General features: G+C 69.8%; 54 protein-coding genes and 2 pseudogenes (2 of these 56 only partly in view). 26 read left to right on the forward strand and 30 right to left on the reverse strand.

Translation table 11 applies throughout. From position 1 onward, the window contains the following. On the forward strand, positions 1–407 hold the 3' end of the coding sequence (locus tag AW271_RS21970) for an NAD(P)/FAD-dependent oxidoreductase (protein WP_062339280.1). It extends 832 nt beyond the left edge of the window; the window shows 407 of its 1239 coding nt (coding positions 833–1239); the start codon falls outside the window, past its left edge; the stop codon is at positions 405–407. Here AW271_RS21970 and AW271_RS21975 read toward each other — a convergent pair. The 7 genes from AW271_RS21975 to AW271_RS22005 form a co-directional block, all read right to left on the reverse strand. Next, the gene (locus tag AW271_RS21975) at positions 400–1440 is read right to left on the reverse strand and encodes a PLL family lectin (RefSeq protein ID WP_062339281.1); all 1041 of its coding nucleotides are present in this window, start codon (positions 1438–1440) and stop codon (positions 400–402) included. The two genes, AW271_RS21970 and AW271_RS21975, sit on opposite strands and share 8 nt — an antisense overlap. An 18-nt stretch (positions 1441–1458) precedes the next feature. Further along, positions 1459–2007 (reverse strand): hypothetical protein, encoded by a 549-nt coding sequence (locus AW271_RS21980; protein ID WP_062339282.1) that lies wholly within the window; start codon positions 2005–2007, stop codon positions 1459–1461. Between the two features lie 132 nt (positions 2008–2139). Next, positions 2140–2562, reverse strand: coding sequence for a response regulator (locus AW271_RS21985; protein WP_062339283.1), 423 nt, complete (start codon positions 2560–2562; stop codon positions 2140–2142). A 58-nt stretch (positions 2563–2620) separates the two neighbouring features. After that, positions 2621–3298 (reverse strand): response regulator transcription factor, encoded by a 678-nt coding sequence (locus AW271_RS21990; protein WP_062339284.1) that lies wholly within the window; start codon positions 3296–3298, stop codon positions 2621–2623. Further along, positions 3295–5034 carry a sensor histidine kinase gene (locus tag AW271_RS21995; protein ID WP_157554477.1) on the reverse strand — a complete coding sequence of 580 codons (1740 nt, stop codon included), beginning with the start codon at positions 5032–5034 and terminating at the stop codon, positions 3295–3297. The genes AW271_RS21990 and AW271_RS21995 overlap by 4 nt, the downstream gene beginning before the upstream one ends. A 133-nt stretch (positions 5035–5167) precedes the next feature. After that, positions 5168–7000 (reverse strand): pectate lyase-like domain-containing protein, encoded by a 1833-nt coding sequence (locus AW271_RS22000; RefSeq protein ID WP_062339286.1) that lies wholly within the window; start codon positions 6998–7000, stop codon positions 5168–5170. A gap of 96 nt (positions 7001–7096) precedes the next feature. Beyond that, positions 7097–8155: a LacI family DNA-binding transcriptional regulator gene (locus tag AW271_RS22005; RefSeq protein WP_062339287.1), complete on the reverse strand. Its 1059-nt coding sequence runs from the start codon at positions 8153–8155 to the stop codon at positions 7097–7099. Positions 8156–8319: 164 nt separating this feature from the next. On the opposite strand from AW271_RS22005, the gene AW271_RS22010 reads away from it, so the two are divergent. Beyond that, positions 8320–10569: a glycoside hydrolase family 9 protein gene (locus AW271_RS22010; protein ID WP_218008123.1), complete on the forward strand. Its 2250-nt coding sequence runs from the start codon at positions 8320–8322 to the stop codon at positions 10567–10569. Between the two features lie 53 nt (positions 10570–10622). Here AW271_RS22010 and AW271_RS22015 read toward each other — a convergent pair whose 3' ends face one another. Together AW271_RS22015 and AW271_RS22020 are read right to left on the reverse strand one after the other, a co-directional pair. Beyond that, complete coding sequence (locus AW271_RS22015; RefSeq protein WP_157554479.1) at positions 10623–10982, reverse strand: hypothetical protein; 360 nt, start codon at positions 10980–10982, stop codon at positions 10623–10625. Between the two features lie 54 nt (positions 10983–11036). Further along, positions 11037–11879, reverse strand: coding sequence for an alpha/beta fold hydrolase (locus AW271_RS22020; protein ID WP_062339290.1), 843 nt, complete (start codon positions 11877–11879; stop codon positions 11037–11039). A gap of 183 nt (positions 11880–12062) precedes the next feature. Here AW271_RS22020 and AW271_RS43175 point away from each other — a divergent pair, with 183 nt between their 5' ends. After that, positions 12063–13418: a catalase gene (locus AW271_RS43175; RefSeq protein WP_369408462.1), complete on the forward strand. Its 1356-nt coding sequence runs from the start codon at positions 12063–12065 to the stop codon at positions 13416–13418. Between the two features lie 6 nt (positions 13419–13424). After that, entirely contained in the window at positions 13425–14312 is an 888-nt protein-coding gene (locus tag AW271_RS43180; RefSeq protein ID WP_369408463.1) for a catalase-related domain-containing protein, read from the forward strand. Positions 14313–14370: 58 nt separating this feature from the next. Here the strand turns inward: AW271_RS43180 and AW271_RS22030 are convergent, their stop codons facing one another. After that, positions 14371–15720 (reverse strand): ricin-type beta-trefoil lectin domain protein, encoded by a 1350-nt coding sequence (locus tag AW271_RS22030; RefSeq protein WP_174553111.1) that lies wholly within the window; start codon positions 15718–15720, stop codon positions 14371–14373. 572 nt (positions 15721–16292) lie between these two features. Here AW271_RS22030 and AW271_RS22035 point away from each other — a divergent pair. Beyond that, positions 16293–16571, forward strand: a complete 279-nt coding sequence (locus AW271_RS22035; protein ID WP_062339291.1) for an FAD-dependent oxidoreductase — start codon at positions 16293–16295, stop codon at positions 16569–16571. Positions 16572–17013: 442 nt separating this feature from the next. Here the strand turns inward: AW271_RS22035 and AW271_RS38690 are convergent, their stop codons facing one another. Together AW271_RS38690 and AW271_RS41550 are read right to left on the reverse strand one after the other, a co-directional pair. Continuing rightward, positions 17014–17706 carry a Rid family hydrolase gene (locus AW271_RS38690; protein WP_083977022.1) on the reverse strand — a complete coding sequence of 231 codons (693 nt, stop codon included), beginning with the start codon at positions 17704–17706 and terminating at the stop codon, positions 17014–17016. A 623-nt stretch (positions 17707–18329) separates the two neighbouring features. After that, a pseudogene (locus AW271_RS41550) lies at positions 18330–18575 on the reverse strand (BTAD domain-containing putative transcriptional regulator); the annotation flags it as partial. 237 nt (positions 18576–18812) lie between these two features. Between AW271_RS41550 and AW271_RS22050 the strand changes: the two are divergent. From AW271_RS22050 to AW271_RS22080, 7 genes are all read left to right on the forward strand, one after another. Beyond that, complete coding sequence (locus AW271_RS22050) at positions 18813–20054, forward strand: cytochrome P450 (protein ID WP_062339293.1); 1242 nt, start codon at positions 18813–18815, stop codon at positions 20052–20054. A 203-nt stretch (positions 20055–20257) separates the two neighbouring features. Beyond that, positions 20258–21013 (forward strand): SDR family NAD(P)-dependent oxidoreductase, encoded by a 756-nt coding sequence (locus AW271_RS22055; protein WP_062339294.1) that lies wholly within the window; start codon positions 20258–20260, stop codon positions 21011–21013. A 105-nt stretch (positions 21014–21118) separates the two neighbouring features. Continuing rightward, positions 21119–22771, forward strand: coding sequence for an FAD-dependent monooxygenase (locus AW271_RS22060; RefSeq protein WP_062339295.1), 1653 nt, complete (start codon positions 21119–21121; stop codon positions 22769–22771). Beyond that, positions 22768–23130, forward strand: a complete 363-nt coding sequence (locus AW271_RS22065) for a cupin domain-containing protein (protein WP_051760537.1) — start codon at positions 22768–22770, stop codon at positions 23128–23130. The genes AW271_RS22060 and AW271_RS22065 overlap by 4 nt, the downstream gene beginning before the upstream one ends. Then, positions 23127–24131, forward strand: coding sequence for an ABC transporter substrate-binding protein (locus AW271_RS22070; protein ID WP_218008124.1), 1005 nt, complete (start codon positions 23127–23129; stop codon positions 24129–24131). The genes AW271_RS22065 and AW271_RS22070 overlap by 4 nt, the downstream gene beginning before the upstream one ends. A gap of 10 nt (positions 24132–24141) precedes the next feature. Further along, the gene (locus AW271_RS22075; RefSeq protein WP_062339296.1) at positions 24142–24918 is read left to right on the forward strand and encodes an ABC transporter ATP-binding protein; all 777 of its coding nucleotides are present in this window, start codon (positions 24142–24144) and stop codon (positions 24916–24918) included. Next, positions 24915–25712 carry an ABC transporter permease gene (locus AW271_RS22080; protein ID WP_083977026.1) on the forward strand — a complete coding sequence of 266 codons (798 nt, stop codon included), beginning with the start codon at positions 24915–24917 and terminating at the stop codon, positions 25710–25712. The genes AW271_RS22075 and AW271_RS22080 overlap by 4 nt, the downstream gene beginning before the upstream one ends. 4 nt (positions 25713–25716) lie before the next feature. On the opposite strand, the gene AW271_RS22085 is transcribed toward AW271_RS22080, so the two are convergent. Continuing rightward, positions 25717–26853: a LysR family transcriptional regulator gene (locus AW271_RS22085; RefSeq protein WP_369408464.1), complete on the reverse strand. Its 1137-nt coding sequence runs from the start codon at positions 26851–26853 to the stop codon at positions 25717–25719. Here AW271_RS22085 and AW271_RS43195 point away from each other — a divergent pair. Both AW271_RS43195 and AW271_RS22090 read left to right on the forward strand, forming a co-directional pair. Next, complete coding sequence (locus tag AW271_RS43195; RefSeq protein ID WP_369408465.1) at positions 26780–26941, forward strand: hypothetical protein; 162 nt, start codon at positions 26780–26782, stop codon at positions 26939–26941. The two genes, AW271_RS22085 and AW271_RS43195, sit on opposite strands and share 74 nt — an antisense overlap. Positions 26942–26973: 32 nt before the next feature. Beyond that, complete coding sequence (locus tag AW271_RS22090; protein WP_062339297.1) at positions 26974–27357, forward strand: YybH family protein; 384 nt, start codon at positions 26974–26976, stop codon at positions 27355–27357. A gap of 482 nt (positions 27358–27839) precedes the next feature. On the opposite strand, the gene AW271_RS22095 is transcribed toward AW271_RS22090, so the two are convergent. Beyond that, complete coding sequence (locus AW271_RS22095) at positions 27840–29267, reverse strand: Tn3 family transposase (RefSeq protein WP_062339298.1); 1428 nt, start codon at positions 29265–29267, stop codon at positions 27840–27842. A 202-nt stretch (positions 29268–29469) separates the two neighbouring features. On the opposite strand from AW271_RS22095, the gene AW271_RS22100 reads away from it, so the two are divergent. Next, positions 29470–30261 (forward strand): FAD-dependent oxidoreductase, encoded by a 792-nt coding sequence (locus AW271_RS22100; protein ID WP_062339299.1) that lies wholly within the window; start codon positions 29470–29472, stop codon positions 30259–30261. Here the strand turns inward: AW271_RS22100 and AW271_RS43200 are convergent. From AW271_RS43200 to AW271_RS22115, 3 genes and pseudogenes are all read right to left on the reverse strand, one after another. Next, on the reverse strand, positions 30242–30601 hold the full coding sequence (locus AW271_RS43200; RefSeq protein ID WP_083977032.1) for a cellulose binding domain-containing protein: 360 nt from the start codon (positions 30599–30601) through the stop codon (positions 30242–30244). The two genes, AW271_RS22100 and AW271_RS43200, sit on opposite strands and share 20 nt — an antisense overlap. Further along, positions 30546–31075 (reverse strand): annotated as a pseudogene (locus AW271_RS43205) (endo-1,4-beta-xylanase). The gene AW271_RS43200 and the pseudogene AW271_RS43205 overlap by 56 nt, the downstream one beginning before the upstream one ends. 181 nt (positions 31076–31256) lie before the next feature. Beyond that, on the reverse strand, positions 31257–32270 hold the full coding sequence (locus AW271_RS22115) for a helix-turn-helix transcriptional regulator (protein ID WP_245653154.1): 1014 nt from the start codon (positions 32268–32270) through the stop codon (positions 31257–31259). 43 nt (positions 32271–32313) lie between these two features. Here AW271_RS22115 and AW271_RS22120 point away from each other — a divergent pair, with 43 nt between their 5' ends. The 4 genes from AW271_RS22120 (at position 32314) to AW271_RS22140 (ending at position 36456) form a co-directional block, all read left to right on the forward strand. Then, positions 32314–33258: an alpha/beta fold hydrolase gene (locus AW271_RS22120; RefSeq protein WP_062339302.1), complete on the forward strand. Its 945-nt coding sequence runs from the start codon at positions 32314–32316 to the stop codon at positions 33256–33258. Between the two features lie 1583 nt (positions 33259–34841). Beyond that, positions 34842–35138: a transposase gene (locus AW271_RS22130; RefSeq protein ID WP_083977084.1), complete on the forward strand. Its 297-nt coding sequence runs from the start codon at positions 34842–34844 to the stop codon at positions 35136–35138. A 2-nt stretch (positions 35139–35140) separates the two neighbouring features. Further along, on the forward strand, positions 35141–36151 hold the full coding sequence (locus tag AW271_RS39930) for an IS3 family transposase (RefSeq protein WP_169806380.1): 1011 nt from the start codon (positions 35141–35143) through the stop codon (positions 36149–36151). Then, positions 36118–36456, forward strand: a complete 339-nt coding sequence (locus AW271_RS22140) for a helix-turn-helix domain-containing protein (protein WP_062339305.1) — start codon at positions 36118–36120, stop codon at positions 36454–36456. Before AW271_RS39930 ends, AW271_RS22140 begins: the two co-directional genes overlap by 34 nt. Before the next feature lie 29 nt (positions 36457–36485). On the opposite strand, the gene AW271_RS22145 is transcribed toward AW271_RS22140, so the two are convergent. Beyond that, positions 36486–37082 (reverse strand): ClpP family protease, encoded by a 597-nt coding sequence (locus tag AW271_RS22145; RefSeq protein ID WP_062339306.1) that lies wholly within the window; start codon positions 37080–37082, stop codon positions 36486–36488. Next, the gene (locus AW271_RS22150; RefSeq protein ID WP_062339307.1) at positions 37079–37705 is read right to left on the reverse strand and encodes a ClpP family protease; all 627 of its coding nucleotides are present in this window, start codon (positions 37703–37705) and stop codon (positions 37079–37081) included. Before AW271_RS22150 ends, AW271_RS22145 begins: the two co-directional genes overlap by 4 nt. A gap of 533 nt (positions 37706–38238) precedes the next feature. Between AW271_RS22150 and AW271_RS22155 the strand changes: the two genes are divergently transcribed. Further along, positions 38239–38976 carry a class I SAM-dependent methyltransferase gene (locus AW271_RS22155; protein WP_083977034.1) on the forward strand — a complete coding sequence of 246 codons (738 nt, stop codon included), beginning with the start codon at positions 38239–38241 and terminating at the stop codon, positions 38974–38976. A gap of 1 nt (position 38977) precedes the next feature. Here AW271_RS22155 and AW271_RS22160 read toward each other — a convergent pair whose 3' ends face one another. From AW271_RS22160 to AW271_RS22175, 4 genes are all read right to left on the reverse strand, one after another. After that, positions 38978–40384: a sensor histidine kinase gene (locus AW271_RS22160; protein ID WP_169806381.1), complete on the reverse strand. Its 1407-nt coding sequence runs from the start codon at positions 40382–40384 to the stop codon at positions 38978–38980. Between the two features lie 190 nt (positions 40385–40574). Further along, a complete protein-coding gene (locus AW271_RS22165; RefSeq protein ID WP_083977038.1) occupies positions 40575–41156 on the reverse strand; it encodes a DUF2306 domain-containing protein in 582 nt (193 codons plus the stop codon). Further along, the gene (locus AW271_RS42470; RefSeq protein WP_245653155.1) at positions 41156–41605 is read right to left on the reverse strand and encodes an SRPBCC family protein; all 450 of its coding nucleotides are present in this window, start codon (positions 41603–41605) and stop codon (positions 41156–41158) included. The genes AW271_RS22165 and AW271_RS42470 overlap by 1 nt, the downstream gene beginning before the upstream one ends. A 22-nt stretch (positions 41606–41627) precedes the next feature. Continuing rightward, the gene (locus AW271_RS22175; protein WP_062339309.1) at positions 41628–42506 is read right to left on the reverse strand and encodes an AraC family transcriptional regulator; all 879 of its coding nucleotides are present in this window, start codon (positions 42504–42506) and stop codon (positions 41628–41630) included. An 85-nt stretch (positions 42507–42591) separates the two neighbouring features. Here AW271_RS22175 and AW271_RS22180 point away from each other — a divergent pair, with 85 nt between their 5' ends. Beyond that, positions 42592–43785, forward strand: a complete 1194-nt coding sequence (locus AW271_RS22180) for a cytochrome P450 (protein WP_062339310.1) — start codon at positions 42592–42594, stop codon at positions 43783–43785. Here the strand turns inward: AW271_RS22180 and AW271_RS22185 are convergent. Further along, complete coding sequence (locus tag AW271_RS22185; RefSeq protein WP_062339311.1) at positions 43775–44950, reverse strand: cytochrome P450; 1176 nt, start codon at positions 44948–44950, stop codon at positions 43775–43777. The two genes, AW271_RS22180 and AW271_RS22185, sit on opposite strands and share 11 nt — an antisense overlap. 91 nt (positions 44951–45041) lie before the next feature. Between AW271_RS22185 and AW271_RS22190 the strand changes: the two genes are divergently transcribed. Both AW271_RS22190 and AW271_RS22195 read left to right on the forward strand, forming a co-directional pair. Then, the gene (locus AW271_RS22190; RefSeq protein ID WP_062339312.1) at positions 45042–45635 is read left to right on the forward strand and encodes a TetR/AcrR family transcriptional regulator; all 594 of its coding nucleotides are present in this window, start codon (positions 45042–45044) and stop codon (positions 45633–45635) included. Positions 45636–46154: 519 nt separating this feature from the next. Next, positions 46155–47225, forward strand: coding sequence for a hypothetical protein (locus AW271_RS22195; protein WP_157554484.1), 1071 nt, complete (start codon positions 46155–46157; stop codon positions 47223–47225). On the opposite strand, the gene AW271_RS22200 is transcribed toward AW271_RS22195, so the two are convergent. Further along, the gene (locus tag AW271_RS22200; RefSeq protein WP_062339314.1) at positions 47203–48114 is read right to left on the reverse strand and encodes an SDR family NAD(P)-dependent oxidoreductase; all 912 of its coding nucleotides are present in this window, start codon (positions 48112–48114) and stop codon (positions 47203–47205) included. The genes AW271_RS22195 and AW271_RS22200 overlap by 23 nt on opposite strands. Positions 48115–48169: 55 nt before the next feature. On the opposite strand from AW271_RS22200, the gene AW271_RS22205 reads away from it, so the two are divergent. After that, complete coding sequence (locus tag AW271_RS22205) at positions 48170–48847, forward strand: TetR/AcrR family transcriptional regulator (protein ID WP_245653156.1); 678 nt, start codon at positions 48170–48172, stop codon at positions 48845–48847. 3 nt (positions 48848–48850) lie between these two features. On the opposite strand, the gene AW271_RS22210 is transcribed toward AW271_RS22205, so the two are convergent. From AW271_RS22210 to AW271_RS22225, 4 genes are read right to left on the reverse strand one after another with little or no spacing between them, the layout of a single operon-like run. Next, entirely contained in the window at positions 48851–49657 is an 807-nt protein-coding gene (locus AW271_RS22210; protein ID WP_062339315.1) for an AAC(3) family N-acetyltransferase, read from the reverse strand. A 16-nt stretch (positions 49658–49673) separates the two neighbouring features. After that, positions 49674–51794: a tetratricopeptide repeat protein gene (locus AW271_RS22215; protein ID WP_062339316.1), complete on the reverse strand. Its 2121-nt coding sequence runs from the start codon at positions 51792–51794 to the stop codon at positions 49674–49676. Continuing rightward, on the reverse strand, positions 51791–52372 hold the full coding sequence (locus AW271_RS22220) for an RNA polymerase sigma factor (protein WP_062339317.1): 582 nt from the start codon (positions 52370–52372) through the stop codon (positions 51791–51793). Before AW271_RS22220 ends, AW271_RS22215 begins: the two co-directional genes overlap by 4 nt. 1 nt (position 52373) lies before the next feature. Next, positions 52374–52658 carry a hypothetical protein gene (locus AW271_RS22225; RefSeq protein ID WP_157554486.1) on the reverse strand — a complete coding sequence of 95 codons (285 nt, stop codon included), beginning with the start codon at positions 52656–52658 and terminating at the stop codon, positions 52374–52376. 86 nt (positions 52659–52744) lie between these two features. On the opposite strand from AW271_RS22225, the gene AW271_RS22230 reads away from it, so the two are divergent. Further along, positions 52745–53950 (forward strand): cysteine desulfurase-like protein, encoded by a 1206-nt coding sequence (locus AW271_RS22230; protein ID WP_062339319.1) that lies wholly within the window; start codon positions 52745–52747, stop codon positions 53948–53950. A gap of 4 nt (positions 53951–53954) precedes the next feature. On the opposite strand, the gene AW271_RS22235 is transcribed toward AW271_RS22230, so the two are convergent. Beyond that, positions 53955–54326 carry a hypothetical protein gene (locus AW271_RS22235; protein WP_062339320.1) on the reverse strand — a complete coding sequence of 124 codons (372 nt, stop codon included), beginning with the start codon at positions 54324–54326 and terminating at the stop codon, positions 53955–53957. A 287-nt stretch (positions 54327–54613) separates the two neighbouring features. Between AW271_RS22235 and AW271_RS22240 the strand changes: the two genes are divergently transcribed. Then, positions 54614–55734, forward strand: partial view of a DNRLRE domain-containing protein gene (locus AW271_RS22240; protein ID WP_062339321.1) — the 5' portion only. 190 nt of this gene lie beyond the right edge of the window; 1121 of the gene's 1311 nt are visible here — the first part of the coding sequence; the start codon lies at positions 54614–54616; its stop codon lies off the right edge, out of view.

Consider the following 55734-nt stretch of genomic DNA (forward strand, 5'->3'; position numbering starts at 1 on the left):
ACGCGGCCCCCCGGTCCCCGCTCGGGGAGGCCACGCAGGTGATCGACGGCGACGGAGTCCTGGCCGACACGCTGGTCATGACCGACGCGGCCCCCGAGTACAGCGCCACGGGTGAGGCGCTGATCTCCACGTCGGTGCTGGGCGTGCTGGGCGACGACGACGAACCGCGGGTGCGCGACCGCCTGGAGGAGATCTACGGCTCCGAGGTCCGGGGCTGGCGTCACCTGGCGTCCTACCCGATCCCGGAGGCGTTGCCGGCGATGCCGCCGCCCATGCCGTTGCGCCGCCGGGTGCGTCTGAAGGACGGGCTCTACGTCTGCGGCGACCACCGGGACACCGGGTCGATCCAGGGGGCGCTGGTGTCCGGGCGGCGGGCGGCCGACGCGGTTCTGCACGACCTCAGCTGAGGTAGATGGGCACGTGCGTCCACGACGACTGGCCGTGGACGTTGCGGTAGTACTTGATCGCGTGGTTGTAGCGCATGCGCGCCGCTATGTGGCTGGCGGTCGCGTCGCGGCTGAACGACGGGTTGCCCACGATGCCGCCCCACTCGACCAGCGTCTTGGTCCACGACCCCGTGGCGTTGGGCTTCCACCAGAAGTGGACCTCGCCGCTGGGGGACTGGGCGACGATCGACGACGTGGCGCCGTCGTTGGCGAGTTGCGGATCGGCCGCGCCGAGCGTGCCGCCCGGGCTCACCGGGGTCGCCGGCCAGCCGGACGTGCCGTGGACGTTGCGCAGGTAGGTCAGCCCGTTGTTCCAGTCGCGGAAGGCGATGGCGGTGCTCGTGGCGTCCCGGGCGATCGACGGGTCGGACAGGACGCTGCCCGGCTGCGCGACCAGCTCACCCGCCCAGCCGTTCGCGCCGTCGGCCTTCCAGAAGTAGTACATGCTGTTCGCCTCTCCCCGGGCCGCGATCACCGTGGTCGTGCCGTGGCGGGCCATGGAGGGGCTGCCGACGATGAGCACCGGGCTGACCAGCTGGGGGACCCAGACCGGGTTGCCGTGCGTGGCGGTGTAGGAGTACAGCTGGCCCTGGATGTCGACGGCGGTGATGACCGTCTTGGCGCCGTCGCGGACGATGGCGGGAGCGCCGACGACGGTGCCGGGCCCGGCGGCCTGCTGGGCGGTCCACGTCGGGTCGCCGTGCAGGTTCCAGTAGAAGGTCAGGCTGTTGCTCGGCCCCTGGACGGCGATGCCGCTGCCCGCCGCGTCGCGGGCCAGGGCGGGGTCGGAGTAGGCGTTCGGGCCGGGCAGCACTTGCCGGCTCCACGCTCCGACGGGGGAGCCGTTGAGGTTGTAGGCGAAGTGGACGCCGGTGCCCTCGCGGAAGGCCAGCGAGGTGGCGCCGGAGCCCCGGGTCACCGGGACCGGCGGCGCGGCGAGCGCGGGGCTCGCACTAAGGATCACCAGGATCATGGCCAGCAGCAGTCGTCGCACGAGTCCTCCTCGTTGGTGTCAGGGGTTGCGGTAGACGAAGACGGTGATGTTCTCGGTGCCGCCGTTGTCGCCTCGCTGGGGGTCGTTCACCTGGAACTGCAGGCGGCCCGATCGTGAGCCGAGGTAGGTGTAACAGGGGCTGTCGGAGCCGGCGACCCGCCAGCCGGTGCTCCGGGTGTGGCCGTCGTCGAGCCTGGCCGGCCGGTTGGTGACAGTCGTACGGGCCCGGACCATCAGCACGTAGGGGGCGAGCAGGGGAGCGGGCCAGCCGGCTCCGGCGAGGCGGCCCTCATCGCCGTCAGGGTCCTTGGTGGTGCCCCACCAGTCGATGCGCAGGAAGGAGAACGCGTCGGTCTGCGAGGCGACGACGTCTCCGGGGCGGATCGTGCCCACGCCGACCCCGCGTGCGTCCTCTCCGTCCAGGACGGCGCGCAGGGTGAAGTCGGCGGCGTCACCGCCCTCGCACCGGCTGAAGGCGTCGTCGGCGTGGGCGGGCACGGCGGGCAGCAGGCCGCCGAGGACGAGCACGATCGGCAGGGCGGCGGTGAGGATGCGGCGTACGGTCATGGCGGACGCTCCGATGTCGCGTGGTCTGGGCTGACATCGGCAGTCTGCGGTCCGGGGGCGGGTCGCGTCCGGCCGGGAAGCAGAGGCTTCGGGGCGGGAATCCGGGGCCGTCCCGGCGGTTTTCCGCCGGGGTCAGGGGAGCAGGCCCGCCACGTGCGGATCGACGGCGATCTCGCCCCGGTGGACGGCGGCGAGCATCCCGACGACCAGATGCGGCACCGCCAGCCGCTCTTTGAGCAGGTAGCCGACCCCTCCACCGGCGGGCAGCCCGAGCACCCGCCGCACGTACGCGGCGTCGGTGCGGACCGACAGCAGCAGGATGCCGACCGCCGGGTGGGCGGCGCGCACGGCCTCGGCCGTGACCACTCCCTGGTCACCGGGGCCGGGCAGGTCGATGACGACCACGTCGGGCGCGGTGGCCGCCACCACCCGCAGCGCCGCCGCGTGGCCGGCGGCGGAGCCCAGCACCTCCGCGCCTGCCTGGGCGAACAGGTGCCTCAGCGCGGCGAGCAGCTCGGGCGTGCTCTCGACCACGACCACCCTCGCCTGTTCCACACTCTCGATCTTGTACGTGTTCTCAGCCGATGACCCCCCAGGTTTCCACCCCCCGGTGTCAGGTTTTCCCCTGGCTGCGCAGGTAGGCCAGCGTCGCCAGCACCCGCAGGTTGACCCCGCGCCGCCCGGCCTCGCCGGGCATCAGCCCGAGCTTGCCGAACACGGTGCTCAGGTTCTTCTCGACGTTGCTGATCGCGCACGACAACCGCTGGGCGATGGCCAGGTTGGACAACCCGGTCGCCACCAGCGCGAGGATCTCCCGCTCGCGCGGGGTCAGCGTGGCCAGGGGGTCGTCGGAGCGCCGCCGGCTCATCAGCAGCCGCACCACGTAGGGGTCGACGACCAGCTCGCCCCGGGCCACCCGGGTCAGCGCGTCGACGACCACGGCCATCTCGCCGACCTGGCTCTTGGCCAGGAAGCCGACCGCGCGCGGCGGCTCCTCCATCGACAACAACCGCTCGACGTACACCGGGTCGGGGTTGGCCGAGACCGCCAGCAGTCCCACGTCGGGGTAGCGGACGCGGAGCCGCTCGGCCAGGCTCAGGCCCTCGTCGGGCGGCCCGTGCGGGGACAGGCGCAGGTCGATCGTGGCCACGTCGGGGGCGTGCCGGTCGATCAGCTCCATCGCCCGGTCGGCGGTGTGCGCGGCTCCCGGCACGTCGATGCCGTGGTGGGCCAGCGCCTCGACCAGCGCGGCGCACAGGATGCGGTCGTCCTCGACCACGACGACTCTCACGAGGATGTCCCTTCGGGTGGCAGGGGGATGCGGACGGTGAGCCGGGTGCCGGCGTGCGGGCCGCTCTCGATGGCGAGCGTGCCGTCGACGGCGCCCACCCGGGCGGCCAGCCCGCGCAGGCCGGTGCCCGAGGCGTCGGCCCCGCCCACGCCGTCGTCGTCGACGCGCACGACCAGATCGGCCGTCTCGGTGGCGGCGATCACGACGGAGACGCGGGTGGCGGACGCGTGCTTGTAGACGTTGGCCAGGGCCTCGGAGATGACGTAATAGGCGGTCGACTCCACGGTCGGCGGCCATCGGAGCGGCGGGATCGACACGTCGGTGACCACCGGCGACCGGTCGGCCAGCACGCCGATCGCCTGGGCGAGGCCGTACTGTTCCAGGTCGACCGGGTGCAGGCCCTGGGCGAGCGCGCGCAGGGACTCGATCCCGTCGAGCAGCTCGGTCTTCGCCTGCTCCACCAGGGCGGCCGCCTGCGGCGACTGCCCCGCGTCGAGGCGTTCACCCGCCATGCCCAGCCGCAGCAGCGCCGCGAAGAACCGCTGTTGCGTGCCGTCGTGCATGTCGCGGGCGATGCGCTCGCGCTCCTCGAACGTGGCGGCGGTGAGCTGCGAGCGCGACTCGCGCACCTCCTCGTAGAGGCGGGCGTTCTCCAGCGTCAGGCCGGTCAGCGCGACGGCGATCTCCGTGGCCCGATCGCCGGAGGCCACGGCCGGGTCGTGGTCGATGACGCAGAGCAGCCGGTCGCCCCGGTGGATCGGCGTCATCGCCCGGCCCGGACCGGCCGTCTCGGCGGCGGTTCCGCCGGGCCCGGGGAACACCAGCCGCAACGTCGGATCGCCGAGGGTGTCGGCCAGCGCCGCCTGGAGGGCGTCGGCCTGACGCTCCCCGGCCAGCCGCAGCGGCAGCGCCGTCAGCCGGATCTGGTCCGACCACGCCAGCCCCACCCACAGCAGGTAGCCGCCGAGGCTGACGATCGCCGTGCCGCCCACGAGCAGGACGCCGAACATGAGCTGCGAGGCCAGCGGCAGGGACAACGCGCTGGCCAGCGACGGCGCCAGCAGCAGCACCCCGATGAGGGCCAGCGCCCCCCACACCGGCCCGGTACGCCGCCGGCGCGCCCGCAACGAGGTCAGCAGCCGGCGCAGCACGAGCCCGACGCCCACGATCCCGATCACCATGACCAGGTAGCTGCCGAACTTGCCCCACGCGGTGTTGACCTGCGGAAGGTTGAAGTTCCAGGGGTTGGCCGGCCGGTCGGCGAGGTAACGCCCGACCTGCGTGCCGACGGAGGCGGCATAGGCCAGCACGACGTAGACCCGGTCGACCGTGCTGCTCAGGTATCCGGTGGGCACGCTCATCGCGATGTGCCCGAAGACCCCGACGTACAGGTAGGCGAGGCAGAAGCCGGTCACGTAGAGCAGCGGATGCCCGGGCAGCACCCGCAGGAACTGCAGGTAGTAGCTCGCCCCCATGAGCAGCAGCAACAGGCCGAGCCGCGTCCAGCGGGTCCGCGCCCAGACGATCGCCCCGCCGACGATGAACGGCACCCCGAAGGCGTGGTAGGCGGCGTCGAGCCAGACCGGCGGCGCGGGGGTGCGGGGCGGGTCGGACACGCCCCAGGAGACGCCCGTCGTCCAGGCCGCCAGCGCGAGCGCCAGGATCGCGGCCGCCACCGGCACCGCCGAGCGAAGGCCGGTCCGCGACGTCGTGCCCCAACCGCCAAGGTCGATCACCGGGCGCAAGCGTATCCGCGCGGCCGTGCGTTCCGGGGTCGTTGGGCCGATGGGGAGGACCGCAACCCCGTTTTCGGCGAGGGCGCTCCCCGGGGCCTCGGGCGGGCCGGACGGCCCACCCGAGGGAGTGGACTTACGGGGCCGGGTAGTCGGTGATGTACACCGGCGAACCGACCCGGGTCAGGTCGGCCGGGCCGCCCACGCCGTTGACGACGTGGTCGATGATGCCCGCGCTGAGGTTGACGGTCATGATGTGGTGCAGCTTGATGCCCGGGCGGTCCGGGACCTCGAAGCCGTTCTCGGTGTGGATCGACGGGTTGTTCTGGTTGAAGACGTAGACGCCGCCGCCGTAGAGCCGGTGCTTCTGGACGCCGTTGCCGACCTTGTAGCCGGCGTAGCCCTCGACGTCGCCGTTCATCCAGTCGGCCTGCGTCGGCGGGTCGTAGGGCAGCTCGTTCTGGTAGAGGATCGTGGTGCCGTTCTCGCCGTTCCAGATCGTGTTGTAGCGCTGGAAGTGCTCGACGAACAGGCCGGTCGCGGTCACGTTGTCGCCGTTGATGATGGCGCCGTTGCGGCCGTCGTTGGTGTTCCACCGCTCGGTGTCGGTGAAGCCCTCGACCCCGTGGTCGGCGCGCCACACCCAGGTGTGGTCGATGAGCACGTTGTCGGTGTTGACCTCGAGCGCGGTGTTGGTCCGGCCGATGTGGGGTCCGCCGACGCGGAAGTACACGTCCGACAGGGTGGTCGGGTTGTCGGCCGGGTTGTTGCTGCGCTTGTCCTTCTTGCCGACCTTCAGCAGGACCTGCGACTTCTTCAGGCCCGCGTCGATGGTCACACCGGCGAAGATCACGCTCGGGACGTCGGCGATCTCGACCGGGGTCACGGCGTTGACGGCGGTGAGCGTGGCGTGGCCGATGCCGAGGACGACCGTGCCGGCGCGCTTGACGTCGATGGTGCGGTCGACGTCGTACACGCCGGGGGTGAGCAGCAGGTGCTTGCCGGCGGCGAGCGCCTTGTTGATGTCCTTCACCGAGTCGGACGGCTTCGCGACGAAGAAGTCGCTGAGCGGCAGGGTGTGACCGGGGGTCAGCCCGTTCGCCCAGGTGATGCCGCGCGAGTCCTTCTTCGCCGCGGGCACCCGGACCTGGTAGTCGCCCTGGGCGTCCACGAACAGGTAGGGCTTCTCCCGGCTGACGGGGTTGGTCTCGAGCGTGGTGTAGGGCGGGCTCGGGAACGCGGCGTCGTCGGGGGCGCCGACGGTGCCCGCGAACACCTGGTTCCACACGGCGTTCGACCAGCTGGCGACCTCGCTGTCGCGGGTCAGCCACTGCTGCTGCGATCCGTTGACGACGGCCGGCAGCTTGGAGTCGGCGATGAAGCCGCCGCTCGCGTACTGCGGACCGGCGGTGCAGTAGTCCATCAGCGACAGGGTGCCGCCGGTGACGTTGAGCCGGCGCATGGAGACCGCCTGGGAGACGGCCCAGAAGTTCGTCCCGGTACGGCAGCCCTCCGAGCCCTTACCGGTGATGTTGATCGACAGGTTGGAGATGGTGCGCCAGAAGTTGGTCAGCGCGATGCAGTTGGTGGGCGTCAGGCAGCGGTTGTAGACCTCGACCTTGCCGTTGATGACGACGTCGGTGGGCGAGGCGCCGAGGCCGGCGATCTCGGTGTAGTAGCCGACCTTGAAGTGCAGCGGCTGCTCCGCGGACCCGTAGGTGCCCGGCTTGAACAGGTAGGCGTGCCGGGTGGTGCCCATCTCGTTGTCGACCTGGGCGGCGTGGGCGGCGTCCAGGGTCGCCTGGATCGTGCTCTGCGGCATGCCGGGGTCGAAGACGGTGACGTTGGAGCCGAGGTCGGTCACCGGCGCCGCCGCGGTCGCTGCCGGGCCGGTGGTCACGACGGAGGCCGCCAGTAACAGCCCTAATGCGATCAACCTGCCGAGGTACGGCCGGCGGGTGGTCGTCATGGTTCGTTCCTTCCTTGGGGGGCACCACTGATCTTTGAGAGCGCTCTCTCCTAGGTCAAGGGGTTACGGGCAACTAATGTCACGTCTTTTTTCATCTCATGGGAAAATGGGCCCGCGGGCCGGGGGAGCGGTGCTGGAACGTACCTCCAGCCGGGTGGCCAGCTCGACCCGGTCCTCGTCCGGCGCGGCGCCGGAGGCCAGGGTCAGCACCATCTGCGCGGCGGCGGCGCCCATCTTCTTCAGGGGCTGGCGCACGGTGGTCATCGGCGGGTCGGCCCACTGCGCCAGCGGCAGGTCGTCGAACCCGACGACGCTCACGTCCTCCGGGACGCGCAGCCCCGCCCGGTGCGCCGCCTGGTAGACGCCGAGCGCCTGCAGGTCGTTGGCGGCGAAGACGGCGGTCGGCCGATCGGGCCCTGCCAGCAGCGCCGCGCCCTCGGCCCGGCCGCCCTCCACGTACAGCGGGGCGGTGCGCACCAGCCGGGGGTCCTGGGGGACGCCGGCCGCGTCGAGCGCCGCGCGGTAGCCGTCGAGGCGGGCCCGGCAGCACATCAGCGTGCCGGGGCCGGTGACCATGGCGATGCGGCGGTGGCCCAGCTCCAGCAGGTGGCGGGTGGCCGACAGGCCGCCGTTCCAGTTCGTCGCCCCCACGGAGGGCACGCCGTGCTCGGGCTCGCCGCGCGGGTCGAGGGCGACCAGCGGGATCGACCGGCTGGCCAGGCGGTCGCGCTGCCGCTGGGGTATGTCGGCCGAGACCGCGATGACGCCCAGCGGGCGGCGGGCGAGCACCTGGTCGATCCAGCCCGCGTGCGGGGTGCGCCGTCCGCGCATGTCGGTCAGGCCCAGGACCATGCCGTACGACTGGGTGACCTCGTCCATGCCCTGGATCAGTTCCAGCGCCCACAGGCTGTCGAGCGACTCGAAGACGACCTCGACGACCGCGCTCGACTCGGCGGCGTCAGGCCGGCGACGCCAGCCGTGCTCCCTGACCAGGTCCTCGATCCGGCGGCGGGTGCTGCTGGCCACCCCGGGATGACCGTTGATCACCTTGGAGACGGTCGGGGCCGACACGCCGGCCAGCTTGGCGATGTGCGCGAGCGTGACCTCCTGCCGGGGACGGGACTCTGCATGCGGATCGCGGGGGATGGCGGTCACGCCGCGATTCTACGAAGTGCCCGGAAAGCGTCGTGAAATATACAGAATCATTCGCCCGATAAATCGCCATGAGCTGCACGAAACGCTTTCTCTCATCCTGACGGCTGTCCTCTTGCGGCCCGGCGGTCACAAGATGCGAAGCCCATGGGTTGAGAGGACTCCACGTGAACACCTCAGGCCGGATGCGGCTATCGGCGGCGGCACTGGCCGTCGCCCTGGCCGCGGCATCGATCACCGCGATCGTCACCACCGAGACCGCCAACGCGCTGGCCCGCCCGGCGCTCGGCCAGAACATCAAGGTCAACCAGGTCGCCTACGCGCCCACCGCGGCCAAACAGGCGACCGTGATCAGCAGTTCGAGCTCGCCGCTGGCCTGGAGCCTGCTGAACGGCTCCGACCAGGTGGTGGCCAGTGGCACCACCACCGTCTTCGGTTCGGACTCGCCTTCGGGAGACTCCGTCCACAAAATCGACTTCTCCTCGTACACGGGGACCGGGAACAATTTCGTGCTCACCGTGAACAACGAGTCGAGCCACCCCTTCGACATCGGCACGGCCGCCTGGAAGAAACTGCCCTACGACGCGCTGGCGTTCTTCTACCACCAGCGCAGCGGCATCGCGATCACCTCCCAGTACGCCGGCGGCAACCAGTACGCCCGCGCCGCCGGCCACCTGAACGTCGCCCCCAACCAGGGCGACGCCAACGTGCCGTGCCGCACCGACTGCGGCTACCGGCTGGACGTGCGCGGCGGCTGGTACGACGCCGGCGACCACGGCAAGTACGTGGTCAACGGCGGCATGTCGGCCTGGCAGCTGGTCAACGCCTACGAACGGGCCAGGAACGTCGCCGGCGCCGACCCCACCGCCTTCGGCGACGGCACCATGTCGCTGCCCGAGCGCGGCAACGGGGTGCCCGACATCCTCGACGAGGCCCGCTGGGAGATCGACTTCCTGCTGAAGATGCAGGTCCCCGACGGCCGGTCGCTGGCCGGCATGGCCCACCACAAGATGCACGACACGAACTGGACCGGCCTGCCCCTGCTGCCCGCCCAGGACCCCCAGCCCCGCGTGTTGTCGGCCCCGTCCACCGCCGCGACCCTGAACCTGGCGGCCGCCGCCGCCCAGTGCGCCCGGGTGTGGGCCACCATCGACTCCGGCTTCTCCACCCGCTGCCTGACCGCCGCCGAGAAGGCCTACGCGGCGGCCAAGGCCAACCCGTCGCGGTTCGCCCCCACCTCCGACGACGTCGGCGGCGGCTCGTACGCGGACACCAAGGTGAGCGACGAGTTCTACTGGGCCGCCGCGGAGCTGTACACCACGACCGGCAAGCAGACCTACCGCAACGATCTGACCGCCTCCTCCCTGTACTACGGGCGCAGCTTCACCAACGAGGGCGCCCAGTGGTCGGAGGTCGCCAGCCTGGGAGACATCACCCTGGCGCTGGTGCCCAACGGGCTGAGCTCCTCCATCGGCTCGCAGTTGCGCGCCTCCTTCGTCTCGGCGGCCGACGGCCTGCTGAACGTGATGCGCGGCCAGGGTTACCCGGTGCCCTTCCAGCCCAACGGCGGCGGGTACATCTGGGGGTCCAACAACCTGATCCTCAACAACGCGGTGCTGCTGGCCCTGGCCCACGACTTCACCGGCGCCGAGCGCTTCCGCTCCGGGGTGTTCGAGACGATGGCCTACGAGTTCGGCCGCAACCCGCTGGGCTACTCCTACGTCACCGGCTACGGCGACCGGCCCTCCCGCAACGTCCACCACCGGTTCTGGGCCAACCAGCTCGACTCCTCGTTGCCGATCGCGCCTCCCGGTTCGCTGGCGGGCGGCCCCAACAGCGGCCTGCAGGACCCCGTCGCCCAGCAGCGCCTCAGCGGCTGCCGGCCGCAGAAGTGCTACCTGGACGACATCGACGCCTGGTCGGTGAACGAGGTCGCCATCAACTGGAACGCCGTCCTGGCCTGGGTGGGAGCCTGGACGGCCGAGAAGTCCGGCCCCAACACCCCGTCCCCGTCGCCTTCGCCGAGTCCTTCGCCCAGCCCATCTCCGTCGCCCAGCCCGTCTCCGAGCCCGAGTCCGTCACCGTCGCCCAGCCCGTCGCCCAGCTCCGGTAGGGCCTGCGCCGCGACCTACAGCGTCGTCAACCAGTGGCCGACCGGATTCGGGGCCTCCGTCGAGGTGAAGAACACCGGCACCGTCGCGCTGACCGGCTGGACCGTCGCCTGGACCTTCCCCAACGGCCAGACCATCACGCAGTTGTGGAACGGCGCGCACACCGTCAGCGGCTCGGCCGTCACCGTGACGAACCTGTCCTGGAACGGGGCGCTCACCCCCAACGGCGCCGCCTCGTTCGGGTTCAACGGCGCCTGGAGCGGCGCCAACACGAGCCCCACCGCGGTGACCTGCACCGCTCGATAGGCCAAAACGGCGCCGGTGCGGCGGAGTGAGTTCCGCCGCACCGGCGCTCCCGGTCAGTCGATGCCGTGCGCCTCGTCTTCCTCGCGCAGCCGCGCGAGGTGGTGCATGATCGCGGCGGCCTCTCTGCCCCACGTCGTTTCGAGGTCTTCGCCGCAGGCGGCCGCCAGGGTTTCCACCAGGTGCCGGATGACCAGCGTCGAGGCGGTGAACAGGGCGGGCGGGCCCATGCCCAGGGTCGGCCCGGCGATGTCCCGCGTGACGAGGTCGAGGTCGCCGGACAGCCGGCGCAGATCCTCGGGCGTCTTGATCTGCATCTCCAGACTGATCACGCTCAATACGGCAGGCACCTTTTCGGCCACCAGGCCATCGAATCGCCGTCCTTCCTCAGGGGTGAAACCCGTCCAGCCGCTCATCAGGGCCGGATGCCCCACTCGCCGCGGTTCACGCCCTCACGGCGTGGGCTCGGGTCAGTGCCGCGCCGCGAACACGGCCTCGATCTCCGCGAGCACGAGCTCGGGACGTTCCGCCGGCACGTCGTGGGAGGCCCCCTCGGCGGTGACGAGCCGGCGGCCGGGCCCGGCCTGCACGAACGCGGCGGCGGCGTCGCGCCAGCGCTGGGCGTCCACAGGAGAGCCGTCGAACGGGGTCTTCGCCGACACGATGACCGTCGCCGGCACCGAGTCGGGCCAGATGACCTGGTGGAACGCGGCGTGCGCGGCGGCGAAGCCGTCGGCGGTGGCGAGCAGCTGGCGGTTCTCCGGTTTCTCCGGGTCCTTCTTCGCCTCCTCGACGTGGGGCCGGGCGGCGGCCACGAGGCGGGGGATCTCCTCGTCGGTGAAGAACTGCGGCAGGTTGGCGTCCACGAGGACCGCGCCGGAGAGCAACTCCGGGTCGTCCTGGGCGAGGTGGTGGGCGACCTCGCCGCCCTGGGAGTGGGCGACGAGGGTCACGTCGTCGGTGACGCCCAGTTGTTCGAGGCCCGTCTTGAGGTCGCCGACGGCGCTCTCGACCCGCCACGGGCCGGGCACGACGTCGCTCTTGCCGAGACCGGCCCGGTCGTAGGCGATGACGGTCGCGCCGGTGGCGGCGTGCAGCTTCGGGACGAGGTCCGTCCACTGCGCGGCCGACTCGCCGCCGCCCGAATCGAGCACGATCGTGGCGTCGCTGCCCGGGGTGACGTAGAAGGCCAGCCGGTGACCGTCGTTGTCGATCAGATGGAGCTCGGGCCCGGTCTCGCCGCAGGCGGCGACGGTGACGGCGAGCAGGACGAGGGCCGGCAGGGCCCCGTTCACGAAGCGGCGGGGAGACATGCGCCCATCCTTCGGCGGCCATGTCGATCGCGGAATGCGGCATACAGGCGTGTCGGCGGTAGGGCGGGCCCGACCGTGCTTGTGCGCCGCTTCGGTGGGTAGCACGAGCGGTGATCACGTTACGGCTGGTCAAACAGCCGGCACAGGCCGTAGTCCACAAGCGTCGGAACAGGGGACTTTGGCATGCCCGATGAGAACAATCCCGTGACCAGGGCCGTCGACAAGGTGATCGAGGCGGTCACCGACCACTCGGAGAAGGGCGAGATCCCCGGCCGGCCCGGCGTCGAGCCGCCCACGGTCGAAGAGCCCACTGAGCCCCGTGGCCCGCTGCCGCCCAAGCCCGACCAGCACGGCCCCGAGCCGTTCACGCCGACCGGGCAACCCTCGGGTGAGACGACCGGGACGCGGGCGCAGGGCGGGTCGTTCCTGACCACCGCCACCGGCACCCGGGTGCCGGACACCGACCACTCGCTGAAGGCGGGGCCGCGCGGGCCGGTGCTGCTGCGCGACCACCACCTGCGTGAGAAGATCACCCACTTCGACCACGAGCGCATCCCCGAACGCGTCGTGCACGCCCGGGGCGCGGCGGCGCACGGCGTCTTCCGCGGCTACGGCACGGCCTCGAAGATCACCAAAGCGGCGTTCCTGGCCAAGGGTGTCGAGACGCCGGTGTTCGTGCGGTTCTCGACCGTGCTGGGCTCGCGGGGGTCGGCGGACACGGTGCGCGACACCCGGGGCTTCGCGACCAAGTTCTACACCTCCGAGGGCGTCTTCGACCTGGTCGGCAACAACATCCCGGTCTTCTTCATCCAGGACGCGATCAAGTTCCCCGACGTCATCCACGCCGGCAAGCCGCACCCCGACCGGGAGATCCCGCAGGCGCAGAGCGCCCACGACACCTTCTGGGACTTCGTCTCGCTGCACACCGAGGCGACCCACCACACGATGTGGAACATGTCCGATCGGGGCATTCCGAGGTCGTACCGGATGATGGAGGGCTTCGGGGTCCACACGTTCCGGCTGGTGGCGGACGACGGTCAGACCACGCTGGTGAAGTTCCACTGGAAGCCGAAGGCGGGCGTGCACTCCCTGGTGTGGGAGGAGGCCCAGATCGTCAACGGCGTCGACCCCGACTTCCACCGCCGCGATCTCGCCGACGCCATCGAGGCGGGCGCCCATCCCGAGTGGGAGCTGGGCGTCCAGACGTTCCCCGACACCGGCGACCAGACGTTCGAGGGCATCGACCTGCTCGACCCGACCAAGATCGTGCCCGAGGAACTCGCGCCGGTGCAGCCGATCGGCCTGCTGACCCTGAACGCCAACCCGGTCGACTTCTTCGCCGAGACCGAACAGGTCGCCTTCCACGCCGGGCACCTCGTGCCCGGCATCGACGTGACCTACGACCCGCTGCTCGCCGCGCGGTTGTTCTCCTACCTCGACACCCAGATCACCCGGCTCGGCGGGCCGAACTTCGACCAGCTGCCGATCAACCGGCCGCACGCCCCGGTCAACGACATGCTGCGCGACGGCATGCACTAGACCGCCGTGCACACGGGGGTCGCCCCCTACCGGCCCAACTCCCTCGACGGCGGTTGCCCGTTCCACGCGGCCGACGGCTACGTCGAGGTGCCCTTCCCGGTGGAGGCGGGCCCGCGGGGGCGGCTCGCGCCCGCCTCCTACGACGACCACTTCAGCCAGCCCCGGATGTTCTGGCGGAGCATGTCGCCGGTCGAGAAGGAGCACATCGTCGCCGCGTACACCTTCGAGCTGAGCAGGGTGTACGAACAGGCGATCAAGGAGCGGCAGCGGCGCGTGCTGGCCCAGATCGACCCCGTGCTCTGCGAGGAGGTCGCCGCCGGGCTCGGCCTGCCGGCCCCGGCCGCGTCGCTGATCGAAGGACGCCCGGCCAGCCCGGCGTTGTCCCAGGTGGGGGAGGTCTGGCCGACCACCGGGCGGATCATCGGCATCGTGGCGGGTTCGGACCTCGACGCGCTGCGCGCGGTCCGGCGCACGATCCTGGACGACGGCATGGTGCCGCTGGTGATCGCGCCCACGGGCGGCGTGCTGGCGGGCGAAGGGGAGCCGGTGACCGTGCAGCGCACGTTCGCCGCCGCCCGGTCGGTCGAGTTCGACGCCGTTCTGGTCGCCGGAGCCCCGGCGCCGGGAGCCGACGCCCACGGGGCCCGCGACGCCAAGGCCGGGATGAGCGGCCCGGTCGACCCGCGTGTCGTCCTGCTGCTCAACGAGGCGTACCGGCACGGCAAGCCGATCGGCGGCTGGGGCCGGGCCGGCGACGCCTTCGCCGCCGCCTCGATCCCGCCCGGGAGCCCGGGCGTGGTGGTGGGCGTGGAACCCGTCGCGGTGCTCGGCGAGGTGACCGCGCTGCTGGCCCGCCATCGGGTCTGGGACCGGTTCCCCGCCACGCTCGCCTGACGAGCACGCCGGGTCCGGGCGACGTTCCGCCCGGACCCGGCGTCGATCGACTAGGAGATCAGGCCCTGGTCCACCGCTGGGTGGCCTGGCCGTTGCACGAGGCCACGGTCACGGTGGCGGAGTTGCCGGTGCCGGTGACGTTGAGGCACAGGTTGTTGGCGCCGCTGGTCACGGTGCCGTTGGAGTTGAACGTCCACTGCTGGTTGTTGTTGGTGTGGCAGTCCCACAACTGCACGCGGGTGCCCGACCCGGCGTTCGTGGGGGAGTCGAGGCACTTGCCGAGCGTCTGGAGCCGGCCCGAGCCGTAGCTGAAGACCTGGTTCGGGTTGGTGTGGCAGTCGTAGATCTGCAGCAGGGTGCCGTTGGCGCTGGCGCTGTTCGGCGAGTCGACGCAGCGCCCGGCCGCCTCGTTGCGCAGGCGGAAACTGGTCGAGGGGCTCGGCGACGGCGTGGGCGACGGGGTGGCGCTCGGCGACGGCGACGGACTGGGCGACGGGTTGGGGCCGGAGGTGCTCTGGAACTGGGAGAAGAACTTCCAGACCTCGTTCTTGGTCCAGGTCTGCGCGCCGTTCTCGGTGTACGTCCCGTCCACCGGCGCGGGCGTGTGACCGTTGTCGTACGCGGCCCAGACCACCGGATACCCGGCCCGGCAGCCCGAGTAGGCGGTGACGACGTGGCTCCGGCTGCCGGAACCCGGCTCGGGCGGGTTCTGCGCGGTGCACCCGTTGTTGCGGACGAACCTGTCGCGCAGCGACCGTCCCTGCGAGATGTTCAGCACGTTGTCGGTGATGCCGTGCAGCCCCATGTACGCGATGGGCTGGCTGCCGCCGTTGCACCCGCTGAGCTGCGCGCCGGCGAACACCGCGACCGCGCGGAAGACGTTCGCCCGGCTGCACGCCAGGGAGTAGCTCATGCCGCCGCCGTAGCTGAAGCCCATGGCGAACCGCAACGACGGGTCGACGCAGAGGTCGGCCTCGACACGCTGCATGATGTCGTCGAAGAGGGTGACGTCCTCGCCGTTGGAGTTGGCCCACCCGTTGTTGAGGCCCTGCGGCGAGATGAAGATCGCGGTGTTGTTGGCGAGCTGCCGCTGCCCGTAGTAGGACCACGACGACCCGCTGCCGCCGCCGGAGTCGACGTCGTTCATGGTGCCGTTCAGCCAGTGGATGCCGAACATCAGCCGGTAGGGCGTGGTGTTGTTGTAGTTCGCCGGGATCCGCAGAATGAACTGGCGGTTCTTCCCGCTCGACTGGATGGTGTGCGTTCCGCTGGTCAGCGTCGGGGTCTTCCCGCATCCGGAGGTACCGGCCGCGGCGGCGCTGCCGCTGTTCATCGCCAGGTGCGCCGCGAGCAGGACGAGCGACGCGACCAGCGCCATCGCCCCGCGAATGAACCTAGGCTTCGACATTCGCGATTCCCTCCGGCTGTGGGGGCCGGGCCGGCGATAAAGACATCGTTCTGCGTTCCTCTCCATCAGGTGCACCGGAAACGAGGTGGGAGCGCTGAGGTTGCAGCGGAGCACATACGACCTGGTCATGAATGTCAAGCAGCTTGATACGCGGGACCCGCTGGCCAGGGAAGGTTCGGGCCGATCGCGTGAAACTTTCGTGGGTAACAGCCCGATCGTAGGCCGGTGGCGGGTGTCCGCGTCGACCTATGAGCCATCGCCATATGGGACTCTTCGCGTCCATAAGTTTCGGAATAACGCCGATAATTTCATCCGAATGAGATCGACGCGCGGTCGGGGATCGGCACGCTGTTCTCGACCTGGTCGGGGTCGAGACTCCCGGGTCGACCTGGATGATTCCGGCTCCCTTGCGGGGCGCCGCCCGGAGGCGTTCGAGGACCTGCCGGAAGTTCAGGGGCCGCGAGATGGGCGCATCGCCGCCGGGGGAGCGATCGGAACGCAATACACGTTCGTGCCTCATGGCGGGTACGGCGCTCAGGTAACGTCCAGAGACGGGCGACTCGAGGTGGATCATGAAGGTCGTGGTGATCGGGGCGGGGATGGGCGGCCTGGCGCTGGCTCAGGCGTTGTCCCGTGGCGGGATCGAGGTGGTCGTCCACGAACGTGATCGGGCCGTGGAGGCCACCGGGGGATACCGGCTCCACCTCGACCACCGGGCCTGCGCCGTGTTGCGCCGCCATCTCGCGCCGAGTCACTATCAGGCGCTGCTCGCCAGCTCGGCCGGGCGGCAGGCGTTCACGCGGTTCGCCATGGCCGACCACCGGATGCGCCTGCTGTTGGGGTGCCGGTAAGAACGTTGTCACACGCCCCAAACCGGGATGATCTTGTTTTGTGACCTGGCTTGTTGATGCTGAGCCGTCATGGCGCGTGCCCCGATGGACATCGATGAACTGGTCGAGCACTGGACGATCCTGGACGAGGAACGTGATCTGATCGCAGGGAAGCGCGGTGCCACCCGCCTCGGCTTCGTGATCTTGCTCAAGTTCTACACCCGGCAGGGCCGGTTTCCGCGCGGGCGCGGGGAATTGAGAGGAAGGAGGAGGTCGAGCACGTGGCCAAGCAGATCAACGTGGCCGCCGCGGACCTTTCCTCCTATGAGTGGTCCGGATCGACGATCGAATACCACCGCAGCCAGATCCGCGCCCACCTCGGATTCCGTACGTGCTCGGCCGCCGATGCCGTGGTGCGGGTTGCCAGGAAGGACTGGACGGTCCCATCGTGCGCATGTGGGTGTCACGCCATGGCAACGCAGTCGACTTCGATGTCGAAATTCCCTGGCCAGGCGGGAACGCAGACGAAGACGCGGGACGGCGGGTCGACGGGGAAGTAGCGCGTGTAAATGGTGTTGACCGCCGCGAACTTCTCGACCGATGTGCAGTACACGGTGCACTTGAGAATCTTGTCCAGCGACGAGCCCGCCGCCTGGAGGCAGAGTTCCATCTGGTTGAGGACGAGTTCGGTCTGCCGCTCGATCGATGCCCCAGCAGCGACCTGTCCGCTGCCCGGGTCGAAAGGTGGGAACCTGGAAACGTAGATCGTGTCGCCGTGCCTGGTCACGGCCGAGGTCGGTGCCTTCCACCGTTCGAGGTAGGTCGACAGCGGCTCGACGCGAATGATTTCCCTGCTGGTCGCCGGTTCTGGGACGTCGTAGGTCTCCAGGACGCGCCGGTCGAGAAGCGGGATGAGCCGGCCGATGACGAGATCGGTGAAATGCGGTGTCGCCTGGTGGACGGCGAACGCCTCACGTGAGGCGTGGCGTTCCAGGATCACGATCTCGTGGTCGTCGTCGAGTTGCCGGTGGGGGATGAAGGAGATGTTGCCGGGTTCTGTTCGCGCGGCCCGGGTGATCTCCTGAAGGAGAGCGAGCGCCTTGTTCTGATTGCCGTTTGCGATCGACAGGCGGGCGATGACTTGCAGTTCGGGCATGGCTTTCCTGTCGCCGCCGCATCGTGGCCTGCGCCGACCACAACCCGACGCCGCGTACCGCGGTGAGCGCGGAGATGATCGCTGGATCCTTCAGCGTGTCCATGGTCTCGACGTCGATGAGCCTGTCCCGACTTGAGGCCTGCCCTCCCGTCATCTGGGCGATCACGCTGCTCGGCGAAACCGGGTCTCCCAGGTCCTGACCGGCAGCGTCGGGGCCTGGGATGTGGGCCGTGTCCCTCTGCGTCGAGGAGGGGCGGTTGTGCCAGTGGAGATCGCCGACGCACCAGGCGCTCGTGACCCGGTGGACCTGGATGGCGTCCAAGGCGCCGAACACCCACGCACGCCGGCCACCCGGGCTCACACGCGGGTTTTACAGGCGGGCTCGGACTCACGATCGGGCCCGGACTCAGGTTCGCGTTCAGGCTCTCGGTCGGGTTCGTGGGCGGATTCATCCTCGGGCTCGCCGTCAGGCTAGCCGGCCGAAGGTACCCCGAAGCGGAGCTTCGCCGCTGCCGTCTACTCCCGGCACGCCTTGCATGCCGCCCTTCGCTCCGCCATGGGCGCACTGCTCTTCACCAGCCACGACCGCGCGCAGCGTCCGGTGCCGCGCATCGGCGCGAGCGGCGGACCGGCCACAGGCTCTCACCGGTGATGCCGAGCGGCTCCCGGCTGGTCGCCAGCACCCGCAGCAGGGGGCAGCGTCTCAGCAGCCGTTCGGCCAGCGCCGCCACCCCGTCGACCAGATGCTCGCAGTTGTCCAGCCGTTCCCGCAGCGGATGCGACGCGGTCAACTCCCGCAGCTCCGGTACGGCCGCCCGATGCCCGCCCTGCCGGAGCTCCGCCTCGATCCGGTCCTCCAGCGCGCCGGCAGCGAGAGCAGTCCCCGTCGGGCCGGACCGCCGAGCGCCACCTCGCTCCCGTTGTCACGCCACGCCCGCGTGTCACCCAGGATCTGGAACCGCACGAAAGCCGCCACCGGCTCGATGGATCGAAGCCATCGATGAACCCCATTGACAACAGTCGTTTCTGGAGATCGATCCCGCGTACATAGGCTGGTTCAACAGCGCGCTGCCAGGAATGCCGTCACATCGGAGGTGGCGTCCGTCATGACCAGTTGCCCAATCCGCTTTGACCCGCTCTCGCCGGAGCAGCTGGCGGATCCGTATCCGCTTTACGCTCGGCTGCGACGTGAGGCCCCGGTCTTCTACTCCGAGGCGCACGGGCTGTGGGTCGTCAGCCGGTACGAGGACGTGCTCGCGGTCGTACGCGACACGGAGACCTTCTCCTCCCAGAACGCGGTCCGTGCCTCCGTACGTCCGCTTCCGCAGCCGGTGCTGGACGTCCTCGCCACGGGCCGGCCCATGGCGCCGACGCTCACCGACAGCGACGGGCAGGTTCACCGCAGGCTCCGCCTGCTGGTCAGCAAGGCGTTCACCCCCAAGCGCGTCGCCGAGCTGGAAGGCCGTATCAGGGAGAACGTCGACGCTCTCATCGACGAGTTCGCCGGCGACGGCCGCGCGGACATCATCGAGAGGTTCGCGTGGAATCTTCCGATGTTCACCCTCACCGACATGCTCGGTATCCCCCGCGACGACATCCCCACCCTGCATCGGTGGAGCGTCAGCTGGTTGCGCATCCTGCAGGCGACCGACGGCGTCGAGGAACTCGTCACCCGCGCGCACGACGTCGTGGCGATGCAGCGGTATTTCATGGACGCGCTTCAATCGCGGGTGGGCAAGGCGGGAGAGGACCTCATGTCGAGCCTGCTGGACGCCCGCGTGGCCGATGGCGAGCCCATCGGGCATGAGGAAGCCATGCGCGTGACGATCAACCTCCTCATCGCCGGACATGTGACCGTCACCCGCAGCATCGGCAATGGTCTCACCACATTGCTGGCGCACTCGGACCAGCTTCAGGCCGTGCTGAACGACCCGGACCTGGTGCCGGCCATGGTGGAGGAGATCCTGCGCTTCGAGTCACCCGCGCAGGGACTTTTCCGTACCGTCCGCAAGGACACCGTGCTCAATGACGTGGCGATCCCGGCCGGCGCTCACCTGATGGTCCACTGGGCGTCGGCCAACCGTGACGAGCGGGTTTTCGGCGGGTCCGACGTCTTCGATGTCACCCGCGACTCCATGGCCACCCACGTCGCCTTCGGAAAGGGAGTCCATGCCTGCCTGGGCGCCCCGCTCGCCCGCCTGCAGTTGAAGATCGCGTTACCCCGGCTGTTCGAGCGGTTGCCGAATCTCCGCATGGCCGCGGGCGAGGACACCGCCGTGCGCGACACCATCTTCTTCGCGCGCGGCTTCAAGAGGCTCGAAATCGAATGGGACGTGAAAGACAGCTGAGCCTATCGATCACAGCGATGACATCCATCGATGACAACCGTTTCCGGTGCTTCCCCGTCGTCGCATAGGTTCACCGCAGGGGCACATTTCTCAGTTCGCCAGGTAAACGCTTCCGGATCATCGGTTGAGCGACCGCTGCACGCACTTCGCTGTACGCACAGAGCGTCACACGCATGCGCTCTGGCAGGTTCTTGGAGAACGCATTGAACAAGCCGAATGATGAAGTCGTCATCGTCACCGGTGGTGCCAAGGGCATCGGCCGCACCTACTGCCACGCTCTCGCCGCCGCCGGTTACCGGGTGGCCGTCGCCGACATCGCCGACCCCTCCGACACCGTCACCGAGATCTTGGACAGCGGTCGCGAGGCCCTCGCGGTCGACGTCGATGTCGCCTCGCCGGAGTCGGCCGAGGCGATGGCCGGGCAGGTGGCCGAGAGGTGGGGCCGCATCGACGGCCTCATCAACAACGCCGCCTACTTCACCGCAGTACGGAAAGCGCCGTTCCACGAACTCACGGCCGAGGAGTGGGAGAAAGCGTTCCGCGTGAACGTTCTCGGCACCTGGCTGTGCTGCAAGGCCGTCTTTCCCGTCATGCGCGAACAGGACTACGGGAAGATCATTAACACGTCCTCGATGGTGGTGGCGACCGCGATGCCGATGTTCCTGCACTACGTCGCGTCGAAGTCGGCGATCGTCGGTCTCACCCGCTCCCTCGCCCACGAGGTGGCGCGGTACGGCATCGCGGTCAACACCATCTCACCGTGCTACGTGCCCCACGACGCCTCGTACGTCGCCAGGCAGGACCACGCCATGGGCACCGCGATCATCAACCAGCGGGCCTTCAAACGCGAGATGAACCAGCACGACCTGGTGGGCACGATGCTCTACCTGATCGGGCACGGCTCGGACTTCGTGACCGGCCAGAACCTCTTCGTCAACGGCGGACGCGCCTTCACCTGAGAGAGGCGTCGTCCGCTGCAGCAGTTTGGGGGAATCGGTGATTGGTCTGACGCGGCGGCACGACTGGTTATGCGACTGCCGGGCATTCGGAAGAGGCGTCGCAGCATGAGAGCCGGGTTCGACGCCACCGGGGAGACCCTTCCCGTCGCGGTGGTGGGCGCGGGCCCGGTCGGCCTGATCACCGCCCTCGGACTGACCCGGTACGACGTGCCGGTGGCCGTCTTCGAGGAAGACGACCGGCTCTCGCTGGACACCAAGGCCGGCACCGTGCTCACCCGCACCCTGGAGGTGCTGCACCGGTACGGGGTGCTGCCCGACGTGCTGCGCGCCTCACTGCGTATCGACGAGATCGGTGAGATCGACCGGGCCACCAACGAACCCACGCTGAGCGTGCGTACGGGAGACCTCACCGAGGACACCCGCTTCCCCTTCGTCGTCAACATCCCCCAGCACCAACTCGAACCGGTCCTGCGTGACCGCCTCGTGGCGCGTGAACTGGCGACCCTGCACATGGCGCACCGGCTGACCACCTTCGAACAACACGCCGACCACGTCGAGTTGACGTTCGACACCCCGGACGGCGAGCGGCACGTCAAGGCCCGCTATCTCCTGGCCTGCGACGGCGGCCGCTCGCGGGTGCGTGAGCGGCTCGGTATCACGGTGGAGGGGCACACGCTCGACGAGCGTTACGTGCTGGTCGACCTCAAGGTGGATCTGGATATCGCCAACCCGCGCGACTACCCCTACCTGGCCTACTTCTCCGACCCTTCCGAGTGGGTGGTCCTGGTCCGGCAGCCGCACTGCTGGCGCTTCCTCCACCCCCTGCCCAAGGAGGCCGCCGAGCCGACGTACGAGGAGTTGCGGGACAAGGCCATCCGGTTCATCGGTGAGGTCGAGGGCATCGAGGTGCTCGGTACCAACCTCTACTCCGTCCACCACCGCGTGGCCGGGCGGTGGCGTACGGGCCGGGTGTTCCTCATGGGCGACGCCGCGCACCTGATCACTCCGATGTGGGCGCTCGGCCTCAACACCGGCGTGCTCGACGCGTGCAACCTGCCGTGGCGGCTCGCCTGGGTGCTGCGCGGCTGGGCGGAGGAGTCGCTGCTGGCCGGCTACGAGGTGGAGCAGGCCCCAGTCGCGATCAAGGGTTCAGGCCAGATGGCCGAAGCGGCCCGCGCCGCCATGAGCCGGCAGGGCGATGCCGTGGGCGGGGCCGTCACGGCGATGACCGACGGCAACTGGGGCAACGCGTTCACGCGCGGTCTGCTCGGGGTCCGCCTCGACGTCGATGGCACCGGCGACTGGTCGATGGTCAGGACCGGTTCGGCCCCGCTGCCGGTACGCACCGGCGACCGCGCTCCCGACCTGCCGCTCTTCGGCCTCGAAGGGCCGGTTCACCTGCACGATCTCACCGCCGAGTCCTTCGTCGCGCTCTACTTCACCGACACCCGGCGACGCCCGCAGGTGCCCGCTCAGGACAGTCCCGCACTGCGGCGTTTCGCGGTCTCCCGCTGGGACGCGCCGCACGACTCAGGGCTGCGTGGGCGAGCCCTGTTCGACCCCGCCGACCGGGTGCGCCGCCGGTTCGGCGTGGGCACCGACACCGTTGTCCTGCTCAGGCCCGACGCGCACGTGGCCGCGATCCTGCCCTTCACTCCCACGTCGGATGAGGACGTCGCCGCGGCCGTTTATCAGCGCATCACCGGATGCGCTCCGATCCGTTTCGAGAAGTTCGAGAAGTTCGGGGAGAAGGCATGACCAGCGCCAAGACCGTGCCCGGCCCCGACGGGCAGCCCGTCGAACTGGGCCCCGTCGGCCAGGAGATCGTTTTCGAGAACGAGCAGGTGCGGGTCTGGGAGATCGAGCTGGAGCCCGGCCGATCGCAGCCGTGGCACCACCACCTCAACCCGTACCTGGTGATCGCCCTGGAGGCGGCGGACAACCGCATCGACTCGATCCACGGGGGTGACCCGCGTCTGGTGCACGAGCCCGTCGGGGGAGTTGTCTACCGCGATCCCGGCGAGATCCACATGCTCACCAACCGTGGCGAGGGCCGCTACCGCTGCCGTCTGGTCGAACTCAAGTGCCTGGGAGAGAACGACAAGGAGGAACAATGAAGGCCACCTGGTTCACCCGCTTCGCCGGGGCCGCCGGCGTCGTGCTCATGGTCGCCGCGTGCGGCGGCGGCGGAGGAGACGACGAAGGTCAAGCCGCCGACACCGTCCGCTATCTGACCTCGTTCAACACTTTTGGTCGCGACGCGTACGCCTATGTGGCGCTGGAGAAGGGCTACTTCAAGGACGCGGGGCTCAACGTCGACATCAAGCCGGGCACCGGCACCGTCGACGCGATGAAGCTGCTGGCCGGTGGCCGGGCCGACTTCGGCATCGGCGACTTCACCGGCACGCTGATCACGATGGCCAAGGAGAAGCTGCCCGTCGTCGCCGTCGGCATGGTGCACCAGAACTCGTTGGCCGCGATCATCGCGCTGGAGGAGGGCGGGATCAGAACGCCGAAGGACCTGGAGGGAAGGACCATCGGCGACCAGCCGGGTTCCACCGTCCAGGTGACCTTCCCGGTTTACGCCAAGGCCGCCGGCGTCGACGCGTCGAAGATCACGTTCGTCCCGGGCGCCCCGCCCGCGTTGCCACAGCTGCTGGCGAGCGGCTCGGTGGACGCGATCGGCCAGTTCGTCGTCGGCCGAGGGCTCATCGAAAAGGCCGCACAGGGGAAGAAAGCCGTCGTCCTCCCGTACGGCGAGGTCCTGCCCGACCTGTACGGCAACGCGTTGCTGACCTCGAACACCATGGCCAGTGAGAAGCCCGAGGTGGTCAAGAGGTTCGCCGCCGCCCTGTTCAAGGGCCTGGAGTACTCCATCGCCAACCCCGAGGAATCCGGCGAGATCCTCAAGAAGTACCAGCCCACCCAGAACGCGGAGGTCGCGGCCGCGGAGGTACGGGCGATGGCTCCCTACGTCACCGCGCAGGGCCAGACGATCGGCGCGGTCAGCAGGGCCAAGGTCGAGGCGAACATCAAGCTTCTCACCGATTCGGGTGCGATCCCGGCCGGAATGACTCCCGAGCAGGTCATCGACCTGTCCCTGACGCCGCAGGGCTAGGCGAGGCGGCATGATCAAGCTCACGCACGTCTCGCACGTCTTCGCCGGACGTCAGGGTGAGGTCCACGCGCTGGACGACATCACCCTTGAGGTGCGCCGCAACGAGCTGGTGACGCTCGTGGGCCGCTCGGGCTGCGGCAAGTCGACCATGTTGCGGATGGTCGCCGGGCTGCTGCGGCCCTCGTCGGGAACGGTCACGGTCGCCGGTGAGCCGGTGGGCAAACCCCGGCAGGATGTCAGCTTCATGTTCCAGCGTGCGGCCCTGCTGCCGTGGCGTACGGTGCTGGACAACGTCCTGCTCCCGGTGGAGATTCTCCGCCTGGACCGGGCGGCCAAGCGCCGGCGGGCACATGAGCTGCTGGAACTCGTCGGTCTCGCCGGTTTCGAGAAGCGGCTGCCGCACGAGTTGTCGGGCGGCATGCAGCAGCGCGCGTCCCTGTGCCGTTCGCTGATCCAGGATCCCCTCGTCCTGCTCATGGACGAGCCCTTCTCCGCGCTCGACGCGCTGACCCGGGAGGAGTTGTCGATAGAGCTGCAACGCATCCGGATGGAGCGGGAGATGACCATCGTCTTCGTCACCCACTCCATCGAGGAGGCGGTGCTGCTCGCCGACCGGGTGGCGGTGCTCAGCCCCCGGCCCGGCCGGCTCCGCAAGATCATCGACGTGGACATCCCACGCCCGCGCACACTCGGGCGCAACGCGTACGCGGACCGAGTCGCCGAGGTCAGCGCCGAACTGCACGAGCTGTTGATGCCGGCGCCGATGGCGCCGGAGGGCGCCGGATGACCGCCGTGCCGCGGACGCGGCGGATCGGCTCCAGGGCGACGCGGCGTCTGGTGGACTGGGGCCTCCCCGTCATCGCCCTGGTCGTCCTGGTCGCCCTGTGGTGGCTGGCCACGATCGTCTTCTCGATCGAGCAGTTCCTGGTGCCCGCGCCGGACGACGTGATCGAGGCCTTCATCGGCCAGTCCGGCTTCCTCTTGGAGCAGACCTGGGTGACCCTGCTGGAGACGGTGCAGGGGTTTGCGGTCGCGGTCGTCGTCGGAATCTCCACGGCGATGTCGATCGCCGGTTCGCGGTTACTTGAGAAGATGATTTATCCGCTGCTGCTCGCGGTGAATGCCGTACCGAAGATTGCGATCGCGCCGATCCTTGTGGTCTGGCTGGGCTTCGGGCCGTTTCCGAAGATCGTCATGGTGTTCCTGCTCTGTTTCTTCCCGATCGTGATCTCAACGGCCACCGGCCTGAAATCCACTCCCGCCGAGCTGACCGAGCTGGTCCGCTCCTACGACGCCAGCCGCCTGCAGGTGTTTGTCAAAGTCCGTTTTCCGTACGCGTTGCCGCAGGTGATGGTGGGTCTCAAGACGGCGATCTCATTGGCGGTCATCGGCGCGGTCATCGCGGAATTCGTCGGTGCCGACGCCGGACTCGGCTTCGTCATCGTGCAGTCGGGCGCGAGCGCGGACACCCCGCTGGCCTTCGCCGCCATGGCCCTGCTCGGCGTCATCAGCATCGTTCTCTTCTACGGTCTGAACGCGCTTGAGAAGGTGATTCTCCCGTGGGCGGAGGAGAATCGTTGAGAAATTAGATGCTGCGAGCCGTGTCGATGAGCCGGCGGCGGAGCCACTGGTGCGCGAGGTCGTCGTTGTCGCGAGGGTTCCAGTACATGGCTTCCTGGATGGCGCTCAGCGACAACGGATATTCCACGATCCGCAGTTGTGCCACGCTGACCAGTTTGAGAGCCAGACGTTCCGGCGCGATGGTGGCCAGCCGGGTTCCGGTGAGCAGGAGCAGCGGCACCGCGAAGCTCTCCGTCGTCAGCTCCACCGGAATGTGCACATTCAGCGCCTCCAGATCCACGTTGGTGATCGGTGAGACGGTTCCCCCGCTGAAGGCGACGTACCGGAGTGCGGTGGCCTGTTCGGGTGTCACCGAATCGCGCACGTCAGGGTGGTTCCGATCGACCACCAGCACGTAGCGATCGGTGAACAGCGGCTCGTGGGGGAAGGGAAGCTTCCGGTCGGCGAGCTTGGTCGGGATGATGACCATGTCGACCGCTCCGGAGCGGAGCTGGTCGGCGAAGTCGGCGTCGACCGGACGCATGCAGATCCGAATGTGCGGCGCCGTACCGGCGATCGATTCCAGCAGCGGGCCCAGGAGCACTATCGTGACGTAATCCGCCGCCATGATCGTGAACGCGGCCTTGTCCTTCGCCGGGTCGAAGCCGGGCGAGCGAAGTAAAACCGCCTCGGCGGCGCTCAGCGCCTCCCGTACCGGCCCGACCAGCGTATCGGCGAGCGGCGTCCGCTGCAGGCTCCGCCCTTCCCGCACCAGCAGCGGATCACCGAAATGTTTGCGCAGTCTCGCCAGCGAGGCGCTCATCGCAGGCTGCCCGACCGACGTCCGCTTGGCCGCCCGCGTGACGTTGCGCTCGGTCAACAGCGCGTCCAGCGCGACGAGCAGGTTGAGGTCGACACTTGCCAGGCTCATGAAGGGCTCCGGCCGCTTATGAGAAAGATCGACAACTCTCCACGACGCTACCACTCCATAAAGCGCGGCGCGCTGCACGTCGTGGGCCGCCTCCCAGCCGCCTGCCGGCGCGGCGGCCCGCGTCAACGCCGTCTCCCCGGGCTTCATCGACACCCCCATCCAGGGCGGCGCCACCCCGGAGCAGCTTTCGCAGCTCCACCCCAACAAGCGCACCGGCACCGTCGACGACATCGCCAGGGGCGTCATCTACCTGGAGGAGTCGCCGCTGGTCACTGGCGAGTTCCTGCACGTCGACGGCGGCCTCATCGCCGGCCGCTGAACTTCGGCGACCGAGCGAAAAGGAGCGGGAACATGGCAGGCGAGAAGAGCGACGAGGAGATCTTCGCGAGCGTCCTCGACACCTGGAAACACGGCATCGACGTGCACGACACCACCGAGATCGGGTCGGCCTTCGCCGAAGACGCCATCTTCCAGGGCGGCCACCCCGACCCCGTGCGAGGACGCGACGCCGTAGTGGCCTACTACGACCCCGAGCCGCTGACCGGGGTCGAGTACGAGATCATCGACGCCCGCCGCTCGGCGGACAATGTGATCGTCGGTTACGCGACCGCGCACTTCGAGTTCCCCGGCCACACTCCGACCGTCCACCGGCACGTGACCATGGTGCTCGAACGCACCGGCCAGCAGTGGCTCATCGGTCATTACCACGTGTCGCTGATCCCGGCCCCGCACTGAGCCGGGCCCGCCGGGCGGTCGTCACGGCCGGGGGATGACCGGGAGCAGGGCCGGGCGTTTGGCCGTCCGGCCGTCGCCGCTCGATCGGCCCCGGATACGGCGGATCCGCCAGGGGCCGAGGAAGGCGGTGCCCCAGCCCATCTCGGCCCCGGTGGGGAGCAGGGCGTTCGGGTGGCGGACCCGGGGAGTTCGTCGGTCCGGGTGAGGTCGCTGCCGGGCACGTCCAAGGCGTGGGCGGCCGCGGCGGCGATGCGTTCGTGGCCCAGGGGAGCGGCGTGGAGCCGGTCGCGGCTCCACAACCTGGCGTCGGTGGAGACAGGGCAGGGGAACGGGGTAGGGGAAGGTGTCCGCCAGGACCGTGCCGTGCCGGCGAGAGGCCTCACGGAGCCGGTCGTCAAGTTGAGGATCTTGGCAGGAAACGCCGGGCAACCGGGCCGCGTTCTTCACGCCGCGTTCTTCACCAGGTGATGTGCCCTTGGCCGTCATCCTCGCGGGTGGCGAGCCGACCGGCGGCTTCTCAGCGCGGCGCGCCAGCGGGGTCGGTGATCGGCAGCCGGACGGCCGTGTTCAGCCTGACCTCGCCGTAGGGGCGGACGTGCTGCCAGAACAGTGGGGTCAGGCCGCGCCGGTCGGCCGGGGTGAGCAGGCCCGCCCACTGCTCGTCGGCCAGGACGTCCTGCAGCATGAGGGTGTTGACGAACACCAGCGCCGCCTGGAGGATCCAGCGCGGTCATCTCCACCTCCTCGCGCCGGTTGGTGGAGATCTCCCCGCCGCGTCCGTAGCAGATGACCGCGTTGGCGCCGTTCCATGCCTCCACCACGTTCAGGCCTTCCTCGATCTGCCGCCGCAGGTCGCGATCGCGCAGGTAGCGGGCCACGAAGACGGTGCGCTGGGCGCGGCCGATCTCCAGCATCGCCTGGTAGGCCGGGTGCGAGGCCGAGCGGGTGAACCGCGACAAGATCGCCTCGGTGGAGGCGGTGCCGGTCCGGATCGCGGTGGCGTACTTGATCACCTGGTCGTCGTTGGTGGCGATCAGGTCCCAGCGCACCGGCCGGGTCAGCGCCGGCGCCACCCGCCCGTACCGGGCAGCGTCCCCCGGCTCGGCCTGGTACAGCCGTACGTGGTTGATCTGCTTGATGCGCGGGAGCAGGTCGACGTTCAGCAGCCGGGTGATGCCGAACCCGATCTCCGACTGGCCGTGGGAGTCGACGTAGTTGCCCTCCACCTTCATGGTGGTGCCGTGCCTGATGGCGCCCTCCACCATGGCGGCCACCTCTGAGGCCGAGGCCTTCAGCGTCTGGGAGTGCACCACCACCGACCCGCGCTCGACGTGCCAGTAGACCAGCACGCCGCGGCCGCCGTAGCGCGAGTGCCACTCGGTGAACAGGTTCTGATCCCAGGCCCGGAAATGGGTGGAGTCGGAGGCCACCGCCGTCGACCCGGCACCCCACAATCCGGCATCGCGCACCGCGAAGGTGGCGTTGGCGATCTCGACCGCGACCATCCGCGCCACCTCCGCGCTCAGATAGCGGCGGCGCACATACCGCAGCTCCTCCTCGGTGTGCGGGTGCGCGCCGGAGGTGACCGACCGGATCCCGCAGTTGGTGCCGTAGGCGTAGATCAGCAGCATCAGACGCTCGGCCAGCACCTGCCCCTCCAGGTGGCCGCCCCCGGTCAGCGAGGCCACCTTCTCCAGGCAGCCGGTCCGCAAGATCGCCTCCTTCAGCACATCGATGAGCGGGACCGCGCTCCACCGGCGGGCGACCTCGTTCTTGATCCGGCGCAGGTTACGCGGCTCGGGGGCGGTTTCGATCGGGGACAGCTTGATCGCGCCGCCCTTCCGGTCGGCGATCTGCACCCACGACAGCGTCGGCAGCATATGGTCGAGCTCGGCCAGGGCGTCGCTCACCTCCTGGCGCAGCGCCCGGCAGAACGCCTCGGATCGCGCGGCTTGCGCAACTCGGCGTAGTGCTCGTCCTCGAGGTCACGCGGCGAGCCGACGCGGACCTTGAGGATGTAGCTCTCCTCCCCGGCACCCCGACGGCACCGTCACCGCCCACTTCGCCGACGGCGGCGCCGAACGGGGCGACCTGCTGGTCGGCGCCGACGGCGTGGGCTCGCGCGTCGCATCGGCGCTGGCCGGACGGCCGACGTCCACCCCGGCCGGGGTGAGCGGCATCGCCGGCCGCACCCCGTTGACCGCCGTCACCCGGCCGCTGGTCCCCGCGCTGCTGACGCCCGGCCCCGCCCTGGCGTTCGGCCCCGGCGGCGTGGGGTTGTTCCTCACCGTCCACGACCCCGAATCGGGCACCGAGGTCGACCCTTCGTCCTGCACCGAGGTCCCGGCGATCATCGAGCCGCCGTCGCTGGTCTGGGGTGTGCTGGCCCCCGACGGGGCCTACCCCGACGGCCCTCGGGAACTCGACGCCACCGCGCTGATCGGCCTCACCGGCGACCTGCTGCGCGGGTGGGACGCGGACGTCCGCGCCCTGGTCGACGCGGCCGATCCCGCTTCGGCAGCCTTCTTCGGCTTCCACGCGGCCGACCCCGACGCCGACTTCACGCCGTGGCCGGCCGGCGCCGTGACCGCGCTGGGCGACGCCGTGCACGCGATGCCGCCCACGGGAGGCATGGCCGCGGCGACGGCGATCCGCGACGCCGACCTGCTCGCGGAGGAACTGGCGCTCGTCCAGGCCGGGACGTCCACGATCCCGCTGGCGGTGCACCGCTACCAGCGACGCATGGCCGCCTACGCGGGGGAGGCCGTGCGCACGTCGCTCCAGCCGTTGCGCTGGATCGAACGGCTCGCCACCCCGGCGGGCACCCGGGCCGCCCGCATCGCGCTCCCGACGCTCGCGGCCGCCGCCCGACTCGGCCGCGCCTTCACCTGGACGGGCGATTGACTTCTCCACGGGATCGCCCCGACGAGCCCCGAGTCGTGCAAGTGGCGGTGGGGGTGGCCACGGTGCCGTTTGCGGTGAATCCGAAGTTTCTGGAGCCGCTGGCGGAGATGGAGCCGTTGGAGGGGGCATTGACCACGGTGACGCCGGAACCGGACACGCTCCGGCGTCCGTTCCACAGGCTCGTGATGGTCTGGCTCCCGGGCCAGGTCCACCGCACGGTCAGCTGGCCGTCGTCGCGATCGTCGCCGTGCACCTGCCCGGGACCGGGGACGGCGAGACCGTGTTCAGGGCGGTGAGGCCGGCTTCTTGTCGCCGCCGCTGAACAGCAGCGGGTTGTCACCCGGCCGCCAGGAGTCCCGGTCGCGCACGCCCCACACCGTGATGCCGGTGCAGCGGGCCACCGCGAGGCAGTCGTCCACCACGGCGGCGTAGGTCTGCGGGGGAGCGCCCTTGCACGTCGACGCCGAGGGCGGCGAATCTGGAGATCGTGGTCCGGAAGTCGGCGTTGTAGAGGCTGCCTCTGGTGAAGTGGGCCGGGAGGCCGACGCAGTCGATCGGCACGCCACGCTGCTTGAAGTCGCGCACCATGGCGTGGACGGCCTGCGTCTTCGATGGCGTAGTCGTTGTAGCAGAGCTTGGCGGCCGGGTCGGCGGCCCGCGCGGTGCGGAAGGCCACCTCGATCCAGTCGTCACCGGTCCGCTGGAAGTTGGAGTCCCGCCGCGCGCCGGAGTCGGCGTAGGCCTCGTTGACGACGTCCCAGGCGTAGATCTTGCCTTGGTAGTGGCCCATGACGCCGTTGAGGTGGTCGATCATCGCCTGCCGCAGGGCACTGCCGGAGAGCGCCTGCAACCAGTTCGGCTGCGCCGCGCGGCCGAGATCCTCGGCGGCAGGCGATCGAGGTGCTACACCGGCGGCTGGTGGATCCGAATCGCTATGGAATGCCTGCTTTGCCCCGCCCAATTCACGCGTTCACCTGGCCCGGTGCGAGAGGGCCTCAGCCGTATCGCTCGACGAGCGCGTTGCCGATCGAGACCAGGTGGTCTCGCACCCCGGGAGGGCCGATCACCTCGAGCCATTCGACCAGTCCGGCCAGCTCGCCGGCCAGCGCGTACTCGTTGTAGCCCCGGATCACGACCTCGATGCGGCCGTCGCTCGTGGGACCTCCCACCTCAAGCCGTCCGCCGAGCATCATCCGGAGCCGGCCTATCCAGTCAGGCGTACACAGCGCCTGAATCTCAAGGGGCGATCGCTTACGGTCGATCTCGTCGGCGATCTCGCGCCAGCTCGCGGCCAGGTCGAAGTCCGCAGGCCGGTGCACGGGATCGCCGGTCGGCTCGGTGGACGAGACGCGGTCGATCCGGAAGGTCCGCCGACCGGTCTCGGTGTGGGAGACGAGGTACCAGGACGGACCTTTGGCGACGATGCCCAGCGGGTGCACGGTCCTCTCGGTTTCGACGCCGGTGCTGTCGACGTAGCCGAGCCGCACCTGAACCCCGCGGATCACCGCGTTCTGGAGTTCGTCGAGGAACCGGGGCGGTCGGGCCTCGAACCGGCCAGACCCCCACCGTCCCGGGTCCATGACCAGCGAGGAGGCTGCCGCTTCGGCCTGCACCCGAAAAGGCTCCGGCAGGGCCTGGACGAGCTTGCGCAGCGCCGCCTTCACGGCCGGCGTCGCAGCCGAAGCCGGTCCGGCCACCAGGAACAGCGCGCGGACCTCACTCTCCGTCAACCCGGATAGATCGGTGCGGGCACCCCCCACGAGACGCCAACCACCGCCTCGGCCCTGCATGGAGTAGACGGGCACCCCGGCCATGGCCAGGGCGTCGAGGTCACGGCGCGCGGTGCGCTCGGAGACCTCCAGCTCTCGGGAGACCTCTGCCGCCGTCACCTGTTCGCGCCGTTGCAGCAGGAGAAGGATGGCCACCAGCCGGTCGGTTCGCACGCCGCCAACGTTGCCACTCAAACCGGTCATGGGGTGACCGGTTTCGGTCGGCAAGATGGCGACCACACCGCAAGGGACCGCCCCTGCGGCAACACAGCGAGGAAACGTGATGTTCGATCCGGCCGATTTCCCCAAACCCACCCTTGTTCCGGTGAACGGGGTGGAACTCGAAGTCTTCGAAGCAGGCCGACAGAATGCGGGGAAACCCATTGTGCTCTGTCACGGCTGGCCGGAGCACGCCTTCTCCTGGCGCCATCAGATGCCCGCCCTAGCGGCAGCGGGCTACCACGTCATCGTTCCGAACCAGCGAGGTTATGGGAACTCATCCCGCCCGACCGAAGTGAGCGAATATGACATCGAACACCTGACGGGTGATCTCATCGCCCTCCTCGATCACTACGGATACGAAGACGCCACTTTCGTCGGCCACGATTGGGGTGCGAACGTCGTCTGGAGCCTGGCCCTGCTGCATCCGAGCCGCGTGAACAAAGTGATCAACCTGAGCCTGCCCTACCAGGAGCGCGGAGAAAAGCCCTGGGTCGAGTTCCTGGAAGAGGTGTTCGGCGGCGACCTCCACCTCGTCCATTTCAATCGACAACCAGGCGTCGCGGACGCCGTGTTCGAAGCCAACACCTTCCAGTTCCTCCGCAACCTCTACCGGAAGAACGAGCCCCCCAGAGAGTTCCGGCCGGGTATGGCGTTGATCGATCTCGCCCGAGCGGAGACGCCCCTCGGCGAGCCCATCATGAGCGACGACGAACTGGCGGTTCTGGTGTCGGCTTTCGAATCGACAGGGTTCACGGGCACCATAAATTGGTACCGAAACCTCGACCGCAACTGGGACTTGCTGGCGGACGTGGACCCGATCATCCGACAGCCCGCACTCATGATCTACGGCGACCGAGATGCTGTCTCGAAGTCTGAACGACTGGCCGAGTTCGTGCCCAATGTGGAAGTGGTCAATCTGGATTGCGGTCACTGGATCCAGCAAGAGGAGCCCGAAGAAGCCAACCAGGCGATTCTCAAATGGCTGGAACAGCAGGACACCATCTAGCGACTCGTGACCCGGTCTGGGCCACCCGACGCGCTTCGCGTTCGGTGGTCAGTGCGTGAATCGCTTCTTCGACCGGGGCTCGATATTTCAGCGTCTGCGTGTGAAGAACGGGTCGGAGGGCATTCCTTCGACCTGTTCGCGTTAGCCCGTCGAAGCCCATCCCGAATAAGCACTGAGAGGCGCCCCCTTCAGTTCCCGGCGCTGAGTGCATCATGAATCATCGAGTCACCGTGGCCCGCTCGGTCGACTCTCCACATCGTGGAACGAAGACGTGATGAACAGCGTCACCTCGATCGCACCTAAGCTCGATCACACTCGGCGCCAACCGCTGTGCCGATGATCCCCAAGCCGGCATCCACCTCCGCCGCTTCTTGCCTCTAAACAGCCTTGGTTGCCACCGCCTGGCCGCCACGTGTAGCCCAGCCACGCGGGTAGGCACGGGCCATCGGCAATGTCGTCAAGGCCGAAAGCGCCGCCGGAACGAGACCATTTGCCGTCGGTGACGTCACCTCCCTTAGGCGCTGAGCATCAGCTCGGTTCGACAGCCCCAGCGGTGGTCGACCGGGGCCAAAGCGGTCAGCCAGTCGGGGCGGTAGACCGACCGCTCCCCGGTGGGCCAGATCGCCAAGCGGATCCAGCGCCGCCCGGGTTGGGCGGTGCTGGAGATCCCGATGGACGGGTTGGCTGGGCGTCATCGCCGACTGGAACCCGCTGTCGTCGACGGCGGCGGCCACGCGGGAGCCGTTCGGCAAGCTCGGCTGGGCCAACGACACCAGGGCAGTCCTGAACGGCGCGGTGGACGCTGCTGCGCCCGGTCGCGCAATCGAGCTGCAGGCGCCGGCGGACCTGCGGGTGACGATGGGCGAGGTGGAGCTCGGCATGACGGAGAATTTTCGCTGAGACTTACTTTGTAAAGGTGTCGGGTCAATGCTAGATAGTTTTTACCTCCAATAAGCCTCAACGACGATGAACGGTTTGCTCCGGGCGGAGCCGGGTGGCCGGAGAAGCTGCTCATGCCGAAGTCACCGTGACTGGTCTCGGTCAGGTAGGCGTCGCTGGGGCATCGTCGGTCGCGTTGTCGGCACCGACCTCCGTGATCGCCCATAGCCCGAGCAGCCTGGCCGATCTGTTCGGCGAGCGCAGTTCGGGCATGCGCAGCACCTCCTGGGCCACGCCGTTCCGCTGCTCCGCTGCTCCGCTGGACCGCCGGAGCCGATGGTCCGTGCTCCGATGGTCCGTGCTCCGATGGTCCGTGCTCCGATGGTCCGTGCTCCGATGGTCCGTGCTCCGAAGGGCCATACGGTCAGAGGGCCTTAAGGGCAGACGGGCCGGGACGGAAATCGGTCGCTTGCGTCTCTCGGCTGGTCCTGGATGCCCCACCCGTGCACAGCATCCCGGGCCCGCCGTTAGGGGGCTCATCGACCAATCCCAGTGTTGCCAGTACTGATGGAGTGCGAACCATCAGCGTCGGCCATTTGTGGCCATAACACGCCAGGCTCGTTGACGATCACTGGGCTTGATCCGGTGTGACGGACATCTGAGATCAGGGGTTCGTCCCCGGAAGGATGTCCATCATGGAGAGCATGGGGAAGAAGAAACGTCCTCGCCGCTCGTTCACGCCGGAGTTCAAGGCCGAAATCGTCGAGCTGTGCCGGCGAGGTGACCGCTCGGTCGGCCAGGTGGCCAAGGATTTCGAACTGACCGAGACCGCGGTGCGGGCCTGGGTCCGCCAGGCCGAGGTCGACGCCGGCAGTCGGGAAGGGCTGACCAGCGCCGAGCGGGAGGAGCTGGCCGCGTTGCGGCGGGAGAACCGCCGGTTGCGCGAGGACTTTGACATCCTCAAGCGGGCCACGGCTTTCTTTGCGAAGGAGACCCGGTGAACGTGGACCCGTTCATCGAGGCGGAGAAGCGCGGCGGACGCAACGTCAAGCGGACGTGTGAGCTGCTGAAGGTCTCCCGCACCGCCTTCTACGCACGCCGCATCGCCGTTCCGGGCCCCCGCGCTGTCCGTGATCAGGAGTTGAGCGGTCGCATCGGCGTCGTCCACCGCGATTCGCGGGGCACCTATGGAGCGCCACGCATCCACGTGGCCCTGCGGCGGGAGGGAGAGCCGTGCGGCCGGCGCCGGGTGGCCCGGCTGATGCGCGTGCTGGGATTACAGGGCAGGCACCGGCACCGCCGGCAGATCACCACGATCCCCGCCCCGGATGCGGGCGGGTGGCCCGACCTGATCGGGCGGGACTTCCATCCCGACGCGGGAGGGATCGACACCCGCCGGTGTGGCGACATCACGTATGTTGCCACCGATGAGGGCTGGTTGTACCTGGCCACGGTCATCGACATCGCCTCCCGGCGGGTGGTCGGCTGGGCCACCGCCGACCATCTGCGCACCGAACTCGTCGCCGACGCCCTGCAGCAGGCGTGGCACACCCGCCGTCCCGCGACGCCGGTGATCTTCCACTCCGACCGCGGCTGCCAGTACACCAGCGCCGCCTACGCTCAGCTGGCACAACGGCTTGATGTCTGGCTGTCGGTCGGCCGGACGGGCCAATGCTGGGACAACGCCCTGGCCGAGTCGTTCTTCGCCACGATCAAGGGCGAACTCCTGGACGAACGCCGATGGCCCACCCGAGCAGCCGCCCCCACAGCGCGATCTTCGAGTTCATCGAGAGCTGGTACAACCTGCGTCGCCTGCACAGCAGGCTCGGCTACGTTAGCCCCGCCGCTTACGAGGAAACTCTCGCGGCCTGACCACCACAACGACGGTGTCCGTCAAAGCGGAACAAGCTCATCACGTTCCCGGTTGTGCTGTGCGCGAAGAGGTCGGGACCTCGGCTCGGTGGCTGTTTATGGTGAGGCATGGCCTCCTCTGTTACGCCGCTGCGGCGACTGAGCGATCGAAGCGAGCCGGAGCCCGCGCGGGAGCCGCTGTGGCGCGAGGCGCTCGGTGAGTGCCTGCGGGAGATCCGCCACGAGCGTGGGGAGAAGCTGGCCGATACCGCGCGCCGTGCCGGGGTATCGCCGCAGTACCTCTCCGAGATGGAGCGGGGCGTCAAGGAGCCGTCGAGCGAGATGATCGCCGCGGTCGCCGGGGCGCTGGAGGTCACGTTGGTCGATCTGACCTTCGCGGTGACCGAGAACCTGCGGGCGGCGCAGGGTGGTGGCGCGTCGGCGGGGGTCACGCTGCTGGCCGCCTAACGCGGCCCCGGCCCCGGCGTTCGCTGCGATCAGTTACGTGCGTTCTCCTCGATGATCTGGTCGAGGAGCCCGTATTCCATCGCCGCCGTCGCGGTGAACACGCGGTCGCGGTCGGTGTCGGCGCGCAGGGTCTCGACGGTCTGGCCGGTGTGACGCGACAGGATGCGCTCGATGTCGGCCCGGACTCGCACGACCTCGTCGGCCTGCAGGATGAGGTCGGGGATCGCGCCGCGTCCCTGGGCGGCCGGCTGGTGCAGGACCACCCGTGCGTGGGGGAGGGCGGCCCGTTTGCCTTCGGCGCCGGCCGCCAGGAGCACCGCGCCCACCGCGATGGCCTGGCCGATGCAGGTGGTGGCGACCTTCGGGCGGATGTAGCGCATCGTGTCGTAGATGGCGAGCATGGCGCTCGGGTCGCCGCCTTCGCAGTTGATGTAGAACTGGATTTCGGCGTCGGGATTGTCGGACTCCAGGAAAATCAGCTGCGCGATGAGCGCGTTCGCGACGCCCGCGTCGATCGCGGTGCCGAGATAGACGATTCGTTCGGTGAGCAGATGTGAATAGACGTCGAGAATACGTTCGCCGCGTGAATTGCGGGCGATGACGTTGGGGATCGTGTAAGTGCTCATCGGGCCGCTCCTTCGGTGACGCCGAAACCGAGCCGATGGGTGGCGAGTGGCGCGATCTCGCCGAAATCGCTGACGATCGAATCGATGAAGCCGTAGTCGAGCGCTTCCTGTGCGGTGTACCAGCGGTCGTGCAGGGAGTCGTCGAAGATGCGCTCCACGGGCTGGCCGGTGTCTTCGGCGATGAGGCCGAGCACCGTGTCGCGGGTGTGCCGCAGGTCGCTGGCCTGCAGTTCGATGTCGACGGCGGTGCCGCCGATTCCGGCCGAGCCTTGGTGCATCAGCACCCGGGCGTGGGGCAGCGCGCGGCGTTTGCCCCGGGCGCCCGAGGAGAGCAGGAACTGGCCGGCGCTGTAGGCGATGCCGAGCACCAGCGTCGACACGTCACACGGAATCAGCCGCATGACGTCACGGATCGCCAGCATCGACGGCACGGAACCACCCGGGGAATGGATCCACAATGCGATGTCGGCCGAGGGATCCTGGGTCGCGAGGGTTATCAATTGCGTGGTGAGAAGAGTGCCGTTGTCGTCGTCGAGAGGGCCGTCGAGAACGAGCGTTCGCTGCTCGTAAAGCCGACGCCGCACATGCACGTCGAACAAAGGGGATTTCGATTCATCGCTCATGCGTCCATCATGTGAGGCCGCCCGCCGCGATATCGACCCGATCCGCCTGCGGCGGATCCGCTCAGAGCAGCGTGGCCTGATCGTTGATGACCTGCGGTGCGCGGACGCGGCAGGCACCGAGCCTGCGCCGGTGTACCGGTATTCCGCCCCGATACCCCGCCGTCATCGTCGCGCAGCTGCACGGCACGGTGGCGGGCACCGTGTGCCAACGCGATCATCGGAACTCGGAACAGGCGCAGGTCAGGAGACGCCCGAGCCGCCTGCGACGCAACCGCGACGACCTATCGAATGAAGCGGACCGCTCGAATGAAGCGGACCGCGCCCACCGCCGCTATCCGAGTAACGCCCATGAGGGCGATGAGGGCCGCACGCACAGCCGCTATCCGGGTGGTGGCCACCAACGCCCATGAGGGCGAAGAAGCCTGAGCCTCGATGATGATGAGCGGCCGAGTGAGTTCGCCGGTGGGCTTGGGAAAACATGGTGTCGGGTGGCGGCTGACGCATGGTCTGCCGCCAGGGACAGAGGCGGTCTGATGTCCAGCGGACACTTGTACGACACCATCGGAACCACCTACACCCTGACACGGCGCACCGACCCGCGTATCGCCCGGCAGATCTGGGCCGCACTCGGCGAGGCGCGGACCGTGCTGAACGTCGGGGCCGGCACTGGTTCCTACGAGCCTCCGGCCCTTGAAGTGACGGCGGTGGAGCCGTCGGCGGTCATGCGGGCCCAGCGCCCAGCCGGTGCGGCGCCGTGCGTCGAGGGAAGCGCGGAGGATCTCCCGTTCGAGGACCGATCGTTCGACGCCGCGATGGCGTTCGCCACAATCGATCACTGGGGGGATCCGATCGCGGGTCTGCGGGAGATGCGGCGGGTCGCCCGCCGGGTGGTCGTGTTCACCTGCGACGCCCGAGCCGCCGACCTGTTCTGGCTGAATCGCGACTACCTGCCGGAGTTCGCCGGCCTGTGGGCAGACCGGCCTTCGCTGAGTGAGCTGGCCGGAGCGATCGGAGCCCGGATCGAACCGGTGCTCGTCCCGTGGGACTGCGCCGACGGTTTCTACCACGCCTTCTGGCGACGCCCCGAGGCATACCTGGACGCGCAGGTCCGCGGCGGCATGTCGATCTGGGCCAGGGTCGGCCCGGAGGCCGAGCGCCGTGTGGTCGACACCCTCCGCGACGACCTCGCCTCCGGCCGATGGGCCGACCGCAACCGCGACCTCTCCGGTCTCGACGCCGCCGAGCTCGGCCTGCGCCTGCTCATCGCCTAGATCACCAGCGGCTCTGCTGCCGGGCTTGACTGGCCACGCCTTTGGAGATCTGCCCCCGGTCGTTCATGATGACCGCCCTCCGCAGCCAGTCGGGCCAGGGATGCCGGTTCGGTCCGTCCGCCGGCGTCGGCACGGTCTGCAGGGACGTCTCGCGGGCCCCGGGGCACTGGGGGAGACGGAGCACGAACCGTGCGCCCCGTTCGCTGTCCTCGATGGTCAGCGTGCCTCCGTGGGCGTGGGCGATCTCCCTGGCGATGGCCAGGCCGAGGCCCGTGCCTCCCGAGTCGCGGTCGCGGGCCGCGTCCAGGCGGGTGAAGCGTTCGAAGACCCGTTCGCGGTCGGCGGTGGCGACGCCGTCTCCGTCGTCCAGGACCTCGAGGACGGCGGTGCCGTCCTCGGCGCGGACGGTGACGGTGATCCGGGAGGTGGCGTGGCGTTCGGCGTTGTCGAGGAGGTTCACCAGCACCCGGGAGATGCGCAGGCGGTCGCAGTCGACGCACACGCCGTCCTCCAGGCGGCGGACGATCGTCGCGCCGTGGGTGCGCTGGTCGAGTTCGGCGGCGGCGAGCACGCCCAGGTCGGTGGGTTCGCCGTTGAGGGGGGCGCCGGCGTCGAGGCGGGCCAGGGCCAGCAGGTCGGTCACGATCGCCTGGAGCCGGTCGACGCCCGCCATGACCTTCGTGGCGACCTGTGACCAGTCGGCGTCCTTGGGGTAGGCGAGGGCTTCGTCCAGGTGGAGGCGCATGGCGGTGATCGGGCTGCGCAGGTCGTGGGAGGCGTCGGAGGTGAAGCGCCGCAGGCGTTCGTAGGCGGCCTCCAGCCGGTCGAGGGTGTCGTTCACCGTCTCGGCCAGGACGGTCACCTCTTCGTAGGTCTTGTAGGCGTCGGGCACGGGGACGCGGCGTTCGAGGTGGGTCGCGGTGATGTCGGCCAGTTGCCGCTGGATCGCGGAGACCGGTTCCACGGCCTTGGAGATGTCGCGGAACACCCAGGCGGTGACCGCCGCCGTCATCAGCAGGGACGTGCCGATCGCCAGCAACACCGCGGTGGTGTTGCCGTACCAGGGGACCGTGGGGGTCGCCACGTAGATGGACCAGATGCCGTCGGGCTGGTCGACGTTGATCGACGTGACGGTGCTGCAGCCGGCCAAGCCCGCCGGGGGACACAAGATCCTGGTGCCGCTCAGTTTGCCGTTCATGGGGTGGAAGGTCGCCATCGGGGGCGCGCCGATCAACTGACTGCTGGCCGCGGCCACTTTGTCCAGGGGATCCAGCACCTGGATCACCTCGTCGTGCTCATGCGGCAGGACGGGAGGCAGGCGCTCCTGCTGGATCAGGGGTTCGACGTCGCCCCAGGCGGACAGGCCCCGTTGCAGAGCGTTGTCACTTTCCTTGCCGCCTACGTACATCAAGAAGAGCAAACTCAGCCCCAGGCACATGAACGTCATGAGTACGCCTGTGGCTACGGTCCTTCGTGCGCGGTACGACGACCGTTTCCATCTTCCCATCGATCCTCCCCTCCCTCCACAGGTCAAGGAACCCCGTTGACCAGCCAAAACTTCCCGATGGCAGGTAAAGCTCGCGCGGAGGGGGAATCGTTTACCGAGCCGGCACTCGCTGGACGACGATGTATTCCGCCACCAGGACGTTGCCCAGGATGGACGCCCACACGGCCGAGGTGTAGATCGCCTCGAACCCGAGCGAAGGCGACAGCTGCAGTCCGAGCAGCAGATAAACGCGCAGGGTGACCGCCGCGAACGTCAGCGCGTAGTTGCGGATCATCCAGATCCGGTGCAGCCGCGCCTCACCCCGGCGGATGCACCGGTAGGCCATCGCGACGGTGTACAACCACGCCGCCACCAGGATGAAGAACGCGACCTGAACCGCGAAGCCGCTGATCGTGATCGCGGCGTTGACGGCGGCCGCGATCGACGCGATCACGACCGAGATCATGTACACCCGGCCGACGACACGGTGCAGTTTGGGCCGGCGGGCGCGGAGGCGGCCGACGAACTGCAGCGGCCCGAGCGCCAGGGCCAGGCCGCCGGGGAGGGCGTGCACCGCCAGTGACAGGTAGTGCAGCGCCACGTCCGGGTTGAGCGGCAGCGGGGCATCGGCGGCGTCCCCGCTCAAGTAGGGCGGCACCGACGCGACGGCGAAGCCGACGGCGGACAGTGCCATCAGGCCCCATGCCGCCCACCGCTTCCGGTGTACGCGGCCAGGCCGTCGGCCATGCGTTGCATGAAGCGAGTCAGGTACCACGTCCAGAAACCACCCAAGAAAGGGATCTTCGGCACGAAGACCGCAGACCATGTGATGTGCGTGCCCCCGCCGGATGCTGGGGCGAGATCGACGGTCCCCCGGTACGAGCGGAAGGGGCCGCCGAGGTTGTCGTAGACGAACCGCCGGTCGTCGATCAGCTCGACGATCCGCTCGCGGGAGACGCTCCGGCCGGTGCGGAGGATCCTGGTGTCGCCGGCATCCTGCCGGTCGTCGGTGACCAGCGGGGCCAGGTGGCCGCGTGGACCAGCGCCGCGAAGACGGCGTCGGGAGGGGCCTGGGAACGTGCGGTGACGCCATAGGAATAGGGCATGCGCCCCAACGTAGGAGCTGCCGATCTGGCCGGACATGCGGCCGATTGCGGTTGATCGATCAGTTCTTGCGGTACGCGGACGGGCGTACCCCCATCTGGCGCAGGAAGGCCGACGACAACGCGCCCGGGGAGGCGAATCCGCAGCGTGGGGCGATCTGTTCGAGGCTGAGCGGGGTGGTGGTCAGCAACCTGCGGGCCTGCTCGATCCGCAATCGGGTGAGGTGGCGGTGTGGCGTCTCGCCGGTCGCCTCCCGGAAGACCCGGACGAAGTGGTACACGCTCAAGTGCACCTCGGCGGCGATCACGGCCAGCGTCAAGGGGCCTGCGAGACGATCACGCATGATGGCGATGGCCGCTCTGACGGCGGCGTGCTCGGGTCCGGGCAGCCGCGCATGTCCGCCCAGAGTCAGCACATGGGTCGCGAGGAACGCCGCGGCCGACTCCGCGTACAGATCACCGGCGCCCCCGCTGCACGGCAGCGCCCGGAGCAGCTGCTCGACGACCGGATCGCCCGTCCCGACGGCGGCGGCCAGCCCCTCGAAGTCGGGCTCCCGCCCGCCCAGCGCCCCCGCGGCCTCGCGGACCGCCGCCGAGGGGACGTGCACCTGGACGGTCCGCAACCGCGACGTCGACCGGTAGTCGAACGAGGTCGCGCGCCCGGGCACCATGAGCTCCAGGTGCCCCGGGACCCACCGCCGCTCGACGGGCCGGCCGCCCGCGTGCAGCCGGACGTCCGCGTTCCCCGCCACGCACAACACGAGGTGCAGATCGCACACCGCGGGCATGGGGAGCTGCTCCGCCTGGGACGCGTGATCGAAGCTCTGCACCAGCAGCGACCGCCAACCGGCGCCGTCCCAGCTGTTGTACGTGTGCCGCACATAGGCCGCCGTGTCGAACTCGGCATACGACGAGGTGTCGAAGTCAGGCGAATCGAACACATGGCGAGCCTAACCGGCGGCCCGCCGGCTTCTGGAAGGGGTTGCTCGATGCGCTCACGGTGTTACGTTCCGTCGGGAGGTAGTGATGACCGCAGAGATCCGCCCAGGGCCGCTGGGCACGCCGTCCCCCGACTACGCCCGCCGCCGCGAGCACGACCCGATGGGTGTCGCTCCGATGCCGAGCGGCGACCATGTGCCCGTGGCCGTGCGATATGAGGACGTCCGCCTCCTGCTGGCCTCGCCCGCGTCCAGCCGGAACCTGCGGCTGCCGGGGCTGCCCAGGTTCGTCGCCGGCATCGGCATCGACGACGACCCCGACTCCCTGGTCAACCAGGACCCGCCTGAGCACACCCGCTACCGGCGCATCATGCAGGGCGCCTTCACGCCCCGCCAGGTCGAACGGTGGCGGCCGAGGATCGCCGACATCGCCGGCCGGCTCCTCGACGAGATGGACGACGAGTTCGACCTGGTGAACGCGTTCGCGGTGCAGATCCCGTGCCGGGTGATCTGCGAACTGCTCGGCGTGCCGGGGGAGAGGTACGACCAGTTCCTCGCCTGGACCGACATGTTCCTCACCACCTCCACGGCCGACGAGATGGTGCGCTACCGCGGCTACACCGAGTTCATGGCGTACTGCGCCGAATTGGTCGCCGCGCACCGCGCCGACCCCGGCCACGACCTGATCGACCTGCTGGTGGCCGCCCGCGACGAAGGCGACCGGCTGACCGAGGGCGAGCTGGTCAACACGGTCTTCTCCCTCATCACCGCCGGGCACGAGACGACCGCCTCGATGATCGCCAAGGGCGTGTTGCGGCTGCTGCTGCACCCGGCGGCCTGGGCCGAGCTGGCCGCCGATCCGGACCTGACACCGGCCGCGGTCGAGGAGATCCTGCGGTACGACGGCCCTCCGGCCAGCGCGTTCATGCGCCGGATCACGCGGGACCTCGATCTGCCGAGCGGGTGCCCGGTCACGGCGGGCACGGTGGTCCTGCCCGACCTGCTGGCGGCCAACCACGACCCCGACGCGTTCCCCGATCCCGCGACGTTCGACATCCACCGATTCGCCGGGCACACCCCCAACCCCCACGTCGCCTTCGGCTACGGCCCCCACCGCTGCCTGGCCGCCGCCTTGGCCCGGGTCGAGCTGACCGAGGCGATCAGGGCGCTGGTGACGCGGCTGCCCGGTCTGCGGCTGGCCGCGCCTGCGGAGGAGATCTCCTGGACGAACGGGCTGGTGCACCGTCCGGGCCGCCTGATGGTCACCAGCGCTACCAGGTGACGGGCAGGGCGGTCAGCCCGCCGGTGAGGGTCTTCGGGTCGAAGGTCATCTCCTCCACGGGAAGGCCGAGCCGCAGGCCCGGGAACCGCGTGACGAGCTGGGCGAAGACCACGCTCAGCTCGATGCGGGCCAGGGGCGCGCCCATGCAGTAACGCGCGCCGTGGCCGAAGCTCAGGTGCGGCGCGCCGGAGCCGTCGGGGTCGAAGCGCTCGGGCTCCGGGTAGGCGGCCGGGTCGTGGTTGGCCGCGCCGGTGTCCAGCAGGAGCAGGTCGCCGGTCCGCACCTGGACGCCCTCCACGTCGAGGTCGGTGCGGGCGTAGCGCACCAGGCCGCCGCCGCCCAGGCCGAAGCCGCGCAGGATCTCCTCCACCGTGGCGTCGACCCGGCCCGGGTCGGCGGCCAGGGCCTGCCACTCGCCGGGGGTGGACATCATCCACAGGGTGCCCATGCCGATCGCGGTCACCGTGGTCTCGTGGCCGGCGAACAGCAGGGACATGCCCAGCATGGCGGCCTCGTCGTCGCCGACGCCGTCGGTGGCGGCCAGGCAGGAGATCACGTCGGCGTCCGGGTCGCCTTCGGCGCGTTTGCGGGCGACCAGGTCACGGCCGTACAGGAACAGATCGGCCAGACCCTGCTCCGAGCGGGCGCGGTCGGTGACGTCGGCGGCGGCCTGGCTCCAGGCGCGGAAACGGTCGCGGTCGTCGTAGGGCACGCCGAGGAGTTCGCAGATGACGGCGATCGGCAGCGGCAGGGCGAGGGCGGCGTGCAGGTCGGCGGGGGAGCCCGCGGCCTCCATCTCGTCGAGCAGCGTCGTGGTGAGCTCCTCGATGCGGGGACGCAGGGCGCGCATGCGCTTGGGGGAGAAGTGCGGCTGCAGGAGGGCGCGCATGCGGCGGTGGTCGGTCTGCTCGGTGTCGAAGTTCCCGAGCGGGCCGCCGAAGAGGGCCGACTCCCCGCTGCGGGAAGCGCGTTCGGGCTCTGGATGGGCGCGGCCGAGGCGGTCGTCGGCGAGCAGGCGACGTACCTCCTCATAACCGGTGACGAGCCAGGCGGGGTCGCCGACCGCCGTGGTCACCGGGTGGACCGGGCCCTGCGCCTGAAGTTCGCCCAGCTCAGGAGGGCGGCGCAGCGGGCCGTCCGACTGCTGGAACGGAAGCGTGGACATGGGACCCCCGGATAAGTAGACGATCAGTTGTATACTCCGACGTCTAAAAATCTAACTTGTATACTTCGGGGGATACAAGAGGAGTGTCCGAATGGTCGACCAGGCGGCCCCGGTCCGGCGGCTGCGGCGGGCAGAGCGGCGCGAGCAGATCCTCGACGCGGCCACCCGCGCCTTCGCCCGCCACGGGTTCGCCGACACCGGCCTCGACGACGTCGCCGCCGAGGCGGAACTGACGCGGGCCATGCTCTACCGGCACTTCGAGTCCAAGGCCGACCTCTATCGGGCCGTGCTCGACCGCTCGTGCGCGCGCCTCATCGAGACCACCGGTTCCGGCGACTACGACGACCGCGCGATCCCCGCGCTGGTCGAGGCCGCGAGCGGCGACCCCGACGGGTTCCGGTTGTTGTTCCGCCATGCCGCGCGTGAACGCGAGTTCCGCGACCTGACCAGCTTCATGGCCGTCGCCTCGCGCGAACTCGCCCATCGCAACCTGGCCCGCGTCATCCCGGCGGGACCGTGGCTTGAGTGGGCCGCCGACCTGATTCCGGTGCTCACCGTCGAGGCGGTCATCGCCTGGCTCGACGCCGGGCAGCCCGATCCCGGCCAGGCTCCCGAGCGCATCGCCGCAGCGGTGCAGGGCGTCATCGACGCGGCACGGGCGCCGATCAGGTGGCCCGCAGAGTAGGGCCGACCGGGGCGACGACCGGCGGCAGATCGCAGCACATAACGGGTCGGGGCAGGTCGAAAACCTGGGTGGCGACCAGCCCAGCCGGGTGGCGAAGATCTCCCGCAGCGGGTCGGCGGCGGCCTGGTGGGGGACCGCAGTAGCGCCATAAGTCAGGTCAGAGGGAGGGGATCCCTCGCGCTCGCCCGATCACCTGCGCATTGGTCGGAGTCATGCGACATCGGGGCTCAACGCGGTTAGAAATCTACTTTGTAAAGGCGTCGGGACAATACAAAAATTTCAGCTCCCCAAACAACAACCCTCAACCAGGGGAGAGCGGCAGCTCTCCGATGCCGCGTGACCAGGGCCCACAGCGGCGCTGAGATCGCCATGGGCGCCTTCGTTACAGGGCCGGAGGGCGTTGGTCGTGGTCGTTGCCGGCGGGCGACCTGACCGAAGCTGGGATCTCCGCCCCCGTGGATGCGTCAGAATGTCCAGATCTTTCCAGGGCGATGGGGGCAAATCGTGTGGGCTCTCGTGATGGCGGCGGTGCTGGTGGGCGGCGCGGCCGGTGAGGCGCCGGTGTGGCGGTCGGCGTCGCTGGCGCCGAAGGCGGGTCATGACTCTTTCGCCCACGTGGCGGCGGTCGGCGCGAAGGACATCTGGGCGGCGAGCGGGGCGGGCAGCGTTCTGGTGTCCGGGTCCCACGCGGCTCTGCTCGAGCGTTTCGACGGCAGGCGCTGGCGGTCGATGCCCAGGCCGTCGGGGGCGATCACGGCCTTGTCCGCTTCGTCGGCGGGTGACGTGTGGGCGCTCAGTTCTGGCCGGGCGCATCGTTGGGATGGGAAGGGCTGGCGGGTGATGCGGTCGTTCTCGCGGTCGGCTCATGTGCTGCTGGCCGCTGTTCCCGGTGGGGCCTGGTTGTCGGAGCAGGGGAGGCTGAGCCGGTACGACGGCAGGCGCTGGCAGTCTGTTCCGGTTCCGGCCGGTCTTGAGGTCGGGGCGGTGCGTGTGCAGGGGCGGGACGTGTGGGTGCTTGGCCGGTACAAGTCGGGTAAGGCCATTTACGACACGATTCAGGGTGGCAGCCCTGCCGCGTTGCGGTGGAACGGCCGGGCGTTGGTCCGGGTGCCCGTTTCGGCGCCGGCGAAGGTCGGTGTCCAGTTGCAGCTCGATGACGTGGTCGTCGGCAAGGGTGGTGATCTGTGGTTGTCGGGCCGTTCGGTGCTGGACGGCGACCGTCTGCCGGTCCTGCAGCGGCGTGGGTCGAAGTGGACGACCTTGACCCCGCCTGGCACGTCCGCGCCGGGCAATATCGAGCCTGACGGGTTGGGGGGTGTGTGGTTCGATTACGGCCTTGATCAGCCGCTGTGGCGCAGTCGTGCGGGGAAGTGGGTGAAGGTCGCCGCTCCGCAGCCGCCTTCGGGTCGTCGTTGGGGTCTGTTCACGAATTTCGGGGCGGCGGTCACGGTGCATGTTCCGGGGACGACGTTGCTGGTGCGGGCGGGGGCGTCGTCGGTTCCGGCGCCGGGGAACTCCTATGACCCGGAGACGAGTGTGAAGGCGCACGAGTCGGCTGACCGGGTGGTCATGACGGGCCCGTACCGGTGAACGTGACTCCGGTGAGGTCTTCGGAGATGGCCCACAGCCGCTGCTGGACGTCTGCTTCGTAGGATTCCGGGCTGGAGGTGACCGGTCGGGGGTGGCCGATGACCTGGTTGCGGCCGCCGGGGCCGTAGTACTGGCCGCCGAGGGCGGCGGGGTCGGTGGCGGCGCGCAGGGTGGGCAGGGCGCCCATGGCGGGTGTCTGGGTGATGAGTGGTGCGAGCCAGGTGATGGGGAGCCGGAGGGGGGCCGGGACGTTGCGGGCGAGTTCGGTCGCGGAGATGCCGGGGTGGGCGGCGAGTGCGATGGTGGTGCCGTGGGGGGCGAGGCGGCGCTGGAGTTCGTAGGTGAACATCAGGTTGGCCAGTTTGGATTGGCCGTAGGCGGCGATGCGGCTGTATGAGCGTTCCCATTGCAGGTCGTCGAAGTGGATGGCGGCTCGGATGCGGTGGCCGGTGCTGCTGACCGTCACGACGCGTGAGCCGGGTAGGGGCAGCATCAGGTCGAGTAGTAGCCCGGTGAGGGCGAAGTGGCCGAGGTGGTTGGTGCCGAACTGCATTTCGAAGCCGTCGTGGGTGGTCTGTTTGGGGGTGTACATGACGCCGGCGTTGTTGATGAGCAGGTCGATGCGGTCGGTCCGGTTTCGTAGTGCGGCGGCTGCGGCGTGGATGGAGTCGAGCGAGGTGAGGTCGAGGGCTTGGACGGTCACGTCGCCGGTCATGCGGGCTGCGGCTTGGTTGCCTTTTTCGGTGTCGCGTACGGCGAGTATCACGGAGGCGCCGTGTTCGGCGAGGGCTTTGGCGGTCTCGTATCCGAGGCCGGTGTTGGCTCCGGTGACGACGGCGAGTCGTCCGTGTTGGTCGGGGATGTTGGTGGTGGTCCAGTTCTGGGTCATACCGGGACATTAAAATACCTCCGGTACGTTGTCAACGTACCGGAGGTATTTAAGTATGCTGGCGACCGTGACCTTCCAGCGGGCCCGAACCGAGGAACAGCGTGAGATCCGGCGGCGGGCGATCCTCGACGAGGCGTCGGCGATGCTCGACGAGATGCCCGTCGCGGCGGTGAGCCTGAACGAGCTCAGCCGCCGGGTGGGCCTGGCCAAGCCCAACGTGCTGCGTTATTTCGAGTCGCGTGAGGCGGTGCTGCTGGAACTGCTGGACCGTTTCCTGGGGGAGTGGCTGGCGGAACTGGCGGGGGAGCTGGCGGCCGGCGTCCACGACGACCGTCCGATGGCCGAGCGGGCGACGGCGGTGGCCGGGATCCTGAGCAGGTCGCTCTCCCGCCGGGTGGTGTTGTGCGATCTGTTCGGGGCGCAGGGCAGCGTGCTGGAGCACAACGTGTCCGTCGAGGTGGTGGCGCGGTACAAGCGCGGCTCCCTGGCCCGGCTGACGACCATGTCCGGTCTGGTCGGGAGGTGCCTGCCGGAGCTGGGGGAGAACGCGACGCTGTTCTGCCTGCAGACCATGGTGATGGCGGGGGCGCTGTCGGCCTACAGCACGCCCCCGCCGAGCCTGCGGGCGGCTTATGAGGCCGAGCCCGACCTGGCCGGCTTCCACATGGAGCTGGGGGACTCCTTGAGGCTGGCCCTGACCGCGACCCTGTTGGGCGTGCTGCCTCGCGATTGACCCTCAGGGTGCTTGGGGGCCTCCGGCGATGGCGTCGCGGCAGAGCAGGCACCCCTGGTCGGTGCAGCGGGTGATGTCCTGGTCGGCGGCGATGGCGGCCGTCGCGGCGGCCACGGCCTGCCGGGCGGGGTAGGCGCGCCAGAGGGAGGCGCCCACGGTGGCGGTGCGGGCGAAGGGGCGCAGGGCCGGCTCCAGGCGGGGGAAGCCCTCGGAGCAGGAGCCGACCTCCACCGTGCGGATTTCGCCGTCCTCGCCCCGCGCCCATCTGAGGAACAGGCGGCGGCCCGACCGCTGTTCGGCCAGGTGCAATGCCGTCATGCGGTTGAGGCCCACGCCGATGAGCAGGATCGCGCCGTCGCGGTCGGCCAGGTCGCGGACGGGGCCGTACACGTCGTCCGGGCTCTGGGCTGCCATGAGTTCGGCGGCCTGCGGGCCGAGGGCGGCGAAGGAGTTGAGCGGGTGCCTGCCGCGTACGGCGCCGGGCCGCCGGATGAGCGCCGCGGGCAGCATGCCCAGGTGTGGGTTGATGAGACCGCAGTCCACGGTGTAGGCGGGGCCGTCCGGAATCCGGTCGGGCCCGGTGGTGTAGTCGACGCCGTTGCGGGCCGGGCCGGCGGAAACGCGCAGGCTGAACTGGGGCTCGGTGAAGGCGGGCACCACCACGGTGCAGCCGCGCGCGAGCAGCGCGTCCAGGACGGTGTCGGCGTCGACGGGTGTGCCGAACGACCGCAGTGAGGTGTGCAGCATCACGGGGCGGCCGGCGAGGCCGAGGTCGTCGACGGCGGCGGTGAGGTGGCCGGGGTGGATCATGGGGGCCTCCGTTGGGTCAGGCGAGGTGGTCGGCGTCGACGACGTGGCCGCGCAGGAGCTCGTCGAGGGCCCGCCGGGTCGTCATGGTGTCGGGGTGGTCGTCGCCCAGGGTGCGGCCGCGCCGTTCGGCGACCCGCCGGTAGAGGGACTCGGCCTCGTGGAGGCGGTTTTGGCGGGCGATCGTCCAGGCGAGTTCGTGCAGGGTGAGCAGGGTCTGGGGGTGGTCGGTCTCGAGGGTCCGGCGCAGGGTGAGGAGGTCGTGGTACATGGCCTCGGCCTCGGCCCAGTTGCCCTGCTTGGCGGTGATCCAGGCGAGTTCGTGCTGGGTCTGCACGGTCTGCGGGTGATCGCCGCCGAGAATGCGCCGCCGGTCGTGGAGGACGTCCTGGAAGGCGGCGCGGGCCTCGTCGAGGCGGCCCTGCCGGGCGATGGCGAGGGCCAGTTCGTGCCGGGTGGTCAGGGTGAGGCGCGCCTCGGGGCCCAGGTGGCGCAGGCCGTCGGTGAGCGCGTGCCGGTAGCGTTCCTCGGCTTCGGCCCATCGGTCCAGGCAGGTGGCGACCCAGGCGAACTCGTGACGGCTCTCGATGGTCTGGGGGTGGTGGTCGCCGAGCACGCGGCGCCGGATGTCGAGCACCTCTTTGAACATCGTCTCGGCGCGGGCGGGGTCCCCGCCGTCGGCGACCGCCCAGGCGTGGTTGTGCCGGACGTCGAGCACGGCGGGATGCTCCTGTCCCAGGGCGGCGCAGCGGGTCAGGGCGGTCCGGCACAGGATGTCGGCGGCTTTCCCGGCTCCGCTGCAGTTGAAGGCCCCGGACAGGTCGGCGGCGGCGTCCATGAGCAGGGCGAGGTGGTCGAGGTCCACGTGCCCGGCGGCGTTGTCGAGCAGGGCCAGCAGGTGCTGGCCGAGCAGCCGGTAGTGGGGCCAGCGGTCCGGTGACCAGTGGTCGGGCCGGTCCGCGCGGAGCTCCCGCAGCGCGTCGGCGAGCCGTTCGACGGCGGTGTGCCAGAGGTCCGGCCCGTCGATGCGGGCCCGGCCGGCGGCGGTGACGACGGGGTGGAGCGTGATCACGGCGGGTTCCCGCCGGATGAGTCCGACGCCCCGCAGTCCGTCCAGCGCCTCCTTCAGCCCGGTCGTGGGCAGGATGCGCGTGGGGATGGACGTGGAGGCGTAGCAGCTCGCCAGCCGCAGCAGCGTCCGGGCCTGGGGGACGCCGTGGCTGGCCAGGCCGTCGAGGGAGATCTCCGCGGTGCGCGCCACGGCGGTGCCGGGGACTCGTCCGAGGGCGCGGGTGTACGCGGCGAAGGTCGGCCATTGGGCGACCGGCGAACGCAAGTAGGCGCCGGCCAGGGTGAGGGCGAGCGGGAGGCCGTCGAGCCGGTGTGCCAGGGTCTCGGCTTCGGCGTCGTCTCCGGCGTCCGGCGCGAGGTCGCGCAGGACCTGGGCCGCGTCGGCGGTGCTCAGGCGGTCGACCGTGAACGTCCGGGCGGCCTCCCAGTGGCGCGGGTCGGTCTGTCTGCTGGTCACCACGACGAGGCCGCGGTGCGACGCGCGGGCCCAGCCCCGGCCGTCCCGCGCGCCCGCGAGCACCTGGGGATCGTCGGCGTTGTCGAAGACGAGCAGCCATTCCCGGGACGCGTTCTCCAGCAGCCGCCAGAGCCGATCCGGAGCCTCGGCCGCCCCTTTGGCGATCGATTCGACGTCGGTGTGGGATCCGCCCAGGTCACCCGCCACGTCGGCGAGGCCCGCGGAGAAGCCGGCCGGGTCGGCGGCGCAGACCCACCACACGTGCCGCTCGCTTAGCTGCTCGGTGAGGGCGGCGGCGAGCGTGGACTTCCCGGCTCCGCCCGGCCCGGCCAGGACGGCGGGGCCCTCTCCGGGGCGGTGCGCCAGTGCCACCAGCCGCTCCAGCAGGTCGCGGCGGCCGCGCAGTTCGGGCATGGTGCCGTCGAGGGTGTCGTCGAGGGTGTCGTCGAGGGTGTCGTCGAGGGTGTCGTCGACGATGTCGACCTCGCGGTCGATCCACGCCATCAGGTCGTCCAGGCCGCGCCGGACGTCGTAGGGCGGGGCCGCCGCGGCGGTGTGGGCGCGCCGGTAGAGGTCGGCGTAGGTGAGCCGGATCGGCTCGTCGTGGTTCATGGCGAGGGCTCCTCTTCTTCTTCCTCGTCGTCGGTGAAGGACACCAGGTGGCCGACGCCGGCCTTGATCTGCCCGCGGGCCTCCCGCAGGTGCCCGCGTACCGTGCTCGGGGCCAGCCCGAGGTGCTCGGCGACCTGCTGGGTGGTCCACGACTCCCGCCAGAGCAGGCAGGCGACCGTCCGCCGGGTGGGCGGCATCGACTCGATCACCCGCCAGCAGGCCTCCAGTGCGAGGGCGAACGCGACCCGGTCGCCGACGTCGTCGCACGGAGAGTGCGGGTGGGGGAGGTCGTCGGTCAGCGGGCTCACCGCCGGCCTCCTGCACAGGTCGATCGACCGGTACCTGACCGCCTGGCGCAGCCACTTCCTGCGCTGGCCGGGACTGAGCGGGCCGACGTCGTCCCAGGCGCGGCAGACCGCCTCGAAGGCCTTCTGCACGAGATCCGGCGCGTCGCACGCGCGGGCCCAGGGGAGGGAGCAGGCGTATCGATGCAGGTCGTGGGCTTCCTGCCGGAAGAGGTCGGCGACCTGCCGGCGTTGCCGCCGGGTGAGTTCGGGCCGGGGGGTGGAGGGGGCCATGTCATGTCTCCGGCTGCCGTTCGCGCTGGTCGGGGTCGGTTCCCCAGGCCAGGTGGAAGGTCGGTGGCCGCGAGGCGTTCCGCCGGATCGTGATCAGTCCGGCCGGGAGTGTGCGGGTGAGGGCGAGGAGCGTCTGGCGCGCCTGCCATTCGGCGAGCAGTCGCATCGCGGCCCAGGCTGTCAGCGAGCTCGCCACCATCAGTGCGGTCGACTGCCAGGTCAGTACGCCCGCGGCCAGTGCGGTCAGGGCCGCCTCTGCGTCGTGTTTGGGGGAAGTCAGCAGCATCACACCTAAGAGTCGATCGAGCAGGGGTCGGCGTTTGGTCGTCCCGGCGGATTTCCCGGCGGGGGGATTAGGGAGACTGTGGTGGCATGAGCCTCGACGTCGCGCGGATTCGCGCGCTTTATCCCGCCCTTTCTGACGGATACGCCTGGCTGGACGCCGCCGCGGGCACCCAGGCGCCCCGGCCGGTGATCGACGCCGTCGCCGCCGCCTACGCCGAGGGCATCGGCAACACCCATGGCGCCTTCGCGGCCAGCGGTCGGTCGGACGCGATCGTCGTACGGGCGCGGCAGGCCGTGGCGGACCTGGTCGGCGGGGACGCGGGCGGGGTGGTGTTCGGTCCGAACATGACCACGTTGACCTACCGGTTCGCGTACGCGCTGGCGAAGGACTGGGGGCCGGGGGACGAGATCGTGGTGTCCCGGCTCGACCATGACGCCAACGTGCGGCCGTGGGTGCAGGCCGCCGAGCGGGCCGGGGCCACGGTCCGGTGGGCGGCGGTCGAGGTGCCGAGCGGGGAACTGCCGGCCGGGCAGTACGACGACCTGGTGACCGACCGGACGAGGCTGGTCGCGGTCACCGCGGCCAGCAACATCCTGGGCACCATGCCCGACGTGCGGCGCATCACCGACCGGGCCCATGCGGTCGGCGCGCTGACCTACGTCGACGGCGTGCACGCCACCCCGCACACCCCGATCGACATGGTGGCGCTCGGCGCGGACTTCTACGCGACCAGCTCCTACAAGTGGTCCGGCCCGCACGTCGGCGCCGTCGTCGCCCGTCCCGAGCTGCTCGGACGGCTCTGGCCCGACAAGCTCGCCTCCTCGCCGGCCGAGGTGCCCGACCGGTTCGAGACGGGCACGCTGCCGTTCGCCGACCTGGCGGGCGTGGCCGCCGCGGTCGACCATCTGGCCGGGCTCGACCCGGAGGCGACCGGCACCCGGCGCGACCGGGTGCTCGCCTCGATGGCGGCCGTGGAGGCCCACGAGCAGGCCGAGCTCGCCCACCTGCTGAAGGGCCTGTCCGCGCTGCCGGGTGTCGGCCTGGTCGGCTCGCCGCGGCGGCGTACCGCCACCGCGTTCTTCACCGTCGCCGGGCACACCCCCCGGCAGGTGGCCGAACATCTGGCCGCCCGCCAGGTCAACGTGTGGGACGGGCACTGCTACGCCTGGGAGCTCACCCAGGCGTTCGGCATCCGCGACAGCGGGTCCGGCGTACGGGCCGGGCTCGTGCATTACAACGACAGGTCCGACGTCGACCGGCTGCTCGACGCCCTGGGAGACCTGACCGCGTGACGGTTCACCAGTCGCGCTCGTCGATCACCTGGTCGGCGGGCGGGACGGTGACGACCAGGGGACTCCCCAGTCGCGGTGGCTGGTGGGGAACGCCCTGGGCGTTGGTCCAGAGCCATCCGTTGATCGTGTCTTTCTCGCGGCCGAGCGAGGCGGCGCCCCGTGCGCCGAGGGTCACGACGCCGCGGTGGGCGTACCCGCCGGAGGCGGGCTTTCCGGTCGCGTCCCGCAGCAGCGTGCGCAGGATGCGGGTGTCGGACACGTCGATCGGCTGGCGGGTGAAATGGCGCTCATGGGCGGCATCCGGGTTCAGCCGGACCCAGGTCGTGCCGTCGGGGAGCGCCGTGCTCGAAATGCCGGTGGGTGACTCCGCCGACATGGGTGACGTCGTCCCGGTCCATTCCGGCCAGCGAGGCGCGGGCGTCGTTCTCCGGTGAAGGCGGGGGGCCTGAATGACGGGCCCTCAAGTCGACCGATCGGCTCCCCTAATCGACAGACGGTCTTTGTCGGCAATAGGCAGAATTTGTCGGTCATCTCGAATTGTATTCGAGAATGTCAATATATCGATTTGTCAGATAATTTGTTAGCGTCCCCTTCGTGATGTCAATGATCATTTCGGCGCCCCGGAGAAGTCGATCCCTCCTGCGGAGGAGGGCCCTGTCCCTGATGACCGCCGTCGTGACGGTGGCCGGGCCAGCCGCCGTGCCGTCCGCCGCCTCGGCCGATGTGCCGACGCTCGTCGTCGTCCAGGACCTCATGTCGCAGACCACCATCCCCGTCACCTCCAGGAACGACGAGGACTCCCCGGCGTCGTGGCTCGACGAGACGCTCCTGTCGGGCAGCCGGCGCGGTGTGACGGCCCGGAGCTATCTGCGGTTCGACCTGTCCCATCTGCCCGAAGGCGTCATCCGGTCGGCCACGCTGCGGCTCACCGGGCTCGGCGCGCCGGCCTGCGGGCCCGCGGTGGGGGAGGGCGTCCAGGTGCGCCGCGTCACCGGGCCCTGGTCCGGCGACTTCCTGCACTGGGGCAACACGCCCGGTTCGACCGACGAGGACGCCCAGATCGCCGCCAAGGGCGTCACCCCGCAGTGCGCGGTCTACCCCGACACGGTGGAGTGGCCGGTCACCGGCATCGTCAACGCCTGGGCCGGTGGCGCGGAGAACCACGGCCTGGTGCTGCAGTCCCCGGACGAGAGCACCGACGACGGCCTGTGGGCCTTCTCCTCGGGGATCAACCCGCTCGACGTCATCCCCGTGCTCACCGTCACCATGGACGTGCCCTCCGTCCCGTCCACCCGAGCGTCGTCCATCGCGACCCATGAGGACGGCCCCGGCACGTGGGTGGCCGGGCTGACGCCCCGCGTGGAGTCGCAGGTGGTCGACCCCGCCGGCGGCAGCCTGACCGCCGAGTTCGAGGTCGAGCACGACCCCGCCGCCCCCGGTCAGGGCGTCGGGCGGATCTGGACCGCCACTTCCGCCCCGGTGTCCAGCTTCGGAAGGCCGTCGGTGGTCGTGCCCGCGGGGCTGCTCCAGGACGGCTGGCACATCCGCTGGCGGGTCCGCGCCCACAACCTGACGGCGGGCACGGTCTCCGACTGGTCGGCGTGGAACGCAGGCACCGTGGCCGCCGACGTCGCCCAGATCACCGCCCGCCAGGTCGTCCCCTCCTACGAGAGCCAGACCTCCACGGTGAGCATGAGCCTGACCCCCGAACTGCGGGCCACGGTCACCCATCCGCTCCTCGACACGACGCGGGTGGTGTTCCAGATGGAGTACGACCCGGACGC

Origin of the sequence: Herbidospora sakaeratensis, from assembly GCF_001570525.1 — a bacterium.
Lineage (GTDB): Bacteria > Actinomycetota > Actinomycetes > Streptosporangiales > Streptosporangiaceae > Herbidospora > Herbidospora sakaeratensis.

Coding starts and splice junctions, on each gene's coding strand:
- AW271_RS22060 (WP_062339295.1), top strand. CDS start 21,119: ATGAGAGCCGGGTTCGACGCCACCGGGGAGACCCTTCCCGTCGCGGTG.
- AW271_RS22205 (WP_245653156.1), top strand. CDS start 48,170: ATGCTGGCGACCGTGACCTTCCAGCGGGCCCGAACCGAGGAACAGCGT.
- AW271_RS22235 (WP_062339320.1), bottom strand. CDS start 54,326: ATGTCGGCGGAGTCACCCACCGGCATTTCGAGCACGGCGCTCCCCGAC.
- AW271_RS22180 (WP_062339310.1), top strand. CDS start 42,592: ATGACCGCAGAGATCCGCCCAGGGCCGCTGGGCACGCCGTCCCCCGAC.
- AW271_RS22065 (WP_051760537.1), top strand. CDS start 22,768: ATGACCAGCGCCAAGACCGTGCCCGGCCCCGACGGGCAGCCCGTCGAA.
- AW271_RS22020 (WP_062339290.1), bottom strand. CDS start 11,879: ATGTCTCCCCGCCGCTTCGTGAACGGGGCCCTGCCGGCCCTCGTCCTG.
- AW271_RS22090 (WP_062339297.1), top strand. CDS start 26,974: ATGGCAGGCGAGAAGAGCGACGAGGAGATCTTCGCGAGCGTCCTCGAC.
- AW271_RS22160 (WP_169806381.1), bottom strand. CDS start 40,384: ATGTACGTAGGCGGCAAGGAAAGTGACAACGCTCTGCAACGGGGCCTG.
- AW271_RS22165 (WP_083977038.1), bottom strand. CDS start 41,156: ATGGCACTGTCCGCCGTCGGCTTCGCCGTCGCGTCGGTGCCGCCCTAC.
- AW271_RS22150 (WP_062339307.1), bottom strand. CDS start 37,705: ATGAGCGATGAATCGAAATCCCCTTTGTTCGACGTGCATGTGCGGCGT.
- AW271_RS22085 (WP_369408464.1), bottom strand. CDS start 26,853: ATGTCGTCGACGGTGCCGGTGCGCTTGTTGGGGTGGAGCTGCGAAAGC.
- AW271_RS22015 (WP_157554479.1), bottom strand. CDS start 10,982: ATGAGCGGCTGGACGGGTTTCACCCCTGAGGAAGGACGGCGATTCGAT.
- AW271_RS22070 (WP_218008124.1), top strand. CDS start 23,127: ATGAAGGCCACCTGGTTCACCCGCTTCGCCGGGGCCGCCGGCGTCGTG.
- AW271_RS22145 (WP_062339306.1), bottom strand. CDS start 37,082: ATGAGCACTTACACGATCCCCAACGTCATCGCCCGCAATTCACGCGGC.
- AW271_RS22050 (WP_062339293.1), top strand. CDS start 18,813: ATGACCAGTTGCCCAATCCGCTTTGACCCGCTCTCGCCGGAGCAGCTG.
- AW271_RS22075 (WP_062339296.1), top strand. CDS start 24,142: ATGATCAAGCTCACGCACGTCTCGCACGTCTTCGCCGGACGTCAGGGT.
- AW271_RS22230 (WP_062339319.1), top strand. CDS start 52,745: ATGAGCCTCGACGTCGCGCGGATTCGCGCGCTTTATCCCGCCCTTTCT.
- AW271_RS22120 (WP_062339302.1), top strand. CDS start 32,314: ATGTTCGATCCGGCCGATTTCCCCAAACCCACCCTTGTTCCGGTGAAC.
- AW271_RS22190 (WP_062339312.1), top strand. CDS start 45,042: ATGGTCGACCAGGCGGCCCCGGTCCGGCGGCTGCGGCGGGCAGAGCGG.
- AW271_RS22195 (WP_157554484.1), top strand. CDS start 46,155: ATGGCGGCGGTGCTGGTGGGCGGCGCGGCCGGTGAGGCGCCGGTGTGG.
- AW271_RS22000 (WP_062339286.1), bottom strand. CDS start 7,000: ATGACGACCACCCGCCGGCCGTACCTCGGCAGGTTGATCGCATTAGGG.
- AW271_RS22210 (WP_062339315.1), bottom strand. CDS start 49,657: ATGATCCACCCCGGCCACCTCACCGCCGCCGTCGACGACCTCGGCCTC.
- AW271_RS22140 (WP_062339305.1), top strand. CDS start 36,118: ATGGCCTCCTCTGTTACGCCGCTGCGGCGACTGAGCGATCGAAGCGAG.
- AW271_RS22155 (WP_083977034.1), top strand. CDS start 38,239: ATGTCCAGCGGACACTTGTACGACACCATCGGAACCACCTACACCCTG.
- AW271_RS22030 (WP_174553111.1), bottom strand. CDS start 15,720: ATGTCGAAGCCTAGGTTCATTCGCGGGGCGATGGCGCTGGTCGCGTCG.
- AW271_RS22130 (WP_083977084.1), top strand. CDS start 34,842: ATGGGGAAGAAGAAACGTCCTCGCCGCTCGTTCACGCCGGAGTTCAAG.
- AW271_RS22185 (WP_062339311.1), bottom strand. CDS start 44,950: ATGTCCACGCTTCCGTTCCAGCAGTCGGACGGCCCGCTGCGCCGCCCT.
- AW271_RS21980 (WP_062339282.1), bottom strand. CDS start 2,007: ATGACCGTACGCCGCATCCTCACCGCCGCCCTGCCGATCGTGCTCGTC.
- AW271_RS38690 (WP_083977022.1), bottom strand. CDS start 17,706: ATGCCCGAACTGCAAGTCATCGCCCGCCTGTCGATCGCAAACGGCAAT.
- AW271_RS22200 (WP_062339314.1), bottom strand. CDS start 48,114: ATGACCCAGAACTGGACCACCACCAACATCCCCGACCAACACGGACGA.
- AW271_RS22215 (WP_062339316.1), bottom strand. CDS start 51,794: ATGAACCACGACGAGCCGATCCGGCTCACCTACGCCGACCTCTACCGG.
- AW271_RS22035 (WP_062339291.1), top strand. CDS start 16,293: ATGAAGGTCGTGGTGATCGGGGCGGGGATGGGCGGCCTGGCGCTGGCT.
- AW271_RS22080 (WP_083977026.1), top strand. CDS start 24,915: ATGACCGCCGTGCCGCGGACGCGGCGGATCGGCTCCAGGGCGACGCGG.
- AW271_RS42470 (WP_245653155.1), bottom strand. CDS start 41,605: ATGTCCGGCCAGATCGGCAGCTCCTACGTTGGGGCGCATGCCCTATTC.
- AW271_RS22220 (WP_062339317.1), bottom strand. CDS start 52,372: ATGGCCCCCTCCACCCCCCGGCCCGAACTCACCCGGCGGCAACGCCGG.
- AW271_RS22225 (WP_157554486.1), bottom strand. CDS start 52,658: ATGCTGCTGACTTCCCCCAAACACGACGCAGAGGCGGCCCTGACCGCA.
- AW271_RS43175 (WP_369408462.1), top strand. CDS start 12,063: ATGCCCGATGAGAACAATCCCGTGACCAGGGCCGTCGACAAGGTGATC.